The sequence below is a fragment of the Mesorhizobium sp. M8A.F.Ca.ET.208.01.1.1 genome, from assembly GCF_004791315.1.
Taxonomy (GTDB): domain Bacteria; phylum Pseudomonadota; class Alphaproteobacteria; order Rhizobiales; family Rhizobiaceae; genus Mesorhizobium.
The window spans coordinates 1,863,690-1,919,167 of record NZ_SRUT01000001.1 but is presented as its reverse complement, the minus strand read 5'-3'; the positions used below and the strand labels follow the sequence as shown (position 1 = coordinate 1,919,167).

General features: G+C 63.0%; 60 protein-coding genes (2 of these 60 cut by a window edge). 41 read left to right on the top strand and 19 right to left on the bottom strand.

Translation table 11 applies throughout. The features are described 5' to 3' along the window. Positions 1-189: the 3' end of an Lrp/AsnC ligand binding domain-containing protein gene (locus EN851_RS09880; RefSeq protein WP_135919862.1), read on the top strand. It extends 285 nt beyond the left edge of the window; the window shows 189 of its 474 coding nt (coding positions 286-474); the start codon falls outside the window, past its left edge; its stop codon occupies positions 187-189. Positions 190-222: 33 nt separating this feature from the next. On the opposite strand, the gene EN851_RS09875 is transcribed toward EN851_RS09880, so the two are convergent. Beyond that, positions 223-879: a uracil-DNA glycosylase gene (locus tag EN851_RS09875; protein ID WP_135919593.1), complete on the bottom strand. Its 657-nt coding sequence runs from the start codon at positions 877-879 to the stop codon at positions 223-225. 11 nt (positions 880-890) lie between these two features. Then, the gene (locus tag EN851_RS09870) at positions 891-1,472 is read right to left on the bottom strand and encodes an NYN domain-containing protein (protein ID WP_127276201.1); all 582 of its coding nucleotides are present in this window, start codon (positions 1,470-1,472) and stop codon (positions 891-893) included. 319 nt (positions 1,473-1,791) lie between these two features. On the opposite strand from EN851_RS09870, the gene rpoZ reads away from it, so the two are divergent. From rpoZ to EN851_RS09775, 19 genes are all read left to right on the top strand, one after another. Next, positions 1,792-2,193 carry a DNA-directed RNA polymerase subunit omega gene (rpoZ, locus tag EN851_RS09865; protein WP_127276203.1) on the top strand — a complete coding sequence of 134 codons (402 nt, stop codon included), beginning with the start codon at positions 1,792-1,794 and terminating at the stop codon, positions 2,191-2,193. Between the two features lie 212 nt (positions 2,194-2,405). Beyond that, positions 2,406-4,634 (top strand): bifunctional (p)ppGpp synthetase/guanosine-3',5'-bis(diphosphate) 3'-pyrophosphohydrolase, encoded by a 2,229-nt coding sequence (locus EN851_RS09860; protein ID WP_127276205.1) that lies wholly within the window; start codon positions 2,406-2,408, stop codon positions 4,632-4,634. A gap of 25 nt (positions 4,635-4,659) precedes the next feature. Then, positions 4,660-5,238, top strand: a complete 579-nt coding sequence (pyrE, locus tag EN851_RS09855; protein WP_127276208.1) for an orotate phosphoribosyltransferase — start codon at positions 4,660-4,662, stop codon at positions 5,236-5,238. A gap of 13 nt (positions 5,239-5,251) precedes the next feature. Continuing rightward, positions 5,252-5,632, top strand: coding sequence for a VOC family protein (locus tag EN851_RS09850; protein ID WP_167531192.1), 381 nt, complete (start codon positions 5,252-5,254; stop codon positions 5,630-5,632). Between the two features lie 263 nt (positions 5,633-5,895). Then, the gene (locus EN851_RS09845; RefSeq protein WP_127276212.1) at positions 5,896-6,495 is read left to right on the top strand and encodes a DUF2062 domain-containing protein; all 600 of its coding nucleotides are present in this window, start codon (positions 5,896-5,898) and stop codon (positions 6,493-6,495) included. After that, positions 6,492-6,905, top strand: a complete 414-nt coding sequence (gene acpS, locus EN851_RS09840) for a holo-ACP synthase (RefSeq protein WP_127276214.1) — start codon at positions 6,492-6,494, stop codon at positions 6,903-6,905. The genes EN851_RS09845 and acpS overlap by 4 nt, the downstream gene beginning before the upstream one ends. Positions 6,906-6,983: 78 nt before the next feature. After that, entirely contained in the window at positions 6,984-7,733 is a 750-nt protein-coding gene (gene lepB, locus EN851_RS09835; RefSeq protein ID WP_027144187.1) for a signal peptidase I, read from the top strand. A 4-nt stretch (positions 7,734-7,737) separates the two neighbouring features. Then, positions 7,738-8,463, top strand: coding sequence for a ribonuclease III (gene rnc / locus EN851_RS09830; protein WP_127871381.1), 726 nt, complete (start codon positions 7,738-7,740; stop codon positions 8,461-8,463). Next, positions 8,460-9,380, top strand: a complete 921-nt coding sequence (gene era, locus EN851_RS09825; RefSeq protein WP_127276219.1) for a GTPase Era — start codon at positions 8,460-8,462, stop codon at positions 9,378-9,380. The genes rnc and era overlap by 4 nt, the downstream gene beginning before the upstream one ends. A gap of 41 nt (positions 9,381-9,421) precedes the next feature. Next, positions 9,422-10,312, top strand: coding sequence for an aminoglycoside phosphotransferase family protein (locus EN851_RS09820; protein WP_189521799.1), 891 nt, complete (start codon positions 9,422-9,424; stop codon positions 10,310-10,312). Positions 10,313-10,830: 518 nt separating this feature from the next. Next, a complete protein-coding gene (locus EN851_RS09815) occupies positions 10,831-11,994 on the top strand; it encodes a porin (RefSeq protein WP_127276222.1) in 1,164 nt (387 codons plus the stop codon). Positions 11,995-12,129: 135 nt separating this feature from the next. Then, positions 12,130-12,906, top strand: coding sequence for a DNA repair protein RecO (recO, locus tag EN851_RS09810; RefSeq protein ID WP_127871383.1), 777 nt, complete (start codon positions 12,130-12,132; stop codon positions 12,904-12,906). Then, complete coding sequence (locus EN851_RS09805) at positions 12,903-13,421, top strand: PaaI family thioesterase (protein WP_135863738.1); 519 nt, start codon at positions 12,903-12,905, stop codon at positions 13,419-13,421. The genes recO and EN851_RS09805 overlap by 4 nt, the downstream gene beginning before the upstream one ends. Before the next feature lie 82 nt (positions 13,422-13,503). Then, positions 13,504-16,242 (top strand): DUF2339 domain-containing protein, encoded by a 2,739-nt coding sequence (locus tag EN851_RS09800; protein ID WP_135929077.1) that lies wholly within the window; start codon positions 13,504-13,506, stop codon positions 16,240-16,242. Between the two features lie 173 nt (positions 16,243-16,415). Further along, positions 16,416-16,934: an RNA polymerase sigma factor gene (locus tag EN851_RS09795; protein WP_127276227.1), complete on the top strand. Its 519-nt coding sequence runs from the start codon at positions 16,416-16,418 to the stop codon at positions 16,932-16,934. Further along, complete coding sequence (locus EN851_RS09790; RefSeq protein ID WP_127871386.1) at positions 16,931-17,722, top strand: anti-sigma factor; 792 nt, start codon at positions 16,931-16,933, stop codon at positions 17,720-17,722. The genes EN851_RS09795 and EN851_RS09790 overlap by 4 nt, the downstream gene beginning before the upstream one ends. A gap of 193 nt (positions 17,723-17,915) precedes the next feature. Next, positions 17,916-19,013 (top strand): peptidase C39 family protein, encoded by a 1,098-nt coding sequence (locus EN851_RS09785; protein WP_135929076.1) that lies wholly within the window; start codon positions 17,916-17,918, stop codon positions 19,011-19,013. Beyond that, positions 19,013-20,476, top strand: coding sequence for a RimK family protein (locus tag EN851_RS09780; RefSeq protein ID WP_127280355.1), 1,464 nt, complete (start codon positions 19,013-19,015; stop codon positions 20,474-20,476). Before EN851_RS09785 ends, EN851_RS09780 begins: the two co-directional genes overlap by 1 nt. 16 nt (positions 20,477-20,492) lie before the next feature. Continuing rightward, positions 20,493-20,765, top strand: a complete 273-nt coding sequence (locus EN851_RS09775; protein WP_127871388.1) for a DUF3303 family protein — start codon at positions 20,493-20,495, stop codon at positions 20,763-20,765. Positions 20,766-20,781: 16 nt separating this feature from the next. On the opposite strand, the gene EN851_RS09770 is transcribed toward EN851_RS09775, so the two are convergent. Further along, entirely contained in the window at positions 20,782-21,699 is a 918-nt protein-coding gene (locus EN851_RS09770) for a LysR substrate-binding domain-containing protein (RefSeq protein WP_135863744.1), read from the bottom strand. A gap of 112 nt (positions 21,700-21,811) precedes the next feature. On the opposite strand from EN851_RS09770, the gene EN851_RS09765 reads away from it, so the two are divergent. Further along, a complete protein-coding gene (locus EN851_RS09765) occupies positions 21,812-22,702 on the top strand; it encodes a fatty acid desaturase family protein (RefSeq protein ID WP_135929075.1) in 891 nt (296 codons plus the stop codon). 15 nt (positions 22,703-22,717) lie between these two features. Here the strand turns inward: EN851_RS09765 and EN851_RS09760 are convergent, their stop codons facing one another. The 3 genes from EN851_RS09760 to EN851_RS09750 all read right to left on the bottom strand — a co-directional run bounded on the left by EN851_RS09760 (position 22,718) and on the right by EN851_RS09750 (position 26,420). Continuing rightward, positions 22,718-24,859, bottom strand: a complete 2,142-nt coding sequence (locus EN851_RS09760; RefSeq protein ID WP_135929074.1) for an EAL domain-containing protein — start codon at positions 24,857-24,859, stop codon at positions 22,718-22,720. Positions 24,860-24,924: 65 nt separating this feature from the next. Continuing rightward, entirely contained in the window at positions 24,925-25,560 is a 636-nt protein-coding gene (locus EN851_RS09755; protein WP_135929073.1) for an HD family hydrolase, read from the bottom strand. Beyond that, a complete protein-coding gene (locus tag EN851_RS09750) occupies positions 25,560-26,420 on the bottom strand; it encodes a folate-binding protein YgfZ (RefSeq protein ID WP_127871393.1) in 861 nt (286 codons plus the stop codon). Before EN851_RS09750 ends, EN851_RS09755 begins: the two co-directional genes overlap by 1 nt. A gap of 75 nt (positions 26,421-26,495) precedes the next feature. Here EN851_RS09750 and EN851_RS09745 point away from each other — a divergent pair, with 75 nt between their 5' ends. The 3 genes from EN851_RS09745 (at position 26,496) to EN851_RS09735 (ending at position 28,928) form a co-directional block, all read left to right on the top strand. Then, positions 26,496-27,827, top strand: a complete 1,332-nt coding sequence (locus EN851_RS09745; RefSeq protein ID WP_189521827.1) for a dihydroorotase — start codon at positions 26,496-26,498, stop codon at positions 27,825-27,827. An 86-nt stretch (positions 27,828-27,913) separates the two neighbouring features. Further along, a complete protein-coding gene (locus EN851_RS09740) occupies positions 27,914-28,120 on the top strand; it encodes a hypothetical protein (protein WP_245511629.1) in 207 nt (68 codons plus the stop codon). Positions 28,121-28,190: 70 nt separating this feature from the next. Further along, positions 28,191-28,928 (top strand): nucleotidyl transferase AbiEii/AbiGii toxin family protein, encoded by a 738-nt coding sequence (locus EN851_RS09735; RefSeq protein WP_127278317.1) that lies wholly within the window; start codon positions 28,191-28,193, stop codon positions 28,926-28,928. Between the two features lie 51 nt (positions 28,929-28,979). On the opposite strand, the gene EN851_RS09730 is transcribed toward EN851_RS09735, so the two are convergent. From EN851_RS09730 to EN851_RS09715, 4 genes are all read right to left on the bottom strand, one after another. Further along, positions 28,980-29,765 (bottom strand): hypothetical protein, encoded by a 786-nt coding sequence (locus EN851_RS09730; protein WP_189521798.1) that lies wholly within the window; start codon positions 29,763-29,765, stop codon positions 28,980-28,982. 69 nt (positions 29,766-29,834) lie between these two features. Next, positions 29,835-30,092, bottom strand: a complete 258-nt coding sequence (locus EN851_RS09725; protein ID WP_015318556.1) for a hypothetical protein — start codon at positions 30,090-30,092, stop codon at positions 29,835-29,837. Positions 30,093-30,444: 352 nt separating this feature from the next. Further along, on the bottom strand, positions 30,445-30,822 hold the full coding sequence (locus EN851_RS09720; RefSeq protein ID WP_127278315.1) for a TIGR02301 family protein: 378 nt from the start codon (positions 30,820-30,822) through the stop codon (positions 30,445-30,447). A gap of 129 nt (positions 30,823-30,951) precedes the next feature. Then, positions 30,952-31,374, bottom strand: coding sequence for an NUDIX hydrolase (locus tag EN851_RS09715; protein WP_127278314.1), 423 nt, complete (start codon positions 31,372-31,374; stop codon positions 30,952-30,954). Between the two features lie 119 nt (positions 31,375-31,493). Between EN851_RS09715 and EN851_RS09710 the strand changes: the two genes are divergently transcribed. Beyond that, the gene (locus tag EN851_RS09710; protein ID WP_135929071.1) at positions 31,494-32,255 is read left to right on the top strand and encodes an SOS response-associated peptidase; all 762 of its coding nucleotides are present in this window, start codon (positions 31,494-31,496) and stop codon (positions 32,253-32,255) included. Between the two features lie 68 nt (positions 32,256-32,323). Here EN851_RS09710 and EN851_RS09705 read toward each other — a convergent pair whose 3' ends face one another. Beyond that, complete coding sequence (locus EN851_RS09705; RefSeq protein WP_015318552.1) at positions 32,324-32,479, bottom strand: hypothetical protein; 156 nt, start codon at positions 32,477-32,479, stop codon at positions 32,324-32,326. A gap of 418 nt (positions 32,480-32,897) precedes the next feature. Between EN851_RS09705 and cysS the strand changes: the two genes are divergently transcribed. The 8 genes from cysS to rarD all read left to right on the top strand — a co-directional run bounded on the left by cysS (position 32,898) and on the right by rarD (position 39,558). Further along, positions 32,898-34,349, top strand: coding sequence for a cysteine--tRNA ligase (cysS, locus tag EN851_RS09700; RefSeq protein ID WP_135929070.1), 1,452 nt, complete (start codon positions 32,898-32,900; stop codon positions 34,347-34,349). 32 nt (positions 34,350-34,381) lie between these two features. After that, positions 34,382-34,570: a hypothetical protein gene (locus tag EN851_RS09695; protein WP_127280637.1), complete on the top strand. Its 189-nt coding sequence runs from the start codon at positions 34,382-34,384 to the stop codon at positions 34,568-34,570. Further along, on the top strand, positions 34,567-34,971 hold the full coding sequence (locus tag EN851_RS09690) for a VOC family protein (RefSeq protein WP_127280638.1): 405 nt from the start codon (positions 34,567-34,569) through the stop codon (positions 34,969-34,971). Before EN851_RS09695 ends, EN851_RS09690 begins: the two co-directional genes overlap by 4 nt. 6 nt (positions 34,972-34,977) lie before the next feature. Beyond that, a complete protein-coding gene (locus tag EN851_RS09685; protein ID WP_127871402.1) occupies positions 34,978-35,469 on the top strand; it encodes a GFA family protein in 492 nt (163 codons plus the stop codon). Continuing rightward, on the top strand, positions 35,466-35,942 hold the full coding sequence (locus EN851_RS09680) for a GFA family protein (RefSeq protein WP_127280640.1): 477 nt from the start codon (positions 35,466-35,468) through the stop codon (positions 35,940-35,942). The genes EN851_RS09685 and EN851_RS09680 overlap by 4 nt, the downstream gene beginning before the upstream one ends. After that, positions 35,939-36,889, top strand: coding sequence for a prolyl aminopeptidase (gene pip, locus EN851_RS09675; RefSeq protein ID WP_135929069.1), 951 nt, complete (start codon positions 35,939-35,941; stop codon positions 36,887-36,889). Before EN851_RS09680 ends, pip begins: the two co-directional genes overlap by 4 nt. Positions 36,890-36,926: 37 nt before the next feature. After that, positions 36,927-38,549, top strand: coding sequence for a citramalate synthase (gene cimA / locus EN851_RS09670; protein WP_189521797.1), 1,623 nt, complete (start codon positions 36,927-36,929; stop codon positions 38,547-38,549). Between the two features lie 82 nt (positions 38,550-38,631). Continuing rightward, positions 38,632-39,558, top strand: coding sequence for an EamA family transporter RarD (gene rarD / locus EN851_RS09665; protein WP_135929068.1), 927 nt, complete (start codon positions 38,632-38,634; stop codon positions 39,556-39,558). Here rarD and EN851_RS09660 read toward each other — a convergent pair. The 3 genes from EN851_RS09660 to EN851_RS09650 form a co-directional block, all read right to left on the bottom strand. Continuing rightward, on the bottom strand, positions 39,536-40,534 hold the full coding sequence (locus EN851_RS09660) for a transporter (RefSeq protein ID WP_135929067.1): 999 nt from the start codon (positions 40,532-40,534) through the stop codon (positions 39,536-39,538). The two genes, rarD and EN851_RS09660, sit on opposite strands and share 23 nt — an antisense overlap. Before the next feature lie 106 nt (positions 40,535-40,640). Continuing rightward, complete coding sequence (locus tag EN851_RS09655) at positions 40,641-41,423, bottom strand: glucose 1-dehydrogenase (protein WP_135929066.1); 783 nt, start codon at positions 41,421-41,423, stop codon at positions 40,641-40,643. Between the two features lie 159 nt (positions 41,424-41,582). After that, positions 41,583-41,873, bottom strand: a complete 291-nt coding sequence (locus EN851_RS09650) for a muconolactone Delta-isomerase family protein (protein ID WP_135929065.1) — start codon at positions 41,871-41,873, stop codon at positions 41,583-41,585. Between the two features lie 118 nt (positions 41,874-41,991). Here EN851_RS09650 and EN851_RS09645 point away from each other — a divergent pair, with 118 nt between their 5' ends. Further along, positions 41,992-42,891: a LysR substrate-binding domain-containing protein gene (locus EN851_RS09645; RefSeq protein WP_135929064.1), complete on the top strand. Its 900-nt coding sequence runs from the start codon at positions 41,992-41,994 to the stop codon at positions 42,889-42,891. Positions 42,892-42,937: 46 nt separating this feature from the next. Here the strand turns inward: EN851_RS09645 and EN851_RS09640 are convergent, their stop codons facing one another. Continuing rightward, positions 42,938-43,549, bottom strand: coding sequence for a TIGR00730 family Rossman fold protein (locus tag EN851_RS09640; protein ID WP_127281002.1), 612 nt, complete (start codon positions 43,547-43,549; stop codon positions 42,938-42,940). 125 nt (positions 43,550-43,674) lie between these two features. Here EN851_RS09640 and EN851_RS09635 point away from each other — a divergent pair, with 125 nt between their 5' ends. From EN851_RS09635 to EN851_RS09620, 4 genes are all read left to right on the top strand, one after another. Next, the gene (locus EN851_RS09635) at positions 43,675-45,183 is read left to right on the top strand and encodes a LysM peptidoglycan-binding domain-containing protein (protein WP_135929063.1); all 1,509 of its coding nucleotides are present in this window, start codon (positions 43,675-43,677) and stop codon (positions 45,181-45,183) included. A gap of 133 nt (positions 45,184-45,316) precedes the next feature. After that, the gene (locus EN851_RS09630) at positions 45,317-45,610 is read left to right on the top strand and encodes a metalloregulator ArsR/SmtB family transcription factor (protein ID WP_135883434.1); all 294 of its coding nucleotides are present in this window, start codon (positions 45,317-45,319) and stop codon (positions 45,608-45,610) included. Positions 45,611-45,635: 25 nt separating this feature from the next. Next, positions 45,636-47,519, top strand: a complete 1,884-nt coding sequence (locus EN851_RS09625) for an ABC transporter ATP-binding protein/permease (protein WP_135929062.1) — start codon at positions 45,636-45,638, stop codon at positions 47,517-47,519. Between the two features lie 88 nt (positions 47,520-47,607). Then, a complete protein-coding gene (locus EN851_RS09620; protein WP_189521795.1) occupies positions 47,608-47,961 on the top strand; it encodes an antibiotic biosynthesis monooxygenase in 354 nt (117 codons plus the stop codon). Here the strand turns inward: EN851_RS09620 and EN851_RS09615 are convergent. Further along, complete coding sequence (locus tag EN851_RS09615; RefSeq protein WP_135929061.1) at positions 47,958-48,830, bottom strand: SMP-30/gluconolactonase/LRE family protein; 873 nt, start codon at positions 48,828-48,830, stop codon at positions 47,958-47,960. The two genes, EN851_RS09620 and EN851_RS09615, sit on opposite strands and share 4 nt — an antisense overlap. A gap of 337 nt (positions 48,831-49,167) precedes the next feature. Between EN851_RS09615 and EN851_RS09610 the strand changes: the two genes are divergently transcribed. From EN851_RS09610 to pssA, 3 genes are all read left to right on the top strand, one after another. Continuing rightward, a complete protein-coding gene (locus EN851_RS09610) occupies positions 49,168-50,334 on the top strand; it encodes a DUF4375 domain-containing protein (protein ID WP_245520722.1) in 1,167 nt (388 codons plus the stop codon). Between the two features lie 239 nt (positions 50,335-50,573). Then, positions 50,574-51,272 carry a phosphatidylserine decarboxylase gene (locus tag EN851_RS09605; RefSeq protein WP_127278715.1) on the top strand — a complete coding sequence of 233 codons (699 nt, stop codon included), beginning with the start codon at positions 50,574-50,576 and terminating at the stop codon, positions 51,270-51,272. Between the two features lie 74 nt (positions 51,273-51,346). Continuing rightward, complete coding sequence (gene pssA / locus EN851_RS09600) at positions 51,347-52,093, top strand: CDP-diacylglycerol--serine O-phosphatidyltransferase (RefSeq protein ID WP_245464392.1); 747 nt, start codon at positions 51,347-51,349, stop codon at positions 52,091-52,093. Here the strand turns inward: pssA and EN851_RS09595 are convergent. From EN851_RS09595 to EN851_RS09585, 3 genes are all read right to left on the bottom strand, one after another. Next, positions 52,090-52,683, bottom strand: a complete 594-nt coding sequence (locus EN851_RS09595) for a TetR/AcrR family transcriptional regulator (RefSeq protein ID WP_135929060.1) — start codon at positions 52,681-52,683, stop codon at positions 52,090-52,092. The two genes, pssA and EN851_RS09595, sit on opposite strands and share 4 nt — an antisense overlap. A gap of 79 nt (positions 52,684-52,762) precedes the next feature. Next, positions 52,763-53,563, bottom strand: a complete 801-nt coding sequence (locus tag EN851_RS09590) for an NAD(P)H-binding protein (protein ID WP_135929059.1) — start codon at positions 53,561-53,563, stop codon at positions 52,763-52,765. A gap of 207 nt (positions 53,564-53,770) precedes the next feature. Then, positions 53,771-55,478, bottom strand: partial view of an AMP-binding protein gene (locus EN851_RS09585; protein WP_135929058.1) — the 3' portion only. Its footprint extends 515 nt past the window's final position; the window shows 1,708 of its 2,223 coding nt (coding positions 516-2,223); its start codon lies off the right edge, out of view — the gene reads right to left on this strand; it ends in the stop codon at positions 53,771-53,773.

The following is a 55,478-nucleotide window of genomic DNA, read 5'->3' as shown; positions in this document are numbered from 1 at the left end:
GCGCCCGAGGTTCTGGAATGCCATATGGTCGTCGGTGGCTTCGACTATCTTGTGAAGGCGCGCATTGCCGAGATGGCCGACTATCAGGACTTTCTCAAACGCGTCATCCTGCCGCTGCCGGGCGTGAAGGAAACACATACCTATGCGTCGATCGGCGACGTGAAACCGGATGCCCTGTTGCCGGTGTAGGCTGGCACCGGAGACCGTCCGACGACCGATATTTCAGGTCTCCAGGAATGCCGCGATGTCGCCAAACACCCTGACGAACATGCCTTCGGTCAACACGCCTGTATTGGTGTTGTAGCGCGAGCAATGATAGCTCGAAAACAGCGTAATGCCGCCGGCGGGCAATTGCCCGCCATGTTTGAACGGATAGGCGGCGACGCGCCCGCCCAATGCCCGCACGGTCGACTGGTGCGCGATCGATCCCAGCGCCAGCACGGCGCGCAAGTTTGGAAAGCGAGCGATCGTCGGCACCAAAAATGTCCGGCAGGTGGTGATCTCGGCGCCCACCGGCTTGTTCTCCGGCGGCACGCAGCGCACCGCGTTGGTGATGGCAGTGCCGACGAGTTCCAGCCCGTCATCGGGCCGCGCCTTGAACTCGCCGCGTGCAAAACCGTGGGCAATCAGTGTCGAATAGAGCAGGTCACCGGCATAGTCACCGGTGAACGGGCGCCCGGTGCGGTTGGCGCCGCGCAAGCCAGGCGCCAGACCGACGATCAGAAGCCGGACGGTGTCTTCGCCGCCCGGTGGCAGGAAGGTCGGCACTGGCGCATTGAACCAGGACGGCTCGCGCTGCCGCCATTCGGCGATGAAGTCATGCAACCGCGGGCAAAGTGGGCAGTCGCGGCTGGGTTCGGAAGCGGAGAGGACGGTCAAGTCGACCGGCCTCAGTAGTCGTCCTCCTCGACTTCGGCCGGTTCGGGCCGCCTTACGGGCCGCTCGGAGGGATCGCGGCCGACTTCGTTCTTCAGCGTCGCCAGGTCGATGAAATGGTCGGCCTGGCGGCGCAGGTCATCCGAGATCATCGGCGGCTGCGAGGCCATGGTCGAGACGATCGACACCTTGCGGCCACGCCGTTGCAGCGCCTCGACCAGCGTGCGGAAATCGCCATCTCCGGAGAATATGACATAGTGGTCGACGACGTCGGCGAGTTCCAGCGCATCGACAGTGAGCTCGATGTCCATGTTGCCCTTGATCTTGCGGCGGCCGGTCGAGTCGGTGAATTCCTTGGCCGGCTTGGTCACCACCTTGAAGCCGTTATAGTCGAGCCAGTCGATCAGCGGCCGGATCGAGGAATACTCCTGGTCCTCCACCAGCGCGGTATAATAATAGGCGCGCAACAGGTAACCACGCTTGTGGAAGCTCGCCAAAAGCTTGCGATAGTCGATGTCGAACCCGAGTGCGCGCGAGGTGGCGTAGAGATTGGCGCCGTCGATGAACAGGGCGATTTTTTCACGAGGGTCGAACATGGAAATAATCCTTTTCGAAATAAGCGCCGTCTAAACGAAATGCGGTATCGACTATTGGTCAGGCTCATGAAAACCGGCCGACCTTGGACCAACCGAGATAACGCCAGTTTGGTGGCAATCCAAGGGCGTCTGGCGCACTGCAAGCAATTGTGATCGTAGAGCCGAACCGTGGACGCGGCCGGCTTTGCCAAATCCGCAGTTTGATGGAGGGATTGAGTGCCCTGTGGGCCTGCATCGCCATGATGCTTGTATTTTGGCGCCGTTCGGGTTATGCACCGCGCCTGTTTTCCGTCACATCCAGGCATGAAAGGGGCAATCCATGGCCCGCGTAACCGTTGAAGATTGCATCGACAAGGTCGACAACCGCTTCGAGCTGGTGCTTCTGGCCGGCCACCGCGCCCGTCAGATCAGCCAGGGCGCGCAGATCACCGTCCCGCGCGACAACGACAAAAACCCGGTCATTGCGCTGCGCGAGATTGCCGACGAGACGCTGTCGCCCGACGATCTCAAGGAAGATCTGATCCATTCGCTGCAGAAGCATGTCGAGGTCGACGAGCCCGAAGCCGATGGCGAAGTGATCGCCGACCAGACTGGCGGTGCCGTCGCCGCCGCCGACACCGACGACGCCGAGGACAACGTCACCTTCGATCGCATGACCGAGGAAGACCTGCTGGCCGGCATCGAAGGTCTGGTCCCGCCGGAAAAGAGCGACGACTACTGAGACAGCTCTCCGGAAGCGCCTGGAACAATCTTCCGGCCCTTCCGTCCCGGCAGTTTTCGTGGCTATCGAGTACCAACTGTCGCAAATACCAGATGCAGTTTTGGCCGCACTTGGCATAATGTATGAATCTGGTATTTGCGACAGTTGGTACCGGACATGCGCCGTACGACAGTGCGGCGCATGATTCATTTCATCGCCGAGAGATTTAGCCCATGATGCGTCAGTATGAGCTTGTCGAGCGCGTCCAGCGCTACAAGCCTGACGTCAACGAGGCGTTGCTCAACAAGGCCTATGTCTACGCCATGCAGAAGCATGGCCACCAGAAGCGCGCTTCCGGCGATCCCTATTTCTCGCACCCGCTCGAGGTCGCGGCCATCCTCACCGAGATGCACATGGACGAGGCGACCATCGCCGTCGCCCTGCTGCACGACACCATCGAGGACACAACGGCGACGCGAGCCGAGATCGACGATCTGTTCGGCCCCGAAATGGGCAAGCTGGTCGAGGGCCTGACCAAGCTTAAGAAGCTCGATCTCGTCTCCAAGAAGGCCGAGCAGGCGGAGAACCTGCGCAAGCTTCTGCTGGCGATCTCGGAAGATGTGCGCGTGCTGCTGGTCAAGCTCGCCGACCGTTTGCACAACATGCGCACCCTTGATCACATGCCCGAGGCCAAGCGCCTGCGCATTGCCGAGGAGACGATGGACATCTACGCGCCGCTGGCCGGGCGCATGGGCATGCAAGGCATGCGCGAGGAGTTGGAAGAGATCGCCTTCCGCTTCATCAATCCGGAAGCCTACCGTGCCGTCACCGCCCGCCTCGCCGAGATCTTCGAGCGCAACAAGGGCGTACTGACCGACATTGAAAAGGCGCTGTCGGCACTGTTTGAGAAGCATGCCATCAACGCCGGCGTGAAGAGCCGGCAGAAGAAGCCGTGGTCGGTGTTCCGCAAGATGGAGGCCAAGGCTCTGTCCTTCGAGCAACTGTCCGACATTTTCGGCTTCCGCGTCGTCGTCGACACCGTCGAGGACTGCTATCGCGCGCTGGGCGCCATCCACACCACCTGGTCGATGGTACCCGGCCGTTTCAAGGACTACATCTCGACGCCGAAGCAGAACGACTACCGTTCGATCCACACCACCATCGTCGGCCCTTCGCGCCAGCGCGTCGAACTGCAAATCCGCACCCGCGAGATGAACAAGATCGCCGAATACGGCGTCGCCGCTCATTCCATCTATAAGGACACCGGTGGCAAGACGAACGGCGCCGGCCATGCGATCTCGAAGGAGACCAATGCCTATGCCTGGCTGCGGCGCACCATCGAGCAACTGGCCGAAGGCGACAATCCGGAAGATTTTCTCGAAAACACCAAGCTGGAGCTGTTCCAGGACCAGGTGTTCTGCTTCACGCCGAAGGGCATGCTGATTGCCTTGCCGCGCGGCGCCACGCCGATCGATTTCGCCTATGCCGTCCACACCGATGTCGGCGACACCTGCGTCGGCGCCAAGGTCAATGGCCGCATCATGCCGCTGATGACGGAACTGAAGAATGGCGACGAGGTCGAGATCATCCGCTCCAAGGCGCAGGTGCCGCCAGCCGCGTGGGAATCGGTCGTCGTCACCGGCAAGGCGCGCGCCGCCATCCGCCGCGCCACCAAGAATGCCATCCGCAAGCAGTATTCGGGTCTCGGCGCGCGTATCCTTGAGCGTGCCTTCGAACGAGCCGGCAAGACCTTCACCAAGGAAAGCCTGAAGCCCGTCCTGCACCGGTTGGCTCGCAAGGACATCGAGGATGTGCTGGCGTCCGTCGGTCGCGGAGAACTGGCTTCCACCGATGTCATGAAGGCGGTCTTCCCTGACTACAAGGACGAGCGCGTCACCCCTGCGGCTCCCAAGCAGCGCGAGGAGGGCTGGTCGAAGATCCGCAACGCCGCCGGCATGCTGTTCCAGATACCTGGCCGGGCCGCGCGCAAGGACAAGGACCAGCCAGGCGCCGGCGCCGTGCCGATCCGCGGCGTGCGCGGCGACCTGCCGGTGCGCTTCGCGCCGGAAGGCGCGGTCCCTGGCGACCGTATCGTCGGCATCGTCCAGCCGGGCACCGGCATCACCATCTACCCGATCCAGTCGCCGGCGCTGCAGGCTTTCGACGACCAGCCGGAGCGCTGGATCGACGTGCGTTGGGACATCGACGAACGCACCAAGGAACGGTTTCCCGCGCGCGTCTCGGTCACCGCCATCAACGCGCCGGGCTCGCTCGCCGACATCGCCCAGGTCGTTGCCTCAAACGACGCCAACATCCATACGCTGTCGATGGTGCGCACCGCGCCCGATTTCACCGAAATGCTGATCGATCTCGAAGTCTGGGACCTCAAGCATCTCAACCGGCTGCTCTCGCAGCTCAAGGACAATTCGAGCGTCAGCGATGCGCGGCGCGTCAATGGCTAGCGATAGCCGATCCATGGGGGACGAGATGAATACCGACGAAGTGCTGGGCATATTCCGCGAGGCTGGCGCTGTTCTGGAGGGTCATTTCATCCTGACGTCGGGTCTGCGCAGTCCGGTCTTCCTGCAGAAGGCACGGGTGTTCATGCATGCCGACAAGACCGAGCGGCTGTGCAAGGCGCTGGCCGAGAAGATCCGCGCCGCGGTGCCGGGCAAGATCGACTATGTCGTCGGGCCGGCGATCGGCGGGCTGATCCCGGCTTACGAAACCTCGCGCCACCTTGGCGTGCCGGCGATCTGGGTGGAGCGGGAAGGGGGCGAGTTTCGCCTGCGGCGCTTCGAGATTGACCAAGGCGCCCGCGTCGTCATCGTCGAGGACATCGTCACCACCGGATTGTCGATCCGCGAAACCATCGATTGCTTGCGCCAACTCGGCGCAGAGGTGGTCGCGGCTGCCTGCATCATCGATCGTTCGGCCGGCAAGACCCATGTCGGCGTGCCGCTGATTGCGCTTGCCGAATACGAGGTTCCAGCCTATCCGCCGGACAGGTTGCCGCCGGAGCTTGCCGCCATCCCGGCCATCAAGCCCGGCAGCCGCAACATCTGAGGAGGAGGTCGCATTGATCGTTGGCATCGATCATTTCGTGCTGACGGTGGCGTCGCTCGACGCAACCTGCGCCTTTTATCAACGCGTGCTGGGCTTCGAACGCGTCGATACGCCGGGCCGGCCGACAGCACTTGCCTTCGGCAACCAGAAGATCAATGTCCACGAGGTCAGCCGCACCTTCGAGCCGAAAGCCCAGTCGCCGACGCCAGGATCCGGGGACTTCTGCCTGATCACCGAGCGGCCGCTCGATGAATTCCTTGCCGGTCTCGAAGCCAATCTCGTGACGGTGGAGCTCGGGCCGGTGGAACGCCTCGGCGCGCGGGGCCCGATGATGTCGGTCTATTTCCGCGACCCGGATGGCAACCTGGTCGAAGTCAGCCAGTATCTGCGGTAGCGTATCGATCATTTGGCTGCGACAATTAGCCGAAAACCGCTTCTCAAATTCGCCGCGATTGTCCGATGTTGGAGGAGACGGACCTTACCAAAATCTGGCGGTGCGGCCACCGCGCGGACGGCCTCCGGTTGTTGTCGGGGTTGCGGATGGCTATATCAAAGTCGCGATTGCCTTCTGGCGACCGTAAAGCGCAAGATATGGTGGTCGAAGCCCGGCTGGAACAGCCGGCGTGTAGGCTGTGAATTGTCGGGAATAGGAAGACAGTGCTTTTTCGTCGCCGCAAGCCTGATGGCCTTTTCGAGCGGGTGCGCACCTATTTGTGGCCGCGCCGTTCGTTTTCGCGCTCGCTTCAATATTTCTCCAAGCGCATTCTGCGGCTGAAGGCCACCCCGCACGCGGTGGCGGCGGGCGTCGCCGCAGGTGTCTTTGCTTCGTTCTTCCCCGTCGGTTTCCACTTCATCATTGCCGCCGTTCTGTGTTGGGTGATCGCCGGCAATCTGGTGGCAGCTGCTCTCGGAGCTGTTTTCTTCGGCAATCCGCTGACCTTTCCGCTCTTGTGGGGCGCATCCTGGGAAACCGGCAAGCTCATCCTGCACGATCGCCTGCCGGCGCATGGCCCGCCGGCGCATCTGGGCGAGATGATGCACACGCTTTCGTTCGCCAAACTATGGCATCCCGTCCTGGAGCCGATGCTGATCGGGGCGGTGCCGCTCGGGCTGGTCTTCGGCCTGGTGTTCTACGGCATCACGCGCTGGGGCATGAATGTCTTCCGCGAACAGAGGCGCAAGCGGCTGGCCGAGCGCGCAAGACGCCGTGAGCATTCGCATCATCCCGGCGGAAGCGTCGGTTCCGCTGCCCAATGATCATCGGCATCGGCAGCGACCTGATCGACATCAGACGTATCGAGAAGTCGCTTGAGCGCCACGGCCAGCGCTTCATCCAGAGGATCTACACCGAGGTGGAGCAGGCGCGTTCGGAGAACCGGCGCGCTCGCGCGGCTTCCTATGCCAAGCGCTTTGCCGCCAAGGAGGCTTGCGCCAAGGCACTGGGCACCGGTCTGGCACAAGGGGTCTTCTGGCGTGACATGGGGGTCGTCAACCTGCCCAGCGGTGCGCCGACCATGGCGCTCACCGGCGGGGCGCTGGCGCGGCTGGAAAAGATCCTGCCCCAAGGCCATCAGGCTGCCATCCACCTCACCATCACGGATGATTTTCCGCTCGCTCAAGCCTTTGTGATCATCGAGGCGGTGCCCGTCGAAGAAGCGCCACATTGATTGCATCTGACGACCGGCATTGACGTTGCCCAGCGCGCGCCGAGACTCTATACCATCCAACGCACAATCGAGGACGACATGAGCGTGGCTGAAAAATCCCAGAAGAAATCCGGCGGGCTTGGCGAAACCGTCAGCGTCATCGTCCAGGCGCTTTTGCTCGCCCTGGTCATTCGCACGCTGCTGTTCCAGCCGTTCTCGATCCCGTCGGGCTCGATGCGGCCGACGCTTCTGGAAGGCGACTATCTGTTCGTCACCAAATGGTCCTATGGTTATTCACGCTATTCGCTGCCTTTTGGGCCGGACATTTTCTCGGGCCGCATCTGGGGCTCAGAGCCCAAGCGTGGCGACGTGGTGGTATTCAAGTTCCCGCCGGATCCGTCCGTCGACTACATCAAGCGCGTCATTGGCCTGCCCGGCGACAAGATCCAGATGAAGGATGGCCAAGTGTTCATCAACGGCGTCGGCGTGCCGCGCGTCAAGACCGGCCAGATCGACAATCCCGACATCACGGAAAAGGATTATCCCATCGACGTCTATCGCGAGACGCTACCCGATGGCGTCAGCTACGACACGCTGGACCTGTCGCCGAACTCGATCGGCGACAACACCCGCGAATTCGACGTGCCGCCGGGCCACTATTTCATGATGGGCGACAACAGGGACAATTCCGCCGACAGCCGCTTCACCGTCGGTTATGTTCCGGCCGAGAACCTGGTCGGCCGCGCCAACCTTGTCTTCTTCTCGATCGCCGGCAAGGCAAGCCCGCTCGAAATCTGGAAATGGCCGTCGCTGATGCGCGCTTCGCGCCTGTTCCATTTCGTCAACTAGGGCCATGGCGGCGCCAAAACGGTTGACCGCCGATGCGCTCGCCGAAGCGCTTGCGGAACGCACGGGCCATGCCTTCGCCGACCGCCAGCGCCTGCAGCGTGCGCTTACCCATGCCAGTGCGCGCGGTGCCAATGCGGGCGCCGATTATGAACGGTTCGAATTTCTCGGCGACCGGGTTCTTGGCCTTGTAGTCGCCGATATGCTGTTGGCTGCCTTTCCCGATGCGGCGGAAGGGGAGTTGTCGCTGCGCCTCAATGCGTTGGTCAATGCCGAGGCGCTGTCTGATATCGCAGAGCATATCGGGCTGCCGGACCTGATCCGTGCCGGGTCGGACGTGCGCGGGCTCGAGGGACGCAAGCGCGTCAACCTGCGCGCCGACGCGTTGGAATCACTGATCGCCGTGCTCTATCTCGACGGTGGTCTGGAAGCGGCCCGCGTGTTCATTCACAAATACTGGCAGCCGCGTTCGCAAGCCTCGGGCGCGGCACGCCGCGACGCCAAGACCGAATTGCAGGAATGGGCGCATCAGGCGGCGGGCGCTGTTCCCGCCTATCAGGTCGACGGCCGGGAAGGCCCCGATCACGATCCGCTGTTTACCGTCAGCGTCAAGGTCGGCGCGTTTCAGCCGGCAACCGGCAGCGGCCGCTCCAAGCGCGAGGCCGAACAGGCCGCCGCCACCGCCCTTCTGGTTCGCGAGGGCGTCTGGGTTCATGAAGGGAGTGCGGCATGACCGCCGAAGACACTGCAGCCGCTCCTGTCACGCATTCCGGCTTCGTCGCGCTGATCGGCGCGCCCAATGCCGGCAAGTCGACGCTGGTCAACCAACTTGTCGGCGCCAAGGTCTCGATCGTCACCCATAAGGTGCAGACGACACGCGCCATCGTGCGCGGTATCGCCACGCACGACAACGCGCAGATCGTCTTTGTCGACACACCGGGCATCTTCAAGCCCAAGCGGCGGCTGGATACGGCAATGGTGACCACCGCCTGGGGCGGCGCCAAGGACGCCGATATCGTGTTGCTGCTGATCGATGCGGAACGCGGCATCAGGGGCGACGCCGATGCCATCCTCGAACGGCTGAAGGACGTGCGCCAGCCGATGGCGCTGATCCTCAACAAGGTCGACCGCGTCAAGCCGGAGGCGCTTCTGGCCCTCTCAGCGGCAGCGAACGAGAAAGTGCCGTTCCAGCGCACCTTCATGGTCTCGGCGTTGACCGGCTCCGGCTGCAAGGACCTGCTCGACTATCTGGCCCAGGCGCTGCCGGCCGGCCCGTGGTACTATCCGGAAGACCAGATTTCCGACCTGCCGATGCGCCAACTCGCGGCCGAGATCACCCGCGAAAAGCTCTATCTCAGGCTGCATCAGGAACTGCCCTATTCCTCGCACATCGAGACCGAGAAATGGGAAGAGAAGAAAGACGGCTCGGTGCGCATCGACCAGACCATCTTTGTCGAGCGCGACAGCCAGAAGAAGATCGTGCTCGGCCACAAGGGCGAGACCATCCGCGCCATCGGGCAGGCCGCGCGGATGGAAATATCAGGCATATTGGAGCAGAAGGTGCACCTGTTCCTGTTCGTAAAGGTGCGCGAGAACTGGGGCGATGATCCCGAGCGCTATCGCGAGATGGGGTTGGAGTTTCCTCATTAGGGCATGATCCCGAACAAAAGGGTCTGTTTTCGGGAAAGATCATGCTTGAGGTCACGATCGATGTCGCCTTGGTGCGCCGGCTGATTGCCGCGCAATTCCCGCATTGGAAGAATCTTGCGGTCAGGCCGGTTGATTTTGGCGGCTGGGACAACAGGACCTTTCATCTCGGCGACGAGATGACCGTGCGGTTGCCGAGCGCCGCCGCTTATTCCCTGCAAGTGGAAAAGGAACATCGCTGGCTGCCGAGGTTGGCGCCGCTGTTACCACTGTCCATCCCCGTACCGCTGGCGATGGGCGCTCCGGCCGAGGGCTATCCCTGGCACTGGTCCGTCTATGGCTGGATCGAGGGCGAGACCGCGAAACGGGAACGTATCGCGGATCTGTCGGAATTCGCGGCGGACCTGGCTCGGTTCCTGGTTGCGTTGAGATACGTGGACGCGACCGATGGGCCAGCGCCTGGGCAGCACAATTTCTTTCGCGGCGGACCGCTGACTGTCTATGACGGCGAGACAAGGCAAGCGATCTCGGCGCTCGGCAACCGCATCGATACCGGCGCCGCCACCGCTGTCTGGGAGATAGCCCTTGCCGCGGCCTGGGAAGGTCCTTCCGTGTGGTTCCATGGCGACGTCAGCCGGGGCAACCTCCTGGTCGAAAAGGGCAGGCTAGGCGCGGTGATCGATTTTGGCACCTGCGGTGTCGGTGATCCCTCCTGCGATCTGGCAATTGCCTGGACGCTTTTCGAAGGCGAGAGCCGGGACACTTTTCGCGCCTGCCTCGCGGCAGATGAGGCGACCTGGGCGCGCGGGCGTGGCTGGGCGCTGTGGAAGGCGCTGATCATCGCCGCCGGCCACATAGACGTCGCCCGGGCCGAGATCGAAGAATCTTGGCGGGTGATCGATGCGGTGCTGATCAATCGCGAGTGTCAGGCGTGAGGGGAAGCGCGTGACGCGCCGACTTCGGACGGCGTTGAGTTTCCGATGGATTAAAAAAAGTCACTGCGGCGGGCAACTTCACATGGCCCTTCTGACGTCGGCGGAGCCCGAGGGATTGGTCAGATTTGATTCAGGGATCTGACGTCGAAAAATAAGTTATTCAATGTTTTTGTTAGAAGTAATTTTTAATTACATGAAAATAATAGAATAAATTACAGCATCAGATGAATAAATCAAAAAAATACCCAATTATTACATAAAAATGACAATGTACCATTTGTGCCGATTTGAAAATTGGTCATGGTGGGTTAGTGTTATTTGTGCAACACAGATTTAATCTGTGGTCTGAATCCGGCATATTTGTGGAATTGTCATTGAAGGCGGAAGATTGGTGGGTATGTTCGCCGCGAAAAGGGGACGCGGTGCGAGCCCTTTTTCATTGTCGGGTGAAGCGGGACAACATATCCGCCAGCCACAATTCAGAAGCCATCTTATTAACTTGACTGGAGAGGTCAGAAATGAACATCAAGAGCCTCCTTCTCGGCTCAGCCGCGGCACTGATCGCGGTGTCCGGCGCGCGCGCCGCGGACGCGGTCGTCGTCGCCGAACCGGAACCGGCCGAATACGTCAAGATCTGTGACGTCTACGGCGCCGGTTACTTCTATATCCCGGGCACCGAGACCTGCCTGCGCATCGGCGGCTATGTCCGCTATGATATCGGCGTCGGCGATTCCGGCTCGTTCGATGGCGTCAACCATGTCCAGGACCATCAGAACGCCAACGACGATCACTCGACCTACTACAAGAACACCCGCTTCACGCTGAAGACCTGGACCGGTCAGGAAACCGAGCTCGGTACCCTGAAGACCTACACCGAGACCCGCTTCAACTACGGCAACTCCTCGGGCGACTATGAAGATTCGGCCAGCACCGATTGGACGGGCCGTAACAAGTCGCTCTCGCTGCGTTTCGCCTGGATCCAACTCGGTGGTCTGCGCGTCGGTAAGGACGATACGGCTTTCGACACGTTCATCGGCTATGCCGGCAACGTCATCCAGGATACGCTGGTGCCCTACGGCGGGCAGGAGAGCAACGTCGTCCAATACTACTTCGACGCAGGCAACGGCTTCTCGGGCATGGTCTCCCTCGAAGAAGGCGCCGGCGTCGTGGGCACCATCGACAGCTATGTTCCGCATGTCGTCGGCGGCTTGAAGTACAAGGGCGACTGGGGTGCGATCACCGGCGTCGTGGCCTATGACAGCAACTACGAAGAAGTCGCTGGCAAGGTTCGCCTTGACGTCAAGGCAACCAACGAATTGTCGCTGTTCATCATGGCTGGCTACGGCACCGACGACAATCTCACCGACGATGCGAACAACGCCATCGATGCACACGGTCGCGGCTTCTACAAACAGTGGGGCGGCAACTGGGCAATCTGGGGTGGCGGCACCTACAAGTTCAACGACAAGACCTCGTTCAACGCCCAGATCTCCTATGACGACTGGAAGAATCTCGGCATCGCCGCGAACGTTGCCTATACCGTTGTGCCCGGCTTTACGGTCACGGCTGAAGTCGATTACCTCAATGCAGGAAAATTCGACGACGTCGACTTCAACAACTGGACCAAGGCCAACAAGAAGAGCAGCGTCGGCGGCATTCTCCGCTTCCAGCGCTCGTTCTAACGGATCGACTGACCTTACCAGACCGCCCGCAGCGTATCGCTGTGGGCGGTTTTTTGCGCGCTGTCCCGGAGCAAGCCCGTCTGAGCACCGGCGCCTCATCTTGATTTCGCCATCCAACGGGTGAAAAGCTCGGGCATGGAATGGCGCGACGAGGGAATCATTCTCGGCACCCGCAAGCATGGCGAAACCAGCGCCATTCTCGAGGTGATGACGCGTGCGCATGGCCGCCATCTCGGCCTCGTGCGCGGCGGCCGCTCGCGCAAGCAGCAGCCCGTTCTCCAGCCCGGCAATCGCGTCGATCTCTTGTGGCGCGCGCGCCTCGACGAGCATCTGGGCACCTTCCAGGCCGAAGCGATCGAAATGAATGCCGCCCGGCTGATGGACAGTGCCATCGCCGTCTACGGCCTTCAGACCATGGCGGCGCATCTGCGCCTGCTGCCCGAGCGTGACGCCCATGGCGGCCTCTACGAGGCGCTTTCGGTGATGATCGTCCACCTGGACGATGCCGATGCCGCCGGCGAGCTGGTGGCGCGTTTCGAACTTCTGATCCTTGATGAACTCGGCTTCGGCCTCGATCTCAGCCAATGCGCCGCCACCGGTACAAGGCAGGATCTTGCCTATGTCTCGCCGAAGTCGGGACGCGCGGTGTCGCGTGAAGCCGGCGCGCCGTGGCACGACAAGATGCTGGTGCTGCCTGCATTTCTGCAGCGCGGCTCCGGCATGCGCGCGAACCATGCGGCGATCGCGGACGCCTTCCGCTTGACCGGTTTCTTCTTCACCCGCCATGTTTACGAGCCGCGCGGCATCGATCAGCCTGACGCGCGCGCCGGCTTTCTTGCAGCGCTGCGCAAGCACCACGCGACGCACAAGCCCATCGCCGGAGAGAACGCGGCCGGGGAAATCATCAGATGAGCGAAGTCGAACTCTATCCGGGCTGGGTCTCGCCACTCGGCCTCGGCACCATTCCTCATGCCGACATCCTGAAATACACCGGCCTGGAATTGCTTCAGCGAATCATCGACGGCAAATATCCGGCACCGCCGATCTCCTTCCAGCTCAGCTTCGCCTTGACCGAAGTGTCGGAAGGCCGCGCCGTATTTCGCGGCGTGCCGAGCGAACGCCATCTCAACCCGCTGGGCAGCGTGCATGGCGGTTGGGCGGCGACGCTGCTCGATTCGGCGTTGGGCTGCGCCGTTCAGACGCTGCTCGAAAAGGGTGAGGCCTACACGACGGCCGAGTTCAAGGTGAACCTGACGCGGCCGATCACGCCCAGGACCGGCGAGGTGGTTTGTGAAGGCAAGGTGGTTCACAAGGGCCGCACGCTTGCCGTTTCCGAGGCGACGCTGAAGGACGCCGGCGGCAAGCTGCTGGCTTTCGGTACCGAGACATGTTCGATATTTCCGGCAGCCAATCTGGCGGCACGTTGAGTTTTCAGCCGTTTGGCCGCCGCATTTGAATGTCAGTGAGACGAAATGTCAGTGAAAACTGGCCTGGTTTGGGGGAACCGCCATGTTTGAAAGCCTGATCGGCCTTGTCGCCATCATCGCCTTGTTCGTCATCATTTCGCGCCAGCAGAGCCGGATCGGTCTGATCGAGCGCGAGCTTGGCGCGCTGCGCAGTCTCGTGCTTTCGGGCGTCGTGCCGCCCGTGGTCAGGCTGTCGGACCAGGAGGCGGCCGAGGGCAAGGCGCACACGTCATCGGTGGCCGCGCCCGCGGCCGACATCGCCCCGGCAGCAATCAGCGATCCGGCACCCGCGATGGTACAGGCCATGGAGGTGGAAATCCCGGCCGGCGAGAGTGTGCCCGGTCCCTGGAGCGCGCCCGAGGCAGCACCGGAAACGCCGGAGGTCGTGCCGGCCGCGGCCGCCCAGGCCGCCCGGCAGTCCGATGTCGAAACCGCGCTCGGCACGCGTTGGGCGGTCTGGGTCGGCGGCATCGCGCTTGCTCTCGGCGGCTTGTTCCTGATCCGCTACACCATCGAGGCCGGCATTTTCGGACCCGGCGTGCGGCTCACCATGGCGGCCGTGCTCGGGTTGGTGCTGGTCGCCGGCGGCGAGTTCATTCGCCGCACCGGCTTCAAGGTGCCGGTGCAAGATGTTGCCGGCGCCTATATTCCGGCGATTCTGACGGCGGCCGGTGCCTTCATCCTGTTCGGCACCGTCTATGCCGCCCATGGCGTTTACGGCTTCATCGGCCCGGCTCTTGCCTTCACGCTGCTCGGTGCGATCGGTATTGCGACCATCGCCGCCGCGCTCGTCCATGGCCAGGCGCTGGCTGGCATCGGTCTTGTCGGCGCTATGGTGACCCCGGTGCTGATCGCTTCGCAGGCGCCCAATCCCTGGGCATTGTTCGGCTATCTCGCCATCGTGCTCGCGGCCACCGGCGTCATCGCCCGCATGCGCGACTGGCAAGCGCTGATGGCGGCCGCCTTTTTCGGCACCGGCATCTGGACCATCCTCTACATGACCGACGCGCCGGGCGCGGACCTCTCCGCCATCCTGTTCATCGACGCCGTCACGCTGGCCGTGCTGGCTCTTGTCTGGCTGAGCGGTCGGGGCAGCGAAGCGGAAAGCGGCTTCGACTGGCCATCGATCGTGCCGGGGGCTTTCATCGCGTTTTCGGCGCTCGGCCTGTCGGTCGACGCAACATTTGTCGCGGCAGGCTATGCCTTGCCAGGCGCCTTGGTTCTCGTCGCCCTTGTCGCCACCGCATTCTTCCGGCCGCGCGCGGTGCCGCTGCTGCACGCAGCCGGGCTGGTGACGGTGATGATCCATCTAGGCATCATTCCGCCCGCCACCATTGGCTCCGATTTGTCCCAGGGCAATCTGGGCTTTGACGGCTTGCCGGTGGCGGCCGGAAATGCCTTGACGCTGCGTATCGGTATTGGCCTCGGCCTTGTCTTCCTTGCCGCCGGCTTGTGGGCCGCGCGCCGCTTTGCCGCCTTGGCACGGATCCGAGCGGCCTCTTGGGCAGCATGGGGCGTCATCGCGCCTCTGGTCATCCTGCTGGCGCTCTGGCTCACCTTCGGCAATCTCGACCGTGATTTTGCATACGCTGCGGTCGCGGCCCTGCTGGTCGTGATCCTCGCCGCCGGCGGCGAGTGGATCGCGCGGGCCGAGGAACCACCGCTCGAGGGCGGTGCCGCAGTGTCCTTTGCCCTGGGCGGCGCAGCAGTCGCCGGCCTCCTGATGCTGCATATGGCTTTTGGTTCCGGCTGGACCACCATCCTGCTCGGCGCCGCGGCGATCATGCCGGCGCTCGCCACGCGCCGGCGCTCTTATCCTGTGCTCGGCTGGATTTCAGTTGCCGCCGTCATCGCGGTGCTTGGCCGCGTCGCCTTCGACCCGACGATTGTCGGCGCCGGGTTCTTGTCAACGACACCGGTCTTCAACTGGTTGCTTCCGGGCTATGGCGTGCCGGCGCTCGCCTTCGGCTTCGCGGCCTGGCAACTCGCCCACACCACCAATGGCCGACCGAGCCTCGCCATGGAGGCCGCGGCGGCGCTGTTTACGCTGCTCACGCTCGCCATGCTGGTGCGCCACGCCATGCATGGCGGCGTCATCAACAGCGATGCGCCGACGCTTGCCGAACAGGCGATCTACACGCTGATCGCCATCGGCGCTGGTGCCATCCTGATCGCCATCGACCGGCGCTCGCCAAGCTCGGTGCTGCGCTATGGTTCGATGGCGGTGGGCGTGGTCTCAGTCGCCTTCGTCGTCATCCAGCATTTCCTGGTGCTCAATCCGTTGTTCACCGACGAATCGACCGGTCGGATCCCGGTTTTCAATCTTTTGTTCCTGGCCTATCTCCTGCCGGCCGTCGCCGCTGGCGGCCTGGCGCTCTATAGTAGGGGCAAGCGGCCGAAATGGTATTCGGCCATGCTGGCGCTGGTGGCGGCGCTGCTTGCCTTCGCCTATGCCACGCTCTCGGTGAGGCGCCTGTTCAAGGGCGAGTTCATTGGCTTGTGGAGCGGCCTTGGCCAGTTGGAGACCTATACCTATTCGGCACTCTGGCTGGTGATCGGCGTGGCGCTGCTCACGGCTGGCGTCTGGCTGAAATCGCAGGTGCTGCGCATTGCTTCGGCCGGGCTGATCGCGGTTGCCGTGCTGAAGGTCTTTCTCTTCGACATGTCCGAACTGGAAGGCGTGCTCAGGGCGCTGTCCTTCATTGGCCTGGGCGCGGTGCTGATCGGCATCGGCCTGTTCTATCAGCGGCTTTTGACGCGGGCGGCGAAGGAAAAAGGATAATCGCCTGCGAATCATTGGGTTTTCTTGCCGGTCGGGAATAAACCGGCAGCAGCCAGCGTTATCTCGTTGCTTGGGTGACCGGAGCGGCGGACCGCTTCGCGCTGGCCGCTTGCGCCGTGCCGGGAAGGCGCGTTCAATCGGAATCAACAAGGGCGATCTCAGAACCAGCGGTCATGGACGAAAAGAAGGCAGCAATCCTTGGCGAAATACCGCGCCTGCGCCGCTACGCACGCTCGCTTCTGCGCGACCGTGATTCTGCCGACGACCTCGTTCAGGACTGCCTCGAGCGTGCACTGTTGCGGCTCGACAACTGGCAGACAGGAGAGAGCCCCAGGAGGTGGCTGTTTACGATCATGCATCATTTGTTCATCGACCAGATGCGCAAGGTGAACCGCCGCGGCGAAGCGGCGATGCTGCCGCTGGAGGCGGGCGAGGCGGTTGCCCAGCCGCCCGAACAGTTGGAGGGCATTGCTTCGCGCGAGATCATCAACGCATTGCAGGCGATCAGCCCCGATCGCCGCGCGGCCCTGGTCATGGTCGCCATCGAGGGCTTTTCCTATGCCGAAGCCGCCAACATTCTGGGTGTGCCCGCGGGCACGCTGATGTCGCGCATCGCGCGTGGGCGTGAGGAACTGCGCGGGTTGCTGGACGACACAGCGCGCCGCCGCGCCATAAGGATCGTCGAGAAATGATCCGCCGCGATTTTTCCGAACGGGACATTCACATGGCGCTCGACGGCGAACTGCCGGCCGATGAGCGTGCCGCCTATGATGCCTGGCTCGATGCCAATCCGGAGATGAAGGCGAGGAGCGTCCGCTTCACCGCCGACCGCGAGGCATTGCGTGCCGCCTTTGCCGGCGTGCTGGATGAGCCTGTTCCCGCGCGCTTGCGCAAGGTGGTGCTCGGCGAAGCGCCTGTTAAGGCAGCGGTGCCACGCTCGCGCTGGTGGCTTGCCGCCGCCGCGGCGGTGCTTCTGACCACGGGCGGATTTGGCGGCTACTTTGCAGGCATCGGTGGCCTCGGGCAGGAGGATCCGGCGGAGGATCGGCTCGCCGAACAGGCGATCGCCGCCCATGTCATCTATGCCGCCGAGAAGCTGCATGCGGTGGAAGTGCCGGCCAGCGACAAGGATCATTTGCAGACCTGGCTGTCCAACCGGGTCGGCCTGAAGCTGGTGGCGCCGGATCTGAGCGCGAACGGGTTCCAACTGGTTGGTGGCCGGTTGCTGCCGGCCGGTGAAAGCAAGGCGGCAATGCTGCTCTACGAAGACGACAAGGGCGAGCGCATATCCCTCTTCGTGACGGCGGAATCGACGGAGAATGCCAAGGGCACCTACGCTTCGGCGCAGGACGGTCCGCAGGCCGTCTATTGGCTGGACAAGGGCTATGGCTGTGCCGTCGTCGGTTCGCTGCCGCGCGAGCAATTGGCGGCCGTGGCCAAGAGTGCGTATGGGCAGCTTCTGGCCGGTCTCGCCAGTTGAGCCGGCGGCGATCTCGGCTTGAAACAGCGATTCCGTTCAAAGCTTGTCAGCTTCCCTGCCGCCGCGGAAACTGTCACAATTCGGCCCTAATCAAGGAGCGATAGCGCTTGATGAATACCGGCGCTTCGGCCGGTGTTTGCGACGCTTTGACTGGGGCCGTTTCCGCAACGCAATCGAGGTTTTCTCAAGCCGCATGCCTGCCGAGATCCGCACGGCCCGCGCGTCTGACGTCGATGACCTCGCCGCCATCGAGAAAGCTGTGTTCTCGAGCGACCGCATTTCCCGCCGCTCCTTCCGCCAGTTCATCGAGCGCGAGACCGCCGAGACGCTGGTCGCCGAAATCGATGGGCGCGTCGGCGGTTACGCGATCGTGCTTTTTCGCAAGGGCAGCGGCGTGGCACGGCTCTATTCCATAGCCGTCGGACCGTTTTTCGGCGGGCTCGGCATAGGCCGCCAATTGCTGTCCGCGGCCGAAGAGGCAGCCTTCGAACACGGCCGCATGATGCTGCGTCTCGAAGTGCGCGAAGACAATGGCCGTGCCATCCGCATCTACGAGCAGGGCGGATACCGCAAGATTGGCCGGGAGCTGGGTTACTACGAGGACGGCGCGACGGCGCTGCGCTATGAAAAGACCCTGCGCGGCGACCTTCCGGTCGCCACCAGGGTGCCATTCTATCAGCAGACCTGCGAGTTCACCTGCGGTCCATGCTGCCTGATGATGGCCATGGCCAATTTCGATCGTGGCTTCGTACCCGACCCGGTGATGGAAATCCGACTCTGGCGCGAGGCGACGACCGTCTTCATGATGTCCGGGCCGGGCGGCTGCGAACCATTCGGTCTGGCTGTCTCGGGGTATGAAAGCGGGCTCGCGGCGGAAATCTTTGTTTCCTTCTACGGCGCGTTGTTCCTGCAATCGGTGCGTAGCGAGGACAAGCGCCGGATCATGGAATTGGCCCAGGTCGACTTTCGCCGCCGAGCGGAACTTTACGGTATCCCGGTGAATTACCGTCCGTTCACCATCGACGATATCAGGGCGGCTCTTGCCGGGGGCAAACTCGTGCTGGTGCTGATCAGCGGCTTCCTGATGTTCGGCAAGAAGGTGCCGCATTGGGTGCTGGCCATCGGCGATGATGGCGACCATATTCTGATCCACGATCCGTGGGTCGAGGATGAAAGGCAGGAAACCATCCTTGATGCCGCCAACATTCCCGTGCCTTACGGCATCTTCATGAACATGGCGCAGTTCGGCCGCGACGGACTGCGTGCCGCCATCACTTTGGGAAAGAGATAATGACCTGGGTCATTCTTACCGGCAGGCAAAGCGATCTCGACCAGGTGGCGACACCGCACAAGATCATCACCAATCGCGACTATCTTGCCCATCCCTCGCTGTTCCGCGGCCAGCGGCCGAAGGTCATCAACCTGTCGAACAATTACGGCTACCAGAGCCGCGGCTATTACGCGTCGCTGCTGGCGAGTTCGCGCGGCCACAAGGTCATCCCGACCGTCGAGACGATGATCGACCTGTCGGAGCGCAAGCTCTACGAGCACGCCTTGCCGGAACTGGAACTGGCGCTCAACAAATGCCGCAAGGACCTCGGCGGCGTATTTCCGGCGAAGGTCTGTATCTTCTTCGGCATCGGCCCGTCCAAGGTCTGGGACCGTTTTGCCAAGCTGTTGTTCGACTGGTTCCGGGCGCCGGCGCTCGAAGTCCACATCAAGGACAGCGCCGAATGGGCCTCGATCCGCAAGATCGGCTTCCACCCGCTGGCGCGGATGACCGAGGACGAGGAAAAAAGCTTCATCCAGTGCCTGGAGACCTACACCAACCGAGAGTGGCGCGACACCAAGGGCCGGACGCCGGCGCGCTACACCTTCGCCACCCTGGTCGATCCGCATGAGGAATTGCCGCCGTCGGAAATCTCCTCGCTGCGCTACTGGGCCAAGATCGCCGAAAAGATGGGGGTCGAAATCGAGCCCATCACCAGGAAGGATCTCGCCAAGCTCGCGAATTACGACGCGCTGTTCATCCGCGAGACCACCTCGATTTCCAATCACACCTATCGTTTCGCCCGCCGCGCCCAGCAGGAAGGCATGCCTGTCATCGACGACCCGCTGTCGATGATCCGCTGCACCAACAAGGTCTATCTCAACGAACTGATGGCCTACAACAAAGTGCCGGTGCCGCCCACGGTGATGATCGCCGGCGCCTCTGATCTCGAACTCGCGGCGCAGACGCTGGGTTTTCCCCTGGTGTTGAAGATCCCGGATTCGTCGTTCTCGCGCGGTGTCAAGAAATGCGCCAATTTCGAGGAGCTGAAGACGCTTGCCACCGAATGGCTCGAGGATTCCGATCTTTTGATCGCGCAGAAATTCATCCCGACCGAATATGACTGGCGCGTCGGCGTGCTCGGCGGCCAGCCGCTGTTTGCCGTGCACTATCTGATGGCCAAGAAGCATTGGCAGATCGTCAACCACAAGGCCAATGGCAAGCCCGACCAGGGCGGCATCAAGACCTTCACGCTGAAGGAGACGCCGTCTCATGTCGTCGAGACGGCGGTGAAGGCGGCGCGCTGCATCGGCGACGGCCTCTACGGTGTCGACCTCAAGGAGACCAAGGACGGCGTCTTCGTCATCGAGGTCAACGACAACCCCAACCTCGACCATGGCTGGGAGGATTCCGGCGAGAAGGACGAAGTCTGGGTGCGGTTGACGCAGTGGTTCCTGGAGCGGCTGGACAGGCCGGGGCGGTAATCAACCGAGGGAAGAGATGCTGTTCATCGTCATCGAGGATTTCACCGGCTGCGACCGCAAGGAAATCTATCGCCGGTTCCGCGACCGGGGCCGCCTGAAGCCGGAGGAGCTTGTCGTGCATCATAGCTGGATCGCGGCCGATATGAGCCGCTGTTTCCTGCTGGTGGAGGCCGATGATGTCACGCTCCTGCAGCGATGGGTCATCGAATGGGCTGATCTGGTCGAGTTCGAGATCGTGCCCGTGGCGACCAACAAGGACATGGTGGTGGCCTTGAGCGGGCACCTCTAGCCATCGCCCTCCTGGGTCAGCGCAGCGCCGGGGAGTCCACGGCGCGCCGGCATTCATCGATCAGCCAAGCGCGGAACGCGGCCACGACATCGCGCCTTGCGCTTCGCTCCGGGACAGTCAGGCAGTAGGGCTGTCGCAGGGCGATTGCGCTCGCGGCGGGCCGCACCAGCCTGCCGTCCTCCACCGCCTCGGCACAGTAAATCCCTTGCGCCAGCGCCACGCCCAACCCCGAAATCGCGAGGTCGAGGGCCGCGCGCGACGAATTGGCCGACAGGCCGCGCCGCAATGCCCGGCCAGATTGGGCATTCGTCGCCTCGAACCAGTTGCGCCAGGACGGAAACGAAGCGCCGGTCGGTCCCCAATCCGTGTGGATCAGCGGCAGCCCGGCGAGCGGCTCGCCGCCTGCCTTGATCATGCCGGCAAGCTTTGGCGCGCAGACCGGATAGACCGCGTCCCTGGCAATATCCTCGGTCGGATGTTCGCGATAGTGCGGACCGTAGGAGAGCCTGATGTCGATCAGTTCGCGGTCGAACGGCACCGGGTCGTCATCGCCCCGCACCGATATGTCGGCGGCGCCATGGCTTGCGACGAAGCCGGCCAGACGCTGCGAAAGCCAGCCCATGGCCATGGATGGCGGCACCGATACGACCAGACGCGGGCGGAATGCATCGCCGCCCAGTTCGCGCGAGACGCTGCCGATCTCCTGGAAAGCCACGGTCAGCCGCGGCAACATTTCCACGCCCGCCTCGGTGAGGACAACGCGCCGGTTGATCCGCTGAAACAGCTTGCGGCCCATCTGCTCCTCCAAGGTGCGGATAAGCTGGCTGACGGCGGCAGCCGAGACCGAAAGTTCTTCCGCCGCCGCGGCAAAGCTGCCCGTACGTGCGGCGGCTTCGAAAGCCTGGAGCCCTTTCAGGGATGGGGATGTGACCATGATCGCCAGATAGATAAGCTTAGCTTATCCAAATCGCAGGAATCGTCGTTTTTGGAAAGCTTTTTCGCCGACTAGAATGGTCTTCATCAATCTCCAGCCTGGATCGAGGCCGATGGACCATCGCGACATCATCGCGTCACTGACGACAGAAGAGCGCAATCGCCTGACGGCCAAATCCGATGTCGCGGGCCTGTTCCAGCTCGGCGCTCACTTGGGTGCGATTGTCATCATTGGATCGCTGATCGCGGCCGAGGTGCCGTTCTGGCCATTGCTGATGCTGCCGCAAGGCATCCTGATCGTGTTCCTGTTCACGCTGCTGCACGAGTCGGTTCACCGCACGGCTTTCAATACGCAGCGGCTGAATGACGGCGTGGCGCGGCTGTGCAGCCTGGCCATCGGGCTGCCCGCCGACTGGTTCCGCTACTTCCACTTCGCTCACCACCGGTACACGCAGGATCCGGAAAACGATCCCGAGCTTGCCCTCCCGAAGCCGGAGACCTTGCGGCAATACATTGTCCACGTCTCGGGCCTGCCGGTGTGGTGGGGGCATTTCAAGACGCTGTACACCAATGCGCGTGGGGACTGCCACGATAGCTATGTGCCGCTAAAGGGCCTGCCCAAAGTGCGCGCCGAGGCACGTGCGATGATCGGGTTCTATGTCGTGGTCCTGGCGCTTGCCATCTGGTTCGAGGCAACGGTGCTGTTCTATGTCTGGATCTTGCCGGCTCTGCTCGGACAGCCATTCCTGCGGCTTTATCTGCTGGCCGAGCACGGCCGCTGCCCGTTCGTCGCGAACATGCTGGAAAACACCAGGACGACGCTGACCAATTGGGCGGTGCGCAAGCTGGCCTGGAACATGCCGTTCCATGCCGAGCATCATGCCTATCCCGGCGTGCCGTTTCACCAATTGCCGCGGTTTCACGCGCTGATCGAGCGGCACCTGAAGGTGGTCGAGCCCGGCTATGTCAGCTTCCACGAGAAATACCTGGAGACGCTGCGCTGACCTTGCGCCGATGCGTCAGCCGGTCTGGCTGCGCGGCGCACGCGCTTTCAACAGACGCTGGATGTCAGCCGCCTTCGACGGCACGCCGATCAGATAGCCTTGCGCCTCGACACAACCGTTGTCGCGCAGCATGTCGAGTTGCCTCTCGGTTTCGACGCCCTCGGCGGTGACGACGATGCCAAGTTCGGTGCCGAGACCGATGATAGAGCGAACGATCGCCGCCGTGTCGCGATTGCCCATGTCGCGAATGAATGATCGGTCGATCTTGATCTTGTCGACCGGAAAACGCCTGAGGTAGCCGAGCGAGGAATAGCCGGTGCCGAAATCGTCCAGCGCGATGCGGATACCGAGCTCACGCAACTGGCGCAGCGTTTTCAGCACGGCCTTGCTCTCGTCCATTAGTACGGTTTCGGTGATTTCCAGTTCCAGCTGTCCGGCCGGGACGCCGGAAAAAGCCAGCGCCGAGATGACGGCGCGGGCAAACCCGCTGCTTTTGAGCTGCACCGCCGAGACATTGACCGCAATGCGCAAACCCGGCGGCCAGCTTGCAGCCGTCGCGCAGGCTTTCCTCAGCGCCCACTCGCCAAGCGGCACGATCAGCCCTGTCTCTTCGGCGACGGGAATGAAGTCGTCCGGCGCCACCTTGCCGCGCGCCGGCGAATGCCAGCGCATCAGGGCCTCCGCGCCGATGATCTCGCCCGAGGCGATGTTCATGATGGGCTGGAAATCGAGATCGAACTCCTGGCGCGGCAGCGCGGTCTCCAGGTCGACTTCAAGCGCCCGCCGGGCCTGCACGGCTGCGTCCATTCCAGGTTCGAAGAAGCGATAGAGGTTTCGCCCTTCGCTCTTCGCCCGATAGAGCGCCGTGTCGGCGTTCTTCAGCAGCGTGTCGGCGTCACGGCCATCGGCGGGGAAAACGGCGATGCCCAGGCTGACGCCGACATGCATCTCGCGGCTCTTGTCGCGAAATGGTTTTGCGATTGCCTCGACGATGCGCTTCGCCAATTTCTCGGCATCGGCAATGCCCACGGAGTTGGATTGGATGACGACGAACTCATCGCCGCCGAAACGGGCGATCATGTCCGCATCGTCGCGCAGGCAACGCTGCAGTCTTTCGGCCACTCTTTTCAACAGCCAGTCACCGGCAGGGTGTCCCCAGGTGTCGTTCACAGCCTTGAAACGGTCGAGGTCGAGCGAGAAGATCGCGAGCGGCGTAGCGGCCACATCCTCCAGCGCATGGTCGAGCCGTTCGCGAAACATCGATCGGTTGGGCAGCCCAGTCAGCGTGTCGTGATGCGCAAGATGGATCATGCGCTCTTCGGCCAAACGGCGTTCCGTGACGTCGTCGAACGTCGCCACCCAACCGCCGCCACTCATCGGCTGGCGCACGACCAGAATCGTCCTGCCGTCGGCGAGATGGCGATACGTCGAATGCATTTTTCCCGCCCGCCGGCAGGCTTCGGTCTTGGCGACTTCGCTGTCGACGTCGATCTTCGTGTAGATGCCGAGTTCCAGCAATCGTTCGAGGGCGTCGCGGTGCGTCGTTCCAAGCGGGAAGTCGGCCGCCGTGACATTGTACAGTTCCAGAAAACGCCCGTTGCGCACGATCATCTTGCCGTCGGCGTCGTACATCAGCAGGCCTTGCGACATGTTGGCGAGCGCGGCGTCGAAGCGGCGATGCTGCTCCTTGAGATCCTGCTCGGCGCGCCGCTGTTCGGTGATGTCCTCGTAGATCGAGACCCAGCCGCCCGAAGCCAGCGGCCGGTGCGAGATAAGGATGATGCGGCCGTCCGCCAGGACTTCTTCGTAGGCCGAAGGTTTCGCCTGGTCGATATAGGGCTTGCGGATGGCGTAGAGCTCGTCGGCGCTTTGCGAGGCGACGCCGAGGTCGACGCTATGCCGCAGGATGTCGATGAAGCGGATGCCCGGCCGCATCACCTTGGCGTCGAGGTGGAAGATGTCGATGTAGTTGCGGTTGCAGATGATCATGCGTTCATCGGCGTCGAACATGCACAGTCCATGCGACATGTTTTCGACAGCGGCTGAAAAGCGTTCGTTCTGCTCGCGCAGCTCATCTTGCATGCGGCGAGAGTGTTCCACGCCTCCGGCCGCCCGTTCCGGGACGACCGAACCATCCTTGACATCCACGACGGGCATGAGGCGCCCCTGCGGTGCTTGATCGAACACCACACTGTTGACGCTTCCGGTTAATTTAGCGTTTTCTACCCTAGCGCGGATGTCGCAACGTGATGTCTTGACGTCTCGATCGCCGAAAACCGCTTCAGGAAGGCATTCTGCGCCGAGGTCACCGAGCGTGGCGCGAAGTCGAAGCGCTCCGCGGAAAGACCGCGCGGGCGGCCGAAGAACTCGGTTGCCTCGGCGCTCGAAAAGCCGGCGAGCAGCGTTGCCTCGAAATAGGCGGCGATCTGGTCGGCGCGCTTGATCTCTTTGCGGAGTACCGCGGCCGGTTCGGGAGGCAGCGAGAAACGCAGATGGATGGCGCGCTGCAGGCGCAATTCGCAATCCTTGTAGCTGCCGCCCATCACCGACTTGAATGGCGAGATCATGTCGCCGATGACATATTCGGGCGCGTCGTGCAGCAGCGCCGCCAACTGGTCGTCGGCCGAAGCCTGGGGCACCAGTTCGTTGAACAGCGCCTCGACCAGCAGTGAATGCTGGGCGACCGAAAAGGCATGCTCGCCGCGGGTCTGGCCATTCCAGCGGGCAACGCGGGCAAGCCCATGCGCAATGTCCGAGATCTCGATGTCGAGCGGCGAGGGGTCGAGCAGGTCGAGCCTGCGGCCTGACAGCATGCGCTGCCAGGCGCGTGGTGGCGCGCCGGCGCGGTCCGCCGCCATCAGGTTTCCTCCGTGCCGGCGGCTTCCTGCGGGAAACTGAATTTGGCCCAGGCAGGAATGGTGAGCGTCACCGGCGCATCGGCCGCCAGAATCGGTTGGCCAACGTCCAACGCCGCCTTGACCCTGTCTATGCGGGCAATGGCGAGCCCTGATGTGCCGGCACTTGAGCCGAGCGTGCCAACCGACCGCCCCTCGACAGTCAGTTCGGTGCCGACGGGGGGCAGGGGAAGCCCGGCCTCGACAATCAGCACGCGCCGCCTGGCCGTGCCCCGATGCTGCATGCGCGAGACCACCTCCTGGCCGACATAGCAGCCCTTCTTGAAGCCGACACCGCCCATCTCGTCGAGCAGCACGTCATGCGGGAACGCATCGCCGAGTGCATAGTCGGGTCCGCTCTCGGCAATGCCGTGGGCGATGCGAAAGGCCTGCCACGCGGCGATGTCGCCGGTATCCGCGGTGCCGGCATAGAAGCGCGTGACGCCTTCGTCGCCAAAGCGCCTGTCGGCGACCGCGGTTGAATCACTTTCTGAGGCGATTGATTCCTTTCCCCACGCGACGGTGACAAGCGTTTGTTCCGACTTGGCAATCTCGACTTTGGCGCGAAGCTTGTAGAGCATCAGCCGGCGAATGAAATCGTCTGAAACGTCGGCACGGCATTCGATGCGGAAGGCGTTTTCGCCGGCCCGCGAGATCAGGAAGTCGAACAGGATCTTGCCTTGCGGCGTCAACAGCGCGCCCGGCTTGGCCTCACCATTGCCAAGCGCATCGAGATCGGTGGTCAGGATGTTTTGCAGAAAGTGTTCGGCATCCGGGCCGGAGACGATGATGAGCGCGCGGTCTTTCAGCAGGGCAAAGGGCATGGGGCGGATAAAAGCCTGATCTTGCAAAACGGTTGGCCATTACGTAAGCCGCTGACACTCCCCCCGCAAGAGAGCATCACCATGACCTACGACCTCATCCTGACAGGCGGCACAGTGGTCAATCATGACGGCGAGGGGCTGCGCGACGTCGGCGTGACGGGCGGGCGCATCGCCGCGATCGGCAATCTGCGCCAGGCCTCGGCTGGCGAGACGATCGACTGCCGGGGCCTGCATATCCTGCCGGGCGTCGTCGACAGCCAGGTGCATTTCCGCGAGCCGGGACTGGAGCACAAGGAAGACCTGGAAACGGGTTCGCGCGCGGCGGTGCTGGGCGGTGTCACCGCCGTGTTCGAAATGCCCAACACCAACCCGCTGACCACCAGCGAGGCAACGCTTGCCGACAAGGTCCGGTGCGGCAGCGGCCGCATGCATTGCGATTTTGCTTTCTGGGTTGGCGGTACCCGCGACAACGCCAGGGACGTCGGCGACCTCGAACGTTTGCCGGGGGCCGCTGGAATAAAGGTCTTCATGGGCTCGTCCACCGGCGACCTGCTGGTCGAGGACGATGAAGGTGTCGCCTCGATCCTGCGAAACACCCGCCGCCGCGCCGCTTTTCATTCGGAGGACGAGTTCCGCCTGCGCGAGCGCCTGGGCGAGCGCATCGAGGGCGACCCGTCATCGCATCCGGTCTGGCGTGACGAGATCGCCGCCTTGCGCTGCACCGAAAGGCTGGTCCGCATCGCGCGCGACGTCCGCGCCCGCATCCACGTCCTGCACATCTCGACCGCCGAGGAAATACTGTTCCTCGAACAACACAAGGATGTCGCGACCTGCGAGGCCACACCGCACCATCTGACGCTGAGCGCCGACGACTATGCGCGCCTCGGCACGCTGATCCAGATGAACCCGCCGGTGCGCGACAAGCGCCATCGCGACGGCGTCTGGCATGGCATTGCGCAGGGCATTGTCGACGTGCTCGGCTCCGACCACGCGCCGCACACATTGGCCGAGAAGGCAAAATCCTATCCGGCTTCGCCCTCGGGCATGACCGGCGTGCAGACGCTGGTGCCGATCATGCTCGACCACATCAATGCCGGCCGGCTGACCCTGCAGCGCTTTGTCGATCTCTCCAGCCATGGCCCGCAGCGCATCTTCGGCATGGCCCGGAAAGGCCGCATCGCCGCCGGCTACGACGCCGACTTCACCATCGTCGACATGAAGCGGCGCGAGACCATCACCAACGCGCAGGCCGGCTCGAAAGCCGGCTGGACACCCTATGACGGCAAGCAGGTGACCGGCTGGCCGGTCGGCACCGTCATCCGCGGTCAGCGCGTCATGTGGGAAGGCGAAATCGCCACGCCAGGCCAGGGCAGGGCGGTGGAGTTCTCCGAGGCGCTGCCTGGTTAGGCAACCAGTGGCTGTGCGTCACGTCTTTGTTTTTTAAGCGTTCCACACTATATGTTCAAGGCATTATGCAGGCACATAGCGCGCCTATGATTGACCCCGCCGAGTTTCCAGAGCTGCAAGCGCTCTTGTGGAATCGCGATGCCGCGCGACTGATCCCGGCCAACGAAGCATTTGCGTTGTACGAGCGCAATTGGCGCTTTGTCGATCAGACACGGCTTACGACGCGCGAGAAATTGCTTATCCAGAATCTCGCCAGCGAATTCGGTCACGGTATCCTTCTGACTGCCGGCTGAATTGTCCTCCTGTGCTGGTTTTCGCCTCGCATTTGCAACCTCAAAACCGGACATTTCGCGAGCGGAAGCCATGAAGGAATTCAGAAAGCCGGAACACAGGATTATCGCTGAAGCCCTCGCGCTTATGGACCGCGATTTCCTGACCGCAGCCCAATGCTGGTTCGGTGGCGGGACGGCGATTGTGTTGAAATTGGGCGAGTATAGGCGGTCGTTGGACGTCGATTTTCTGTGCGCGGACGTCGACGGCTATCGCCAATTGCGAATGTCAGCAGTCGAACGCGGTGTAAGGGCATTCTTTCCTGAACCAGTCGAAGCTGTGCGGGATTTTCGGATTGATCAGTATGGCCTGAGGACCGTGGTAAAGTTGAGGGGGCAATTGATCAAGTTTGAAATCGTTCGTGAAGCCCGCATCCCATTGCAAGGTCGTTTCGACGACGATCTAAATGTACCTTCTTTGACCCCCTCGGACATGTTCGCCGAGAAGTTATTGGCGAATGCCGATCGATGCCAAGACCGTGCTGTCGGCTATCGCGATGCTATTGATCTGGGGATGTTGATCAGCGCCTACCGGGAGATCCCGAGCGACGCTGTAGCCAAGGCCCAGGCTGCATATGGACAGGATATCCAGCGCAAGGTTGTTTGGGTGGTTAACAAGCTTCGGGATGCGGAAGAATTGAATTACGCAGCCGAGATCCTACAGATGGAGGCTGACATGGCTTGCGGCGCCATTTCGGCTCTTCGAAATGAGAGCATTCGCATTTGGCCTGATGCTGACATCAGCGAAGAACCTGCCAGCCCGCTCAAATAGCAACATCGTCTACGATGCTTGCATCCTGGCGCAACCAGGCAGGCGATGGCTTCAATCGCCGGCCACGAAGAAGGTCCATCGTCCGGCGGGTGTGATGCCGACGCGATAGAAGATGTAGGCGCCGAACTGTTTCATGTCGTCGAAATCGCCGGCCGTGACGATCTTGAACAGCTCGACTCGCTGCTTGGCGTCGAGTTTGTCGAGCGGCAGCGCGAAGAAATACGGCCAGACATAGAGTTCCTGTGGCGTGCCCGCATCGACACGGACGTAGCCGGCGGAGAGCACCTCCTCCAGAATAGCCAGGATCTCCTGGCCGTCAGGGTCGCCCGACAGCCCTTTGAGGAAGGCGATGGCGTCGCCATCGATATCGGCAAGCGACAGTTGGGTCATGCTGTCGCCCTTGCCGATCAAGGGCCTGAGCTTCTCGATGTCGCCGCTCTTGCAGGCTTCGATGATCAGGTCATGCTGCCGCACCGGCTCGGGCAGCTTGCCGAGGTCGTAGACGACTTCCGGCAGGGGCGCCTCGGGATCGACACGCGGCCTGTTGCTGCCGCCATCCGATGGAGTGTCAGGCTCCGCGGCGTCGGGAGCGGCCGGTTGGCTGCTCGAAGGCGATGTCCCCACCGGGTCAGGCATCGGAACTGTGCTTCCGGGCGTTGAACTATCGCCATCCGTCGACGGTGTGACCGGCGAGGGGAGTTCTTCGTTTTTGATCTCGCTCAGTGCATAGGCAGGGCTGCTGGCCAGGCACGTCGCCAAGGCAATCGCGCCACAGCAAGCAGCGAGGCGGATGTAGAGGACAAGGCCCTTCGGCCTGCCTGACATCGGAAAATTCACTGCCCGTATCTCCCTGCTCCGGGCATGGTGCCCGATCGGCATCCAATCGTCAAAGAACCTGATATCGGTTCAGTGCCGCAGCCGCTCGGGTTCGAAGGCGCCAGCAATCACTTTTTCACGCATACGGTCCAGCAGGGCAAGGGCCGAGGTCTCGCCATTGGCGCGCAGCATTTCGCCGAATGCCGTTTCGAGTGCCGCCTCGGCAATGATCTCGGGCTCGATGCCGGCCGAAAGACCTTCCGCCCAGGCTTCGCTGTGGCTCTCAACCGCCGTCAGGCGCTTCTCTTCCCTGACCAGCGCGTCGATGTCGTTGGCAGCATGTTCCATAAGCGATGTCCACCCTTTCAAGCGGCAACCCATCAGTGTGGATCAGGCTTGATCTGTTCCATTCATAGGCAGCTCCAAGTAAGTATCTGTAAATACGACATTTTTTAGATCGTCTGTTACAGGGGCCGACTGTGTTTGGCGAAGCTGCGTTTCAACCCGGATCAAACTTAGCCGATTAGGCCGGCCTGCGGGGCGAAAACCTTCAGTTTGAGTTAATTCCGCATTCGCGTGGTAACGTTTGATTAACGCTGTTGCAGAAGTGCAACATCAGGATTGCACCAAGACTTAGACAGGCACAAGCCGGATATGGCGATCATCGGTCGCGACGGGCCTGATATCTGTTGATGGATGCTCAGTTGCCATAACGCGAGGCGATGTCGCGCGACAGCGTCTCACCTTCCTTCATATAACGGCTGATGGCTTCAGTGGCCGAAGCGGTGCACTGGGTGTAGGTGCCGCCGAAGGAACGATAGCCGCGGTTGAAGCTGGCGATGAAGCGGGCGCGGCGTTCCGGGTCAGGGTTTTCCGAATCGAGCAGTTTTTCCATCTCGTCCCGCCACTGGTCGCCTTTCTCCCCGCACAGATTGCGCAGGAAATGCAGTGACCCCAGAACTTCCGCCAGCCGCATCAGCCCCGGCTCGAACGGCGACTCGGCACTGAAGGCAGGCCGCGCCGGGACAGCCGCGCTGACAGCAAGGCAAATGGCGAGAAGTATTGACGGACGGTTCATAAATCTTCTCTGACCGACGGCTTAGGCCGTTATCGTCTGTCGAACGGCTTAGGCCGTCATGGCTGGCGAGACAACATAAGCCTTGTGACGAAACAATTTGTCGCCTGCAAGGCGATTTTCAGTGCCGCCTCAGTGGGTCTGAAGGGGACCGAGGAGTTCCTCTGCGACCGCGAATACCGAGCCGACAAGCGGCAGCAGGGTCATCTCCTTGAGTGTATAGAAGGCCGCTGTCTCGGCGTCGTCACTGGCCACGGCCTCGCCACCGGCATAGGCGGCGCCGAAGACCGTGAGCAGATAGTCGACTGGGTGGCTGTCGTCCCTGCCGTCGATGTGGATTTCCCGAAGAGGCCGCAAGCCGGTGGCGCGCAAGCCGGTCTCTTCCACCAGTTCACGCCGTGCCGCATCCTCCAGCGTCTCGTCGCCTTCGACCTTGCCGCCGGGAAAGGCGTAGAGCCCTTGCGAAGGCGGCCTTGCCCGTTTCACGAGGAGTATGCTGTCCCCCCGCACGACGGCGACCGAGACGGCGGGAAGTGTCTTTCGTGCTTCGTTCATGATCAGGCTCATTCGCGGGCCGGTCTGTTGTGGACCGCCCGGTAAGAGGAAGCATTACCGGTTGCGCAACACCGGTTCCATAGCCACTTTCGGAGCCGAACCATTCGAAAGGCTCCATCATGTGCGGACGTTTTGCCTTGACCGCCACGCCGGACCGGACCGCCGCCTTCCTGGGCCTTGCCGAGCTCGAGGATTTCCCGGCCCGCTACAACATCGCGCCGACGCAGCCGGTCCTGATGGCGACTGCTGGCGTGCCGCGGGCTGCAGGTTCCAACCTGCCGGATCGGCAGCCGATGCTGGTGCGCTGGGGGCTCCTTCCTGCCTGGGTCAAGGACACCAGGGAGTTTCCGCTGCTGTTCAACGCGCGCTCGGAAGGCGCAGTCGAAAAGGCCTCGTTCAAGGCCGCCATGCGCCATCGCCGTGCGCTGGTGCCGGCATCCGGCTTTTACGAGTGGCGGCAGACCGGAGGCAGGAAGGGGCAACCCTATTGGATCCGGCCGCGGCAGGGCGGATTGGTCGCCTTTGCCGGCCTGATCGAAACCTATGCCGAGCCGGGCGGCTCGGAGATGGACACCGGCGCCATCCTGACCGTCAACGCCAACGCCGACATCGCCCATATCCATGACCGCATGCCGGTGGTGATCGATGTCTCCGACTTTGCCCGCTGGCTGGATTGCCGCACGCTCGAACCGCGCGATGTCGCCCATCTGCTGCGGCCGGCACAGCCCGATTTCTTCGAGGCGATCCCTGTCTCCGGCCTTGTCAACAAGGTCGCCAACACCGGACCGGAGATTCAAGAGAGGGGCGAGGTTGGGCCGGAACCCGAGAAAGTCAGGCGCCAGAAACCCGGCGCGGACGACAGTCAGATGACGCTGTTCTAGCGAAGCCAGTCGGGGTCTTTATGTTCAGGGCGCTTGTTCGCACCCTCGGTGTCGGCCGGGGCGCCGCTTCAGGCGGCGCGGGGCGATACGATCTTCTGCGCCGGCTTCTTCTTCTTGGCGGTGTGAAGAAGGGCGGCGACGATGGCTGCCGGACCGATCGCGCGATAGTGGTTGGCCAGCGCCGGTTGCTTGGCGCGATTGGCTTCCTGCTTGCTTCGAGGCATGTTTCTCTTCCCAGATAACGTTTTCGTGTATGCGACTTGGTCGCCGAATCCGACCAAATCGTGACGCGTGGTGATCTAGCCGGCGAATGTTTCATGACTGTGCCGACATGTTTAATAAAATGTTTCATTGGGTGATTCCGTGTGATCGGGCGATGCGTTTGCCAGCCCTCGCGATGTTTTTCCCGGGATCAGCGACTTGACGGCAACACTGGTCGGGGCGATAAAGCCGCCCATGAAAACGTCTTTCGCCATTTGTGGCATATGCATTATTGGCTAGCCTCGCGCTGGTCCGGACGTTTTCGCCTCATCTTCCCCAGATTGGACAAACGCCCCGGCCAGCAGGCTGGAGTCTGATTTGCGCCTCGGCGCGGGGCTGGCTCCATCCAGACAAGAAGTTCTGAAACCGGGAAGGCTTGGAATGTCTGACGCATCGCAGGGCCTGCGCCTCTACAACACGCTGACGCGCGCGAAAGAGGACTTCGTGCCGATCGATCCGCGAAATGTGCGCATGTATGTCTGCGGCCCGACCGTCTACGACTTCGCCCATATCGGCAACGCCAGGCCGGTCATCGTCTTCGACGTGCTGTTCCGTCTGCTGCGCCATCTCTATGGCGAGACGCACGTCACCTATGTGCGCAACATCACCGACGTCGACGACAAGATCAACGCGCGCGCGTTGCGTGATTTCGGCGGCGAGATATCAGCCGGCACACTGTCGCTTAACGAAGCGATCCGGCGGGTTACCGAAAAAACCGCCGACCAGTTCCACAGGGACGTCGCCACGCTTGGCTGCCTGGAGCCGACGGTCGAGCCGCGCGCCACCGAATTCGTCGAGCCCCGCGCCGACGGTAAGGCTGACATGATCACCTTGATTCTAAGCCTGATCGGGCGCGGCCACGCCTATGTCGCGGCGGGCGAAGTTCTGTTCGATACTGCATCGATGCCGGACTATGGGCAATTGTCGAAACGCAATCTCGACGAGCAGCAGGCCGGCGCCCGCATCGCCGTCGACGCCCACAAGAAAAACCCCGGCGATTTCGTGCTGTGGAAACTGTCTTCGGCCGAAGAGCCGGGCTGGCAAAGTCCGTGGGGCAGGGGCCGGCCCGGCTGGCATATCGAATGCTCGGCCATGTCGGCTGCCTATCTCGGCGAGGTCTTCGACATCCATGGCGGCGGCCTCGATCTGATCTTCCCGCACCATGAGAACGAGATCGCCCAGTCGCGCTGCGCCCACGGCACGTCGGTCATGGCCAATGTGTGGATGCACAACGGCTTCCTGCAGGTCGAGGGCCAGAAGATGTCGAAGAGCCTCGGCAATTTCTACTCGATCCACGAATTGCTGGAGACCGACACTTTTGGTGGCCGCAAATGGCCGGGCGACGTGCTCCGGCTGGCGATGCTGATGACGCATTATCGCGAACCGATCGACTTTTCCGTGCGCAAGCTGGAGGAGGCGGAAAACACGCTGCGCAAATGGAAACGCGCGGCGGATCTGGCGCCGGCCGCGGGAAGTCGGTTGCCGGTGGAGGTGGTGGAGGCGCTGTCGGATGACCTCGCGACCTACGCGGCCTTCCAGCAACTGACCCAGCTTGCAGGCGAGGCGACCGAATTCAGCGGCGTTGGCGAAAATGGCGCTGCGGCTTCCTTGAAAACCTCGCTCGCATTCCTCGGTTTCGACGTCGGCGCGGCTAAAGTCGACGAGGTCGCGATCGCTCAGGCCATCGCTAGGCGCCTGCAGTTCATCGCCGCGAAGAACTGGGCCGAGGCCGACCGCATCCGCGATGAACTGCTGGCCAAGGGAGTGCAGCTGAAGGACGGCAAGGACCCGGTCACCGGCGAGCGCATGACGACGTGGGAGATCAAGCGGTGAGGGTGGTTGCTGTTATGGCCGGAGTGGAGAGGTTGGCGGGCCGTAGAGAGCTGATCTCGACAGTCCAAGGTGCCGGCAGCCCGCCAAGGCTGCTGCGCTTCTGGAACGACGACGTGATCCGCGATATCGACAATGTCTGCCAGCACATCGTCATCGAGGCCGCGCTGGCCAATGCCGAAATGCCGGCGAGCGAACCGACAACGGAGGAACTCGTTCCATGATCGACCATCTCGGCATCACCGTGTCTGATTTCGACAATTCAAAAGCCTTCTACGACAAGGCGATGGCGCCGCTCGGTGCCTCGCTGCTTTACATGGTGCCGCAGGAATACACCGGTGGCGCCAAGGTCGGCGGTTATGGCCGCGACCGGCCAGTGTTCTGGCTGAGCGCGGCCAGCGAAAAGCCCCGAGATCACCAGCACGTCGCCTTCACCGCGCGCAGCCGCGCCGAGGTCGACGCCTTCCATGCCGCCGCCCTTGCAGCCGGCGGCAAGGACAATGGCGGGCCGGGCCTGCGCCCGCACTATCACCCCAACTACTACGGCGCCTTCGTCTTCGATCCCGACGGCAACAATGTCGAGGCGGTCTGCCATGATCCGGAGGGAGCCCATGGATCGGAGTGAAAGTCGATGAGCCTCGACAATCGGCCGGTCTATACGGGCGGCTGCCAGTGCGGCGCGGTGCGCTTTCGCGTCGAAGGCGCGCTTGGCGACGCCTCGGTCTGCCACTGCCGCATGTGCCAGAAGGCGAGCGGCAATTTCTACCTGCCGCTGGTCTCGGTGCGCGGCGCCAAGGTCGATTGGACGCGCGGCGAGCCCAAGCGGTTCCGGTCCTCCAATGCGGCCTGGCGTGGCTTCTGCGCCGAATGCGGCACGCCGCTGACCTTCGAGGCGCCCGACGGCATGGCGCTGGCGATCGCCGCCTTCGACGATCCGGCTGGTATCGCGCCGACCATCCAATGGGGCACGGAGGCGAAACTGCCCTACGTGGATTCCATTCCGCGATTGCCGGGCGAGGACACGATGGCGGATATGGGCTCGGCCCCCTATCTCGCCGAGCTCATCTCCTATCAGCATCCCGACCACGACACCGACCAATGGCCGCCGGAGGAAAGACCATGACCGAGACAGTCCGAACCGGCGGCTGCCAATGCGGCGCCGTGCGCTTCCGCATCAAGGGCGCGCTGGGACGCCCATCCATCTGCCATTGCCGGATGTGCCAGAAACAGTTCGGTTCCTTCTTCGGCGCGCTGGTGACGGTGCCCAAGGATGGTGTCGAATGGACCCGTGAGGAGCCCAGCTATTTCCAGTCGTCGGTCAACATCGATCGCGGCTTCTGCGCCCGGTGCGGCACGCCGCTGACCTACCGGCAGCCCGGCGGGCTCGAGATCGCCATCGGCGCCTTCGACGACCGCTCCGATCTGGCGCCGCGGATCCAGGTCAACTATGCGGCACGGCTGCCTTGGGTGGAGACGATCTTCGAGCAACCCGTCCACCAGGATCCCGACTATTACGCGCGACAGGAGCAGATCATCTCCTTCCAACATCCCGATCACGAAACGGCCAATTGGCCGCAACAGGGCCTGAAACTATGAGCTTGCGCACCCTCTATCCGGAAATCGAACCGTTCGACTCGGGCATGCTCGACGTCGGTGATGGCCATCAGGTCTATTGGGAGCGGTCGGGCACCAAGGGCGCCAAGCCGGCGGTGTTCCTGCATGGCGGGCCGGGCGGCACCATTTCGCCAAAACACCGGCGGCTGTTCGACCCCAAGCTTTACGATGTCATCCTGTTCGATCAGCGCGGCTGCGGCAAGTCGACGCCGAATGCCTCGCTGGAGGCCAACACGACCTGGCATCTCGTTGCCGACATCGAACGCCTGCGCGAAATGGCCGGCTTCGATAGATGGCTCGTGTTCGGCGGTTCCTGGGGCTCGACACTGGCGCTCGCCTACGCCGAGACACACCCTGATCGCGTCAGCGAACTGGTGGTGCGCGGCATCTATACGCTGACCCGCGCTGAGCTTGAATGGTATTATCAGTTCGGCGTCTCAGAGATGTTCCCCGACAAGTGGGAACGTTTCCTGGCGCCGATTCCCGAGGCCGAGCGCGGCGACATGATGGGCGCCTACCGCAAGCGGCTGGTCGGCTCCGACCGCGAGATGCGGATCGAGGCCGCCCGCGCCTGGAGCCTCTGGGAAGGCGAGACGATCACCCTGCTGCCGGAGCCTGAAACCAGCGGTCCCTTTGGCGAGGACGACTACGCCGTCGCCTTTGCCCGCATCGAGAACCACTATTTCGTCCACGCCGGGTGGCTGGAGGAGGGGCAGTTGCTGCGCGATGCCGGAAAGCTCAAGGACATTCCGGGCACCATCGTCCATGGCCGCTACGACATGCCGTGCCCGGCGCGCTACGCCTGGGCGCTGCACAAGGCCTGGCCCAAGGCGGACTTTCATCTGATCGAGGGCGCTGGCCATGCCTATTCGGAGCCGGGCATCCTCGATCAGCTAATCCGCGCGACGGACAAATATGCAGGTAAATGACAGTGCCTGACTGCGCTCTGCTACGACTTTTCGAGCTATGGCCATGACAAAACAACGCCTCTATCTCTTCGACACCACACTGCGCGATGGCCAGCAGACGCCGGGCATCGACTTTTCGGTCGAGGACAAGATCGCGATTGCCAAACTGCTCGACGAGTTCGGCTTCGACTATGTCGAAGGTGGTTATCCCGGCGCCAACCCGACCGATACCGCCTTCTTTCAGCAAAAGCGCACGGCACGCGCCAAATTCGTCGCTTTCGGCATGACCAAGCGGGCTGGGGTCTCTGCCTCCAACGATCCGGGACTGGCGGCACTCGTCCAGTCGAAATCGGACGCCATCTGCTTCGTCGCCAAGAGCTGGGACTACCATGTTCGCGTGGCGCTCGGTTGCACCAACGAGGAGAACCTCGAGAGCATAAAGGTGTCCGTCGAGGCATCAGTCGCTTCGGACAAGGAAGCAATGGTCGATTGCGAGCATTTCTTCGACGGCTTCAAGGCCAACCCGGACTATGCGCTTGCCTGCGCGAAGACAGCTTATGATGCCGGCGCGCGCTGGGTGGTGCTTTGCGACACCAATGGCGGCACGCAGCCCTCGGAAGTGCGGGCAATCGTTGAAAAGGTCATCGCGGCGGGCATCCCGGGCGAGCATCTCGGCATCCACGCCCATGACGACACCGGCCAGGCGGTGGCCAATTCCCTTGCTGCCGTCGAAGCCGGCGTGCGTCAGATCCAGGGCACGCTGAACGGCATTGGCGAGCGCTGCGGCAACGCCAATCTGATCTCCATCGTGCCGACGCTGGCGCTGAAGCCGGCTTTCGCCGACCGCTTCGAGACTGGAATTTCAGCCGAATCGCTGACCGGCATCTCAAGGCTGTCCCGCGCCTTCGACGAATTGTTGAACCGTGCCCCGGAAGCGCAGGCCCCCTATGTCGGCTCGTCCGCCTTTGCCACCAAGGCCGGCATTCATGCTTCCGCGCTTGCCAAGGAGCCAGCGACTTATGAGCACGTGCCGCCGGAATCCGTGGGCAACCGTCGCCGCGTCATGGTCTCCGACCAGGGCGGCAAGGCCAATTTCCTCGCCGAGTTGAAGCGGCGCGGCATCGATGTGCCGAAGGACGATCACCGGCTCGACGCCCTGATATCCGTGGTCAAGGAGCGTGAGGCGTCGGGCTATGCCTATGAGGGCGCCGACGCCTCCTTCGAACTCCTGGCGCGCAAAATGCTGCATGGCCTGCCCGAGTTCTTCCACGTCACCTCGTTCCGCTGCATGATCGAGCGCCGCTTCGATGCCAACGGACAGTTGAAGACGGTATCGGAAGCGGTGGTCAAGGTGCTGGTCGAGGGCGAGGAGAAGATGTCGGTGGCCGAGGGCCATGGCCCGGTCAACGCGCTCGACATCGCGCTCCGCAAGGATCTCGGCAGATACCAGAACGAGATCGCCGATCTCGAACTCGCCGACTTCAAGGTGCGTATCCTCAATGGCGGCACCGAGGCCATCACCCGCGTGCTCATCGAATCGCATGACGGCACCGGCGCCCGCTGGTGGACGGTCGGTGTCTCCGAAAACATTATTGACGCATCGTTCCAGGCGCTGATGGATTCAATCATCTACAAGCTGATGAAGAACCGCGAGATGGCGGGGCTGGTGGCTGCGGAGTAAGTTGAACCATCAGCGAAAGTCCATTGATCCATCAGAACTTTGCGATGGTCTTGCCAAGGTTACTGGGCCATAGCGTTAGGCCATGGCCGCTGAAGCAATTGCCTCCGATACAGATTCAAAAGCCCGCCGCGGCTTCTTGCTGGCGCTGGGTGCTTATCTCTTGTGGGGGTTGCTGCCCTTCTACATGAAGGCGGTGGCGCATCTCCCGCTTGCCGAGGTCATTGCACATCGCATCGTCTGGTCGCTGCCGATAGCCGCGGCGGTCCTGGTCTGGGCCGGCCGCACGGCCGATTTCAAGGCGGCGATCCGCTCGCCCCGTACCATCGCCATGGCGGCGCTGACGGCGGCGTTGATTTCGGTCAACTGGGGCATTTACGTCTGGGCGATCGCCGTCGACCGCACCGTCGAGACAGCCCTCGGCTATTACATCAACCCGCTGGTCAACGTCGTGGTCGGCGCGCTGCTGCTTGGCGAACGGCTCGACCGGCTGCAGATCGCGGCGGTGGCGCTTGCCGCGGTTGCCGTCGCCGTACTGACGATCGATGGCGGCAAGCTGCCCTGGGTGTCGCTGGCGTTGGCGTTTTCCTTCGCCGCCTACGGCTTCTTCCGCAAGACGCTGCCGATCGGCCCCAGCCAGGGTTTCCTGCTCGAAGTGCTTTTGCTGTCGGTGCCGGCGCTGGGCTACATCGTCTTCCTGATCGCCACCGGACAGGACCATTTCGTCTCCGGCAATGGCACCGACACCGCGCTGCTCATCGGCTGCGGGCCGGTGACCGCCGTGCCGCTGCTGCTGTTCGCCTTCGGCGCCAAGCTGCTGCGCCTCTCGACCATCGGCATCATGCAATACATAGCGCCGACCATGGTGTTTCTGATTGCCGTGCTGATCTTCGACGAGCCGTTCGGCACAACGCAGGCTATCGCCTTTACCCTGATCTGGGCGGCGCTTGCGATCTATTCCTGGTCCATGCTGGCGACGGCGCGCCGGGCTACATCTGTCCGAGCCGCCTGACGAAAAGATAGGTCGCGCCCGCGATCAGCAGCGATACGGCGGTGACCACCCAGAAGCCCAATGGGGTGTTGACCAGCGGCAGGCCGCCGACATTCATGCCGAACAGGCCCGAGATGATGGTCATCGGCAACAGCACCGCCGTCATCACCGAGAGCACATAGAGCAGCCGGTTCGACTGCGTCGTCAGCTTGGCCATCAGCTCGTCCTGCAACAACCGCGTGCGCGCCTGCAACTGCTCGCCGTCATAGTGCAGCGTCTGGGCGCGGTGCGAAAGCCGCGCTGCCATGTCGTTGATCGAATCCGGCAGGTCGTTGCGGTGCGAATGGTCGAGGTGGCGAAACAGATTTGTCAGCGTCGCCATCTGCCGGTGGATGACCACCAGGTGCCGGCGCGCATCGACCAGCGCCTGCCGCTCATTGTGCCATGCGTCGCAGACGATACGGTCCTCGATGCCGTCGAGACTGTCGCTGAGTGACGCCAGTTCCGCCGCCATGCCGTCGAACGACTGCCCGACGACAGCCTCCATCAGCTCGGCCGGCGAGCGGAACTTGCGCGATCCGTTCTCGATCGCCTTGCGGATGTTGTCGACCGATTGCAGCGGTTGCTTGCGGGCGCCGACCAGCATCGTGTCGTTGAGCGCGAAGCGGAAATGACCAAGCCCGCCGGCTTCCGCCGAATAGTCATGGCGCAGGTCCGGCAGATCGCCGTAGAGCCAGTCATCCTCGAGGTCGATATGGCAGCCATGACTGGCGCCCAGGAAGGCTTCGCGGACCGGCGCCGGCAAGGCCTTATCGGCGCCGATCTCGTGGCGGGCGCGCATGTCGGAAAGCTGGTAGCTGCGCCATGTCCAGTGCGCGGCGGCGGCATCCCTGGTGCGCGCGCCCTCGGCGGTAAAGTGGTAGATGAAGAACAGCCCGTGCTCATCGGGCAGGTAAGGCGACAGGTCGGTGCCTTCGGCGGGGAGGGCGATATTCATGGCGGCATCGCCGGTCTCTGATGCGGTCGGGGTCGCGGGGGCGGCCAGGTCCGATTTCTAGCATGGCATCCCCGATTTAGTGTGACTGTTTCGTGACGGCGCCTTCCTACAGGACGCTGGTGATCCCGCCATCCACCAGCAGTGTCTGTCCGCTCACGAAACTGGCGGCGTCGGAAGCCAGGAACACGGCGGCTCCAGCAAGTTCCTGCACCTCGCCCCAGCGCCGCATCGGCGTGCGGCCCGTCAGCCAGCCGGAGAATTTCTCGTCGGCGACCAGCGCGGCGTTGAGCTCGGTCCTGAAATAGCCCGGCGCGATGGCGTTGACGCGCACGCCGTGCTGGCCCCATTCGCCGGCCATCGACTTGGTCAGCATGGTGATGGCGCCCTTGCTCGCCGCGTAAGGCGCGATCGAAGGGCGCGCGAGCACGCTCTGCACCGAGGAGACGTTGATGATCGCTCCCCTTTGGCGAGCGATCATGCCCTTTACGACGGCCCGGCTCACCTTGAACACGCCGTCCAGGTTGGTGGCCATCAGCGCGTCCCAGTCGGCGTCGCTAAAGCTTTCCAGCGGCGCCCGGCGCTGGATGCCCGCATTGTTGACCAGGATGTCGATCGGTCCGGTGCCCGTTTCCGCCGCCGCGACCGCCTTATCGACCGACTGTGTGTCGGTCACGTCGATGACCGCTTCCGCGATCGAATGGCCCGCGGCGCGCAGCCTGTCTGCGGCCACTTTCAGATCGCCGGCCTTACGGCCGCCGATCGTGACGCGAGCGCCGGCGCTCGCAAGCGCCTCCGCGAAGGCCAGGCCCAGCCCGCGGCTGGCGCCGGTGATGAAGGCATGCTTGCCTTCGAGGCCGAACAGGCGGCCGAGATAGTCAGTCGAATGCAATTTGCACCTTCATCGATCGCGAACTGTCGGCCGCCAGCGCGAAGGCCCGTCTGGCCTCGGCAAGCGGCAGCACCAGCGTGCCGCGTGGCTTGATGACATGCAAGGCGCTTTGTCGCCTTGGCGCCCGGCTGGCGGCCTCGGTTGTCGCGGCCGTCAGCCTCAGCGCTTCGGCCCGAACCCCGGATAGGGGTTGAGCGGCACGATCGCGGCAATATCCATCATGCCGGCCTTGACCAGCGGCAGAGTGGCGAGATGGCCGCGCACATCGGCGTCGCTGCCGGCTTCGAACATCATGCCGCTGCCGGGAATGTCGCCGCGATTCCAGATCTGGCGCACGGAGCCTTCCGCATAGAGGGTGCGGCGCTGTTCGGCCTCGCCAGGCAGAACGGGTGCGAAATCCGCGTCGGTGAACTTTTCCGTGTTGCGGGTGAGAAGGGCAAGGAACTGCATTTCGATCTCCTGTTGTCAGTGGTTGATGGCAGGAGATATCGCGCCGCATGGTCAGACTGTCCAAGACTGATTAGGCTAAAGTTGAGACCTGAGAGGACTTGCCTTTCGAGGAGCAAAAATGTTCGACCTGCGCCAGATCAGATATTTCGTCACCGTCGCCGAAACCGGCAATGTCGGTAGAGCCGCCGAATTGCTGCATATCTCGCAATCGCCGCTCAGCCGGCAGATCATGCAGCTGGAGCAACAGCTTGGCGTCGCCCTGTTCGAGCGGGCAAAGCAGCGCGTTCATCTCAATGCCGAGGGCCGCGCCTTCCTGACCGAGGCCCGTGCCTTGTTGTCGAATGCGAGCCGGTTGGAGGAGCTTGGCCGCAACCTGGCCAGCGGTTCCACCGGGCGCCTTGCCATCGGCTATGTCGAGGGTGCGGTTCATGCCGGGCTTGTCGCCGGCATGCTGCGCCAGTTCCGCCGCGACCGGCCTGATTTTCACCTGCAGCTGAGAAGCCTGCGCTCGGCGGCGCAGATCGAGGGGCTTCGGCAGCGCTCGCTCGATCTTGGTCTGGTGTATTCTCCCGCGGCTGCCGACGATCCCGATATCGCCAGCACGCCGCTGCGCCACGAGCCGCTGGTGCTGGCCATTCCCGAAGACGATCCGCTGGCCGATGTGGCTGATATCCAGCCGCACCATCTCGACGGCCGCGTCTGGATCACCGTGGTGCGCCAGCCCGACGACACCAATCGTGGCCAGTTCCTCGCCGCTTGCGCCGAGGCTGGCTTCGTGCCCGATATCGCTTATGAAACGGCCGACCCGCTGACCTCGCTCGGCCTTGTCAGCGCTGGCCTTGGTCTCGCCACCGTGCAGGCAAGCCTGCGCACTGCCGCGCCGCCCTCGATCCTGTTCCGCGACATGCCGTGGTTCGGGCGCATGGTTTCCATTCATCTCGCCTGGCGACGGCAGGACCGGCGCGCGGTTATCGCCGATCTGCGGGAGGCTGCTCGGAGGGAGGGGAGTAGGGAGTAGGGGAAAAGCGTGCGCTCGGGCAATCCAAACGTACTGCCCCCTAGCTCTACATCTTGTCGATCACCGACTGGACGCCTTCCGTCGGCGCGTCGACCGACGACCCGGCCACCATGATGGCGGCGACGATGGCCTCGGGGTCGTTGACGACCAGCGGCTTCACACGCTGAGCGGTGTGAATGAAGCCTTCCCCAGCCATGTGATCAAGCAACGCCGTCATCGGGTCCCAGAATCCGTTGACATTGCCGAAGACGATCGGCTTGCGGTGATGGCCGAGCTGCGCCCAGGTCATGATCTCGACGATTTCCTCGACTGTGCCGATGCCGCCGGGCAGCGCCACAAAGGCGTCGGATTTCTCGAACATCTTATGTTTGCGCTCGTGCATGTTGTCGGTGATCAACAACTCGTCGAGCCGGTCAAGCGCGGTTTCGGTGGCTTCCCTGTTGATGAGGAAGCGCGGAATGATGCCGGTCACCTTGCCGCCGGCCTTGAGCGCGCCTTCGGCGACAGCGCCCATGATGCCTTTGGTGCCGCCGCCATAGACCAGCCGCAGCCCTGCCTTGGCAATCGAGCGTCCAAGCAGATGGCCGGCCTTGACATAGATTTCATCGCGGCCCGGAGACGAGCCGCAATAGACGCAGACGGATCGAATCGTGTTCATACGGATGATTGGTGATTGGGTCTGGAAGCCTGGTCAAGCCCAAAGGCTGACAAGGGCGGGCTTTTTCTTGTCGGCTTTGGCAAAACACGCTAGACCGGCGTTAGGTGGCTAAGGGGTAGGGAAATATGGCAATTAATCCATTGAAGGCGTTCCTGTTCGCGGCGGGTGGGACCGTCGCGGCGGCGGGAACCGCCTATGTATCGGGCGCGCTCGACCCGTATCTTCATCCCGCGCCGCCGGCGCAAGTGGCGGCCTTGACGCCGCCCGCGGCGCCGAAACCCGCCGACCCCGGCACGGAAGGGCGGCTGCCGGCTCCGGCGGTGCCGGCCGCTCCGGCCGCGGCACCCCAGGCGACAGCCCCGGCAGCACCCGCAACCGATGCGGCGGCGCCTGCGGCGCCCGCGACGGCGGGTCCGATCGCGCCGACTTTCGACGTCGTGCGCGTCGAGAGCAACGGCTCGATCGTCGTTGCCGGCAAGGCGGCGCCCAACTCGAAGGTCGAAATCCTCAACGGCTCAACGGTGATCGGCTCGACGGTGGCTGGTCCCGATGGCGCCTTTGTCATCGTGCTCGACGATCCGCTGAAGCCCGGCGACTATACGATCGCGCTGCGTTCGACCGTCGGCACGGTCGTGACCGCCTCGGCGCAGACTGCCGTGGTCTCGGTGCCCGCGAATGCGGCTGGCCAGGTGCTGGCCATGGTCGAGGAGCCGGGCAAGCCGGCCGAACTGTTGACGGTTCCGACACCCGAGACAAAGCCGGCGCCGGCAACCGGCGACCAGGCTGCTGAAGCGCCCGCGACGGTCGCTCCAGCGCCCGCCGCGCCGGCGCCGACCGCGCCAGCCGTGGTTGAGGCACAACCCGCTCCGGCGGCACCGGCCGCGCCCGCTGTGGCTGAACCCAAGATCGTCGTCGAGGCGGTCGAAATCGACGGCAACAAGATTTTTGTCGCCGGCCTCGCCGATCCGGGCCGCAAGGTGCGCGCCTATGCCAACGACATTCTGCTCGGCGACGCACAGACGTCGCCGGACGGCCATTTTCTGGTCGAGGCGACGCGCGACATTCCGGTCGGCAGCTATACCATCCATGTCGACGGCCTCGATGCCGACGGCGTGAAGGTGGTGGCTCGCGCCGCCGTACCCTTCGAGCGCGAGCCGGGCGAGGCGGTCGCCGCCGTTGCCCCAGCCGGGACCAAGCCGGCCGAGACCAAGCCGGCAGAGACCAAGCCCGCTGCGCCTGCTGCCGCGGAGGCACCAGCCGCTGCGGCGCCTGCTGTTGCCGCTGCTGCTCCGGCGGAGTCCGCACCAACCGCAGAGGCCCCGGCACCGGCCGTTGTCGCGGCAGCCACGCCGCCAAGCGACGTGCCCGAAGTCGTGTCGCCCAAGCTCGAACATGCCGACGGCGCGGTCGTCATTCGGCGCAACGATACGCTGTGGCGGATTTCAAGGCGCGTCTATGGTCACGGCGTGCGCTACTCCACCATATACCTCGCCAACCAGGACCAGATCAGGAATCCGAACCGCATCTGGCCGGGGCAGGTATTCAAAGTCCCGGAAAAGTCGAAGGAAGGTGAAGCCGCCGACCTCAAGGCGATGGGCGAGCAGGCGACCACTGCACCGGCGAAGACGCAATAGCGAGAGATCGGCAATTCCGGCGATCTACCCATCGGCCTAGCTTGCCCTGTCATCGCTCATCGTCTATCGCCGATGAACGATGACAGAATACATCCCCGTATCAGACCACGCCGCCTCGGCGGCGCCTGGCTGCATGCCGGACAGCCGCCTTGTCGCGGCGCGGTTCGCAGCGCTTTCGCATCCGGCCCGGATCGAGATACTGAGGCATCTGTCCGCCAGCAATTCCTGCTGCTGCCGTGAGGTTGTCGACCATTTCGATCTGGCGCAGTCGACCATCTCCCAGCATCTGAAAATATTGGTCGAGGCCGGCCTTGTCCGCTTCGAGCCCGATCGTCAACGATCGCGCTATGCCGTCGATCGCGCGGCACTTGCCGACGTATCGGCGTCGCTCGGCGCGCTCATCAATTCCTGCTGCTCCGGCCGCTGATCCTCTCACCCAAAAGGCAAGAAAAGTGGCCGAAAAAACCGTCTCCGCCGACACCTCGACACTCACGACATTGCGTAACCTCTGGCCCTATATGTGGCCTGCCGATCGCGCCGACCTAAGGGCACGGGTGACCTGGGCGACGCTGCTGCTGGTCGTGGCCAAGGTGACGCTGGTCGCCGGTCCCTATTTCTTCAAATGGGCAACCGATGCGCTGGCGGGAGGCTTCAAATCGCCCCCGCCGCTGCCGTCGTTCATGCTTGCCCCGGTGATGCTGGTCATTGCCTATAATGTGCTGAGGCTCGTCCAGCTCGGCTTCAACCAGCTGCGCGACGCTCTCTTTGCCCGGGTCGGCCAGCATGCGGTGCGTCAGCTTGCCTTCCGCACCTTCGTGCACATGCATCAGCTGTCGCTGCGTTTTCACCTGGAGCGCCGCACCGGCGGCCTGTCGCGCATCATCGAGCGGGGCACCAAGGGCATCGAGACGATCGTGCGCTTCATCATGTTGAACACGGCGCCGACGATCCTCGAATTCGCGCTGACCGCCGGCATATTCGGTTTCACCTATGGCTGGAAATACGTGGTCGTGGTGGCGATCACCGTCTGCCTCTACGTCTGGTTCACGGTCAAGGCGAGCGACTGGCGCATCTCGATCCGCCGCGACATGAACGACAGCGACACCGACGCCAACACCAAGGCGATCGACTCGCTGCTCAATTTCGAGACGGTCAAGTATTTCACCAATGAGCGCATGGAGGCCGAGCGCTTCGACCGCTCGATGGCGCGTTACGAGATCGCCGCCACCAAGACTTGGACCTCGCTCGGCTGGCTGAACTTCGGCCAGGGCTTCATCTTCGGCGCCGGCACGGTCGTCGTCATGTGCATGTCGGCGCTGGAGGTGCAGGCCGGCACCCAGAGCGTCGGCGATTTCGTTTTCATCAATGCCATGCTGGTGCAGCTTTCCGTGCCGCTCAACTTCATCGGCTTCATCTATCGCGAGATCCGGCAAGGGTTGACCGACATCGAGCACATGTTCGATCTGCTCGACGTGCCGCAGGAGATCGTCGACAAGCCCAACGCCAAGCCGCTGGCCGTGAGCGCCGGCAAGGTCGAGTTCCGCGACGTCCACTTCTCCTACGATCCGAACCGCAAGATCCTGAAGGGCGTCTCCTTCGAGGTGCCGGCCGGCAAGACCGTTGCCATTGTCGGGCCGTCGGGGGCGGGCAAGTCGACCATCTCGCGGCTGCTGTTCCGCTTCTACGACGTGCAGGGTGGCCAGGTGCTGATCGATGGCCAGGATGTGAGGGATGTGACGCAGGACAGCCTGCGCGCGGTGCTCGGCATGGTGCCGCAGGACACGGTGCTGTTCAACGACACCATCGCCTACAATATCCGCTACGGCCGTGTCAGCGCCGGCGAGGAGGAGGTGCGCAAGGCCGCCGAACTCGCCCAGATCGGACCGTTCATCGAGAAGCTGCCCGACGGCTACAAGTCGATGGTCGGCGAGCGCGGGCTGAAACTTTCCGGTGGCGAGAAGCAACGCGTGGCGATCGCGCGCACCATCCTGAAGGCGCCGCCCATCCTGATGCTCGACGAAGCCACTTCGGCGCTCGACAGCCACACCGAGCAGGAGATCCAGGCCGCGCTCGACCTGGTCAGCAAAGGCCGCACCACCATTGTCATCGCCCACCGCCTGTCGACGGTGATTTCGGCCGACGAGATCATCGTGCTCAAGGATGGCCAGATCGCCGAGCGCGGCACCCATGTCGATCTGATGCGAAAGCACGGCCTCTACGCCTCGATGTGGGACCGCCAGCGCGAGGCGACCGAGGCCGAGGAGCGGCTGCGCATTGCCCGCGAAAGCGACGAACTGGGTGTCGTCGTGCGCAGGCGCACGTCGGAGTTGTCGTAGCTCAAAAAACCTCTTGACCTCAACTTAAGTTGAGATTGTAGACCGTCGCCCGAGAGCCGGAAAACAGCATCCTCGAGGACGGAATCAAATGGATTTGAGCTTTACGAATCAAAATGTTAATGGCGGCAGCGTGTTCAGGGTCGACAAGTTCGTGGTACCCGCCGACGCACGCGAGGAGATCCTTAGCAAGGTCGGGACGACACACGAATTGCTGCGTCAGCAGCAGGGTTTCGTGCAGGATTTCCTGCTCGAGCAATTTTCGGGGCCAGGTGAATTCAATCTGGTGACGATCGTCGAATGGGAAAGCCAGGCGGCCGTCGACAAGGTCGTGCCGATCGTCAAGGCGGCGCAAGAACGCGTTGCCTTCAACCCGCAGGAGACGCTCGCCCGGCTCGGCGTCAGGGCCGACATCGCCAACTATCAGCGGGTTCCTGGGCTCTAGCCCGGCCAGCCGACACCGGGTGCCGGCGCTTCAATGCCGAGCACCTGGCCGGTGCGGGCATCGCTGACCATGTGCTCGAAGCCGCGCCATTCGGCGGCGGTGATGAACAGCGTTTTCCTGTCCGCACCGCCCAGCATGCAGGCAAAGCAGCCGCGATCGGCGGTGACGGTCTGCAAGACGTCGCCGCCTTCGCGCACCCGCACGCAGTGTTTGTTGGGCACGTCGGCGTACCAGGCCGCCCCTTCGGCATCGAGGCAGATGCCATCGGGATATCCGTCTAGCGCGGCCCAGACGCGCCGATTGGACATAGTGCCGTCGGCGGCGATGTCGAAACCGGTCAGCCGGCTGGCATGGGATTCGGCGATGATCAGCGTCTTGTTGTCCGGCGTCACCGCCATGCCGTTGGCGAAGGCGATGCTGTCCGCCACTTGGCCGATCGCGCCATCCGGTGTGACCAGCACGATGGTGCCGGGACCGAAATGCTCGCCGGCAGCCGGCGCCGGCCCGCCGCCATTGACATAGATGTTGCCGCGTCCATCGACGACGATCTCGTTCCATGGGCTCTTGGAGAGGGCTCGCAGATCGGCATGGGTGACAAGCGAGCCATCGGCTTCCTGCCGCAACAGCAGGCCTTCACGGCCCGAGATCACCAGCAGCCGGCCATCCGGCAGCCAATCGATGGAGTAGGGCAGGACGGCCGGGATCGTGAGCATGACCTCTCTCTTGCCGCCTTCGTCCACAGCGATGATCTCGCCGGTGCCCCAGTTGCAGACCCACAGGCGTCCGTCATGCCAGCGCGGCGATTCGCCGAAAGCGAGACCGGTGGCAATGAGACGCTGGGGAAGCGGGTGAAGAGCGTGGTTCTGCATAGCGAGGAACTCCTTGTTGGACGACGGCTTGCAAGACGGCGTCGTCTCATCAAGGACGGGCGGGGGATGGGTGTCCCGACTTCAGCGTCAGCATTTTCGTTGGCCGGAACGCTGCCCCTCACTTTGAGGTCCCGATAGCTCAGGTTTGAATTCCTATATCCCATTGTGCTGCCGATATTGTTTCGTCACAATAACCCGTGGGAAGTTTTTCCTAGCACTTAGGGATTTTTGAATGTTTGGCTTTTTCTCCAGAATATCCAAGAGAATCGCCCAGGCTTCGTCTGGTGTCCAGTCTCCAGCAGCGAGGCATGCATCGAGACCCCGGTTCTTGTTGCCGGTGATCGTGCCCCGGTCGATCGTAGATGAGGCGAACGAAGAACCTTTCGAAGTCGTCTTCGCTGTTGAGAAGTTCATCCACAGCATGGTTTCCGAGGGGCTTTACCGTAAATGGGAGATTAACCCGAAGGCGATGCAGGTCTCCCATGCTGATTTGTATTCGGCGGAGGTAAAGAACGGTGGCCATAGTCAATTCATCCATAATGCCGGCGAGGAGTTCGACGCTATGGTTGCAAACGCCCGCGCGGCTCTGACGGCCATTGGCGCAAAAGGGCAATTGGCGGCTCTCGAAAAGATGTCCACCTGGGTCGCCGATCACCCTGACGAGGCCGAAGAACAGACTGGCTTCGAGGGCGGCCGCGACGATTTTCTCGATACACTTGACCATGCGTTCTACGACGCCGACGAAGCTTCACCAATGATCGAGCTGTTGGCGCGCTGGATCGTGTCCTGGCCTGACCTGCGAGTTGTCGAAGACGAGACCTTCGATGAGGCCATACTTCAGTTGGCAATGGCCAATCCTCGTCGTGAACCTCGGCTCCTCCATCAATCGATCGCCGAGCTGGTCGGTCAGATGATCAGCGCTCGGAACGTGGGAGTCAGTCTCGCTTGCGCCAATGCAACGCCGCCGGAGGTCAGATTGTTGCTGGGCATGGCCAGGATGCTGGATGTCGATGGCGAGAAGCAATTGGTTTTTCAACTCCGGACCAATTCGAATGAGCCTCGCCTGTGCGTTGCAACGGGCAGCCACGCAGCATTTTATGAGTGCATACCTCCAGAGGCACCAGCGATTATTCGCCCCGGTGAAAACCTATTCACAGCCGGCGCGCCGCGCGTTGGCCGCAGGCTCGGGTACGCGGACGGGCAAATGGTAGCAAAAGTGATTGAGCTAGCGGAGGAGTATCATGCGCCGGTTGCCGTCGATCTTCTGTTGCGAAAGATTGGGGTCGATCCGACCAAGGCTATCGTTTCGGCGAATTCGGTCGTTCAGCGTGCGGAGGGGCCGGTTGTGAATTGGGTGGTGATGGCTGGTGGTCACGCTTTTCTCTTCCAGTCGTACCCGGATCGTGGCGTGCTGCTCCGCGGCGACCACGAAGAAAGTCTTGCGGAGGTTCATCGAAATGAGCTTCAGGAGTATTTTGACCTCACCGCGGCAGCTGGCGAATAAATTGTTCGTGGTGGATCCGAGCAGGCCCTTCAGCTGCCATTGCTTACTCGAGAAGAACACTTCATCGGCGTGGCGGCGCTGAGCGATGCCACTTGCCGGTGCCGCTCTGCTCGACGACCAGCACGGGTCGCCATCGCGGCGAAAGCTGGCGACAAACTCGCGCCGCCGATTGTCGCGTTGCGGGCAGGGGGTGTTTCCGCTATTGAGGCCGGACCTGAAACAGGGACCACCCCCAGCCCATGAGCCTTGTCGACACGGTCAAGAACGCGTTCGTACCGATCCATCGCGAAGGCTATCCCTTCATCGCGGCCTTTGGCGCGGCGACGCTGTTCCTCGGCTATTTCTCCTCGATCCTGTTCTGGGTCGGCCTGATCCTGACCGCCTGGTGCGTCTATTTCTTCCGCGATCCCGAGCGCGTCACGCCTGTCGACGATCGCCTGGTGGTAAGCCCCGCCGACGGCATCATTTCGGCGGTGGGGCCTGCCGTGCCACCGCGCGAGCTTGGCCTCGGCAATGTCGAGATGACCCGCATCTCCGTGTTCATGAACGTCTTTTCCTGCCACGTGAACCGCTCTCCGGTGCGCGGCCGCATCGCCAAGATCGAGCATCGCCCTGGAAAGTTCCTCAATGCCGAACTGGATAAAGCGAGCACCGAAAACGAGCGCAATGGGCTGGTCATCGAGAGCCCCAACGGTACGGTGGCGGCAGTCCAGATCGCCGGCCTGGTGGCGCGCCGCATTGTCTGCTGGACCGAGGCCGGCGCTTCGATCGGTACCGGCGAGCGTTTCGGCCTGATCCGTTTCGGCTCGCGCGTCGACGTGTTCCTGCCTTTGACCGCCACGCCGCGCGTTGCCGTCGGTCAGACGGCCGTCGGCGGCGAAACCGTGCTGGCCGAATTCGGCGGCATCGCCGGCACGCCCCTCGTACGGATTTCCTGACGGTGGGCACGCAGTATAAAAAATTCGAGGCCCATGCCAGCGGCGGTCCCCGCATCCGCGAGATTCCGATGCGCATGGTGCTGCCCAACCTCGTCACCGTGCTTGCCATCTGCGCCGGCCTGTCCGGCATCCGCTTTGCCTTCGAAAATCGCTTTGAAACCGCCGTTGTCATGGTGCTGCTTGCCGCCTTCCTCGACGGCATCGACGGTCGCCTGGCACGAATGCTGAAAGCCACCTCCAAATTCGGCGCGCAGATGGATTCGCTGGCCGACATCGTCAATTTCGGTGTCGCGCCAGCGCTGGTGCTTTATGCCTTCCTGCTCGACCGTGCCGGCTCGCCGGGCTGGATCGCGGCACTTTTGTTCGCGATTGCCTGTGGTTTGCGGCTGGCGCGCTTCAACGTGCTCGACGACGAGAAGGCCGAGCGCCCGATATGGCAGAGTGAATATTTCGTCGGTGTGCCGGCGCCTGCTGGCGCCGTGCTGGTGATGCTGCCGCTCTATCTCTATTTCCTGCGCCTTGGGGCGGAGCCCAGCCGGCCGGCCGCCTTCGTCGCCACCGGCTTCACCATCCTGGTCGCCTTCCTGCTGGTCAGCCGGTTGCCGGTCTATTCCGGCAAGAGCGTCAAGATCCCTGGCGACAGGGTGCTGCCGGTCATCCTCGCCGTCGTGCTCTATATCCTCCTGCTGATGACCTATCCCTGGTACACGCTGACGGCATCGGTCGCGGGCTATCTGATCTTCCTGCCGTTTTCCGTGCGTGCCTACTCCAAGCGCGCCAGGCTGGAAGGCGAGAAGGTGCCGCCTTCGGATATAGGTTAGGGTCGCAGCCCACGGACCAACAAATCGGTCCAGGCGGACGCGAAGCGTTCGTCGCTGACCTCGATCGAGCGCTCGGCCCAGATCGCTTCGAAGACGCGGAACATGGCGACGCTGCCGACGATGACGGCGGAGACCGCGTCGCTGTCATGGGGACGCAGTTCGCCCTGGCGCTGGCGCTCCCGCAACCATTCGGCGACTGCGTGGTACGTGCTCTGCATGATCTCGCCACGCGCCGAGGCTTTCAATTCCGGAAAGGGCTCAAGATCGCGCCACAGGATTCTGAGCACGTCGCGATTCGCGCCGAGTTGTTCCAGCATGCTCTCCACGATCCGCCGCGCCCCCTGATCGACAGGAAGCACCAGTTCGCCAAGCTCGGCGCGTCCTTCCCGCGCCGTTCCAACAAACCGGTCGATAGCCGCGGCAAGCAGCGCCTCCTTTGAGGGAAAGTGCTTGTAGAGCGCACCCGAGCCACGCGACAGGCCGGCGGCTTCCTGAATTTCGGGAACGCTGGTCCGGTCATATCCGCGCTCGGCGAACAGGCGAATGGCTTCGCGTAAAATGCGCTCGCGTCCGGCGGATGGCGGCTTCATGGCTATTCCTGTCACTCGATCCTGGTGGTGGAGATTCGGCGCCCGACAGTACCATTCTCGCGCGAAATCGTAGGATCGCTCACGGCGCGCATCCACCCTGCTCGGAAAGCCATGCCTTCCATGTTCTTTCTCCCAGCCGTTCGCTGGTTTCGACCAGGCCCAAGGCAAGGCTTATCTTTCGACTCACCGGAAACGGCAGAATGAGGCGCCGGAGCCCGAGCGCATCCCGGTATTGTCGAGCGAATGTCGAGAACGGCATCACCTCGGGTCCGCCGATCTGCGGGCGGACACCGCGTTCCCCGTCGCTGACAGCCTGGGCCAGATAACTGGCGACATCGCGTGTATCGACAGGATTTGAGGGCGAAGTCGGCAGCAGCCAGACCGGCAGCCATCTCAGCCCGGCCAGCATCTGCGCCAGAAGGTAAAAGAATGGCGTCGCGCGGATGACCGACCAGGAAAGTGGCGACTCTCGCACAAGCTGCTCGCCCGCCAGCTTCACGCGGCTATAGGGCAGGGTGCTGAAGTCGAGGCCGACGATCGAGACGAAGATGAAATGCGAGACATTGGCGCGCTGCGATGCGGCAAGCAGCCGCCGCGTGCCTTCGACGTCGACATCCGACGGACTGGAGAAGAAATCGATCGGCCGCATACCGCGCCTGGCGATCGGTGACAACGTTGCGGCATGGATGACCGTATCGACGTCGCCAAGGGCTTCATCAATGCCTTCGCCCGTTGCGAGGTCGCCAAGCGCCCATTCGACGGCGCGGTCCAGCCTCGCTTCCCTGGCCAGCAACCTGACAGTGTGTCCGGACGCGGTCAGTGCCGGCACGAGATCGTGTCCGAGATGCCCGGTGCCGCCGGTGACGAGGATCTTTGCCATGCTGGATCTCCTCGCCGTGCAAAGGAGGTGTCATGTCGCGCTGGCAGAAATATGCATGCTCAGCCTGCCTTACTCAGTGAGGGAATACTCTCTCACCTTAGATTTGTCCATCTGAATCGCTGCGGCAGGATGGCGCGGTCCTTGGTCATGCGAAGACGACAGCGGGCCTCGAAAGGGGGCGTTTATAAGAGTCTGGCGTAGGTGGCACTAAGCCGCCACGCCAAGCCCCAGCCGGTCGATCGCCAGCTTTCTGGTCGATACATAATCGGTCTTGCCCGAACCGAGCACCGGGATTTCCTCGACCTTGACGATGTCGTTGGGCACCATCAGTTCGGCCGCCCCGGCCTTTTTGCCGAACTGTCGCAACTCCTCGGCGCTTGCTTCGTCAGCGGTGGTGACCAGCACGATGCGCTCGCCCCGCCTCTTGTCCGGCACCGCCACCGCCGCATGGTGTTCTTCCGGCCAAAGCGACTGCACCAGCATCTCCACCGCGCCCAGCGACACCATCTCGCCGGCGATCTTGGCGAAGCGCTTGGCGCGGCCGCGAATGGTGATGAAGCCTTCGCGGTCAACGGCGACGATGTCGCCCGTGTCGTGCCAGCCGGTCAGCGGCTGCAGTTCGCCGGGGCGGTCCGCGGTCATGTAGCCCATCATCATGTTCGGCCCGTCGAGCCACAACTGGCCGGCATCATTGATGCCTTCGACCGGCTCCAGCTTCATGCGGATGGCCGGCAGCAACCGCCCGACCGTGCCGTCACGGCCGTGGATCGCGGTGTTGACGGCAACCACGGGCGCTGCCTCGGTCAGCCCGAAGCCCTCGATGATCTCGGCCTGGAAGCGTTCACGATAGGTGCGGCGGGTGTCCGGCTTCACCGCCTCGGCGCCGGCAACGACGAAGCGCAGGCTGGAAAAATCCCCGTCCTTGGCAGTGCGCGCATAGTTGGCGAGAAACGTGTCGGTGCCGAACATGATGGTCGGTTTCACCTTGCGCGCGATCTCGGGGATGATCTTGTAGTGGAGAGGCGAGGGATAGAGGAACAGTTTTACCCCGGTGACCAGCGGCAGGATGGTGCCACCCGTCAGGCCGAAGGAATGGAACACCGGCAGCACGTTGAGCAGGATGTCCGCCGGCGAAATGGTGATCCGCGCCTCGGCCTGCATGGCATTGGCGAGAAGGTTCTTTTGCGACAGAACGACCGCCTTCGGCGTGCCTTCCGAACCCGAGGTGAAGAGGGTCACGCCCGGCCTGGCCGCGTCCTGCCGTTGCAGTGGCAGGCGCCACAGCAAGGCGGCGGCAAGCTTGTCCAGCGTGGTGACGCTGGTCCGCACATCTTCCAGCCACAGCAGCCGGGCGCCGCCCGTTTCGGCCGCGGCGACGATATCGGCGAGATCGGCCTTCTCGACAAAGGCACGCGAAGAGACAACGGTGCGGATGACGGCCGTGCGGATCGCCGCGGTGACGCTTGCCGGCCCGGCCGTGTAGTTGATCATCGCCGCCACCCGGCCCGCCGAGAGAAGGCCGACGAGCGACAGCACGACGCCATTGGCGTTGGGCAGCATCACCCCCACCGCTTCGCCCGGCGCCGTCACCGCCTCGAAGCGCCTGCCCAGCACCCGTGCGCCGATGAACATCTTGCGGTAGCTCAAGGGCCCCGAGATGACATCTTCGATGATGGTGTGCGAGGCGCCGACGCGGTCGGCGGCGTCGCGCATGGCCAGGAACAGGCCGCGGTCGAGGTCGGTGCCGAAAAGCCGGGCCTCGGCGACACGGTCGAACAGCGCATTGGTGTTCGAGGCCTGGTCCGGGTTGCGCGCCACCAGTTCGGCGACCGTCATTGGCTCCAGGACACTGATCGCCAGCCGTGGAAACCAGTGACGCGGTGCCTTGTCCGCCGGCGTCAGCGAGCCCGGCAGG

Bases quoted from the DNA above. Each gene is read 5' to 3' on its own strand.
- EN851_RS09590 (WP_135929059.1), bottom strand. From the start codon at position 53,563: ATGGCAAAGATCCTCGTCACCGGCGGCACCGGGCATCTCGGACACGAT.
- rarD (WP_135929068.1), top strand. From the start codon at position 38,632: ATGGCCGCTGAAGCAATTGCCTCCGATACAGATTCAAAAGCCCGCCGC.
- pip (WP_135929069.1), top strand. From the start codon at position 35,939: ATGAGCTTGCGCACCCTCTATCCGGAAATCGAACCGTTCGACTCGGGC.
- lepB (WP_027144187.1), top strand. From the start codon at position 6,984: ATGAGCGTGGCTGAAAAATCCCAGAAGAAATCCGGCGGGCTTGGCGAA.
- EN851_RS09615 (WP_135929061.1), bottom strand. From the start codon at position 48,830: ATGCAGAACCACGCTCTTCACCCGCTTCCCCAGCGTCTCATTGCCACC.
- cysS (WP_135929070.1), top strand. From the start codon at position 32,898: ATGTCTGACGCATCGCAGGGCCTGCGCCTCTACAACACGCTGACGCGC.
- EN851_RS09780 (WP_127280355.1), top strand. From the start codon at position 19,013: ATGACCTGGGTCATTCTTACCGGCAGGCAAAGCGATCTCGACCAGGTG.
- EN851_RS09710 (WP_135929071.1), top strand. From the start codon at position 31,494: ATGTGCGGACGTTTTGCCTTGACCGCCACGCCGGACCGGACCGCCGCC.
- EN851_RS09740 (WP_245511629.1), top strand. From the start codon at position 27,914: ATGATTGACCCCGCCGAGTTTCCAGAGCTGCAAGCGCTCTTGTGGAAT.
- recO (WP_127871383.1), top strand. From the start codon at position 12,130: ATGGAATGGCGCGACGAGGGAATCATTCTCGGCACCCGCAAGCATGGC.
- EN851_RS09705 (WP_015318552.1), bottom strand. From the start codon at position 32,479: ATGCCTCGAAGCAAGCAGGAAGCCAATCGCGCCAAGCAACCGGCGCTG.
- EN851_RS09630 (WP_135883434.1), top strand. From the start codon at position 45,317: ATGCCGGACAGCCGCCTTGTCGCGGCGCGGTTCGCAGCGCTTTCGCAT.
- EN851_RS09735 (WP_127278317.1), top strand. From the start codon at position 28,191: ATGAAGGAATTCAGAAAGCCGGAACACAGGATTATCGCTGAAGCCCTC.
- EN851_RS09860 (WP_127276205.1), top strand. From the start codon at position 2,406: ATGATGCGTCAGTATGAGCTTGTCGAGCGCGTCCAGCGCTACAAGCCT.
- EN851_RS09680 (WP_127280640.1), top strand. From the start codon at position 35,466: ATGACCGAGACAGTCCGAACCGGCGGCTGCCAATGCGGCGCCGTGCGC.
- EN851_RS09595 (WP_135929060.1), bottom strand. From the start codon at position 52,683: ATGAAGCCGCCATCCGCCGGACGCGAGCGCATTTTACGCGAAGCCATT.
- EN851_RS09790 (WP_127871386.1), top strand. From the start codon at position 16,931: ATGATCCGCCGCGATTTTTCCGAACGGGACATTCACATGGCGCTCGAC.
- EN851_RS09765 (WP_135929075.1), top strand. From the start codon at position 21,812: ATGGACCATCGCGACATCATCGCGTCACTGACGACAGAAGAGCGCAAT.
- EN851_RS09605 (WP_127278715.1), top strand. From the start codon at position 50,574: ATGAGCCTTGTCGACACGGTCAAGAACGCGTTCGTACCGATCCATCGC.
- acpS (WP_127276214.1), top strand. From the start codon at position 6,492: ATGATCATCGGCATCGGCAGCGACCTGATCGACATCAGACGTATCGAG.
- EN851_RS09820 (WP_189521799.1), top strand. From the start codon at position 9,422: ATGCTTGAGGTCACGATCGATGTCGCCTTGGTGCGCCGGCTGATTGCC.
- pyrE (WP_127276208.1), top strand. From the start codon at position 4,660: ATGAATACCGACGAAGTGCTGGGCATATTCCGCGAGGCTGGCGCTGTT.
- EN851_RS09760 (WP_135929074.1), bottom strand. From the start codon at position 24,859: ATGCCCGTCGTGGATGTCAAGGATGGTTCGGTCGTCCCGGAACGGGCG.
- EN851_RS09815 (WP_127276222.1), top strand. From the start codon at position 10,831: ATGAACATCAAGAGCCTCCTTCTCGGCTCAGCCGCGGCACTGATCGCG.
- EN851_RS09725 (WP_015318556.1), bottom strand. From the start codon at position 30,092: ATGGAACATGCTGCCAACGACATCGACGCGCTGGTCAGGGAAGAGAAG.
- cimA (WP_189521797.1), top strand. From the start codon at position 36,927: ATGGCCATGACAAAACAACGCCTCTATCTCTTCGACACCACACTGCGC.
- EN851_RS09660 (WP_135929067.1), bottom strand. From the start codon at position 40,534: ATGAATATCGCCCTCCCCGCCGAAGGCACCGACCTGTCGCCTTACCTG.
- EN851_RS09800 (WP_135929077.1), top strand. From the start codon at position 13,504: ATGTTTGAAAGCCTGATCGGCCTTGTCGCCATCATCGCCTTGTTCGTC.
- EN851_RS09805 (WP_135863738.1), top strand. From the start codon at position 12,903: ATGAGCGAAGTCGAACTCTATCCGGGCTGGGTCTCGCCACTCGGCCTC.
- EN851_RS09870 (WP_127276201.1), bottom strand. From the start codon at position 1,472: ATGTTCGACCCTCGTGAAAAAATCGCCCTGTTCATCGACGGCGCCAAT.
- EN851_RS09690 (WP_127280638.1), top strand. From the start codon at position 34,567: ATGATCGACCATCTCGGCATCACCGTGTCTGATTTCGACAATTCAAAA.
- pssA (WP_245464392.1), top strand. From the start codon at position 51,347: ATGGTGCTGCCCAACCTCGTCACCGTGCTTGCCATCTGCGCCGGCCTG.
- EN851_RS09685 (WP_127871402.1), top strand. From the start codon at position 34,978: ATGAGCCTCGACAATCGGCCGGTCTATACGGGCGGCTGCCAGTGCGGC.
- era (WP_127276219.1), top strand. From the start codon at position 8,460: ATGACCGCCGAAGACACTGCAGCCGCTCCTGTCACGCATTCCGGCTTC.
- EN851_RS09635 (WP_135929063.1), top strand. From the start codon at position 43,675: ATGGCAATTAATCCATTGAAGGCGTTCCTGTTCGCGGCGGGTGGGACC.
- EN851_RS09785 (WP_135929076.1), top strand. From the start codon at position 17,916: ATGCCTGCCGAGATCCGCACGGCCCGCGCGTCTGACGTCGATGACCTC.
- EN851_RS09795 (WP_127276227.1), top strand. From the start codon at position 16,416: ATGGACGAAAAGAAGGCAGCAATCCTTGGCGAAATACCGCGCCTGCGC.
- EN851_RS09755 (WP_135929073.1), bottom strand. From the start codon at position 25,560: ATGGCGGCGGACCGCGCCGGCGCGCCACCACGCGCCTGGCAGCGCATG.
- EN851_RS09645 (WP_135929064.1), top strand. From the start codon at position 41,992: ATGTTCGACCTGCGCCAGATCAGATATTTCGTCACCGTCGCCGAAACC.
- EN851_RS09620 (WP_189521795.1), top strand. From the start codon at position 47,608: ATGGATTTGAGCTTTACGAATCAAAATGTTAATGGCGGCAGCGTGTTC.
- rnc (WP_127871381.1), top strand. From the start codon at position 7,738: ATGGCGGCGCCAAAACGGTTGACCGCCGATGCGCTCGCCGAAGCGCTT.
- EN851_RS09640 (WP_127281002.1), bottom strand. From the start codon at position 43,549: ATGAACACGATTCGATCCGTCTGCGTCTATTGCGGCTCGTCTCCGGGC.
- EN851_RS09650 (WP_135929065.1), bottom strand. From the start codon at position 41,873: ATGCAGTTCCTTGCCCTTCTCACCCGCAACACGGAAAAGTTCACCGAC.
- EN851_RS09720 (WP_127278315.1), bottom strand. From the start codon at position 30,822: ATGAACCGTCCGTCAATACTTCTCGCCATTTGCCTTGCTGTCAGCGCG.
- EN851_RS09770 (WP_135863744.1), bottom strand. From the start codon at position 21,699: ATGGTCACATCCCCATCCCTGAAAGGGCTCCAGGCTTTCGAAGCCGCC.
- rpoZ (WP_127276203.1), top strand. From the start codon at position 1,792: ATGGCCCGCGTAACCGTTGAAGATTGCATCGACAAGGTCGACAACCGC.
- EN851_RS09750 (WP_127871393.1), bottom strand. From the start codon at position 26,420: ATGCCCTTTGCCCTGCTGAAAGACCGCGCGCTCATCATCGTCTCCGGC.
- EN851_RS09775 (WP_127871388.1), top strand. From the start codon at position 20,493: ATGCTGTTCATCGTCATCGAGGATTTCACCGGCTGCGACCGCAAGGAA.
- EN851_RS09715 (WP_127278314.1), bottom strand. From the start codon at position 31,374: ATGAACGAAGCACGAAAGACACTTCCCGCCGTCTCGGTCGCCGTCGTG.